The sequence below is a fragment of the Pseudoalteromonas sp. OANN1 genome, assembly GCF_024124685.1.
Lineage (GTDB): Bacteria > Pseudomonadota > Gammaproteobacteria > Enterobacterales > Alteromonadaceae > Pseudoalteromonas > Pseudoalteromonas piscicida.
The window spans coordinates 57,672-115,342 of the sequence record NZ_JAMXSE010000014.1 but is presented as its reverse complement, the minus strand read 5'-3'; the positions used below and the strand labels follow the sequence as shown (position 1 = coordinate 115,342).

Sequence of the window (57,671 nt, the reverse complement as noted above, 5' to 3'; positions counted from 1 at the left end):
TGATGTCGAGCGGATCAGGTACAAGCGAAACCTAAAGCATCTAGGCAAGTCGGTATTTTCGCCTTCTGAGCAATGTGAGTTTGAACAGTTATCGGAGCAGTATCAAGAGTCATATTTTTTCACTGCTGATTTAGATTGTTCTGAAAAATAAAATGCAACATATTAGTTAGTTTTTGCAGGGAAACCTGTCGATTTTTCACGCGGTGAGTAGTCAGAAAACAGATTTAAAGACATTTGTGGAGTAGCCAAATTGGTGCAAGACGATGAGTTTTTATCCGGTACTGTGGCTGATAATATCGCCTTATTTGATTCACCAATCAATATGGAAAAAGTGGTGCATTGTGCTCAGTTAGCAGCTATCCATGATGATGTTAGCGATATGCTAATGGGCTATGACAGCCTGATTGGTGACATGGGGTTGAGCTTATCTGGAGGACAGAAACAGCGGATCATCCTAGCTCGCACTCTGTATAAAGATCCGAAAATACTGTTTATGGATGAAGCAACGAGTCACCTTGATACTGGGCTGGAAGAAGATATTAATGATGCAGTCTCTCGGTTGAAGATAACACGTATTAGCATCGCGCACCGAAATGAAACCATTGCCTCGGCTGACAGAGAAATTAAGCTCAAAAAGCCGCAACATCATGAGGATGAAGAGCAGGCTTCTGTATCCGAACAAAAATAAACAAGCCGAGCTACATGCTCGATTTGTTTATTTTTGCACTCATAGAGCGTTATGGGATCTGGCAAGTGTGCTCACGGCAAGAATGATTGCGACCCGTCCAGCAATCTCCGAAGCGATCAGTGAGTAAATAGTCAGCTTGCATACGACCACCAGCGATTTGTGGTGTCATATTAGCTGGAATAGATTTACTATCGTTGGAAAGTGCTTTGATGCATTTTTTGTTTAGTGCTAGTTTCATTCGTTTTTCCTTACTAACTTGCGGTTAATAAAAGTCCTTTCTTTCAATCCTTTTTGTACACGCTTTTTTAGCGTGTACAAAAAAGCTAGTACTCAAAAAATTAAATGTCAACAAATCACATAGTTTGTTTTGTTTTTATGTTTTGTGTGTATCAAAGTTTGAGTTTGGCTGAGCAAAAGGTTAACTTACCTGTAGTAAAAACAAAATTTATAAATAGAGTTGAAACAAGGATAAGTATGCTAAAGGCGTTAGATTTAGAAAAAAAAGAACAAATCCTGACTATAGTGGAAAAACTAGCCAAGCAGGTTGAATCAAATCTTGAAGCCGTGAACAGTAACGGTTTGCTTAGTGGTTTAGCTGGGCACTTATTGTTTTTATTTCGAGCTGCAAACTTTAATGATGCTTGGGTCGATGAGGAGAAATTTCATCAGGCGCTAGATAAGCTCCAAAATGAATTGGCAGAGCAAACCCCTGAACTGAGTTCAGGGCTAGCTGGGCAAGCTTGGGTGCTTGAGTATTTTAACCAGTATGACGACGAAGAGTATGATCCTGAGCTGCTGGAGGAGATAGATAACTTCTTTGACACTGCACTCGACTTTTCTCCTTGGACAGGAGAAATTGAAATGGTGTTAGGCCTTGCCGGATATTCTCCTTATATCTCACGTCGTGCAAAAAAGACTCAACAAAGTACTTTATTTGATCGTCTTGTTACGGGGTATGAGTCGGTTGCGGTAGAACTAGATGATCAGCAGGTTGCTTGGTCTCAGCCTAAGCAATCGGTATACCGATTCGATAAAGAAGATACAGAAAGTCACGAATTTAATTTAGGTCTGGCACATGGTGTCCCAGGCATTATCGCGGCTCTTATTCCTGCGCTTCAGGACGAAAAAGTAAAGCTGCGAGCGCAAAAACTGGTTGTTGCGGGTTGTGATTGGCTACTTGAACAGCAGAGTCATGCAGCTGATAGGCTCGCTTGTTTTGGCTCATGTGCAGGAGACGAACACCACTCTCGGTTAGGTTGGTGCTATGGCGACTTAACGATTGCGTTAACACTTGCAAGAGCTGGGCATGCGTTGGATAAATCGAGTTATGTTGAACAAGCATTAAATATTGCTTTGTTCAACGTCGACAGAGATGCAAAACAGGGTCATATCAACGACGCTGGACTTTGCCATGGTTTTTTTGGGTTAGTAACTGTGTATCAGTTGCTTAATAAGGTTATGCCTCACCCTAAGCTACAACAAGCGGCTTTAACCTGGCTTGATTATGGCCTAAGTCAGTATCAAGAACATGGGCTTAAAGCACTCTATTCATACAATGGCCTTGATAAGGTTCATCAAGAGGATTGCAGCTTTCTGATGGGCTTTGCTGGTATCGGTTTAGCACTTCTAGGTGTGCTAGATGACAATCTTGATTGGACAGACTGCCTACTAATGAGTTAAGGAATATTATGTCAGCCAAAATAACAATAAGCTCCTTTTTTGTAATAAGGACTCCAAAGCTGCCAATTGAGACCTTGTTCAATCAACAAGATAGTAATGCGATGTTAAGTGCCTGGCTTGCTACGCCAGGAGTAATAGAAGCGCTCTACGTTGCAAGCCCATCACTGCTTGAGCGGCTGGAGCAATGGCGTGAAAAGCCAGACTCTAAGCAAGGCAAAAAAGTGGCATTGGCGCTTTTAAGATACCTAATTCGAATGTCTTCTCGGCCTACGCCGTTCGGTCTATTTTCTGGTATTCATACTGGTAAAGTAGGTTCAGAAACTCGTCTGGTTAGTGATAGCGCAGAAAATGATTCGCGTAAAACTCGATTAGATATGTTTCTGTTGTCTGCAATTCGCTCTCATTTAGCAGAAACTGAAGCAAAATCAGATAATTTGTCTTATTTACCTAATCCATCTCATTACTTTATAGCAGATCAGTGCCGCTACATTGAAACTTACCTCTCTGATGACACCATGCAGTATCGCCTGAGTGCCGTTGATAGTGATGAGTACTTCATCACTATGCTGGAGCTGGCGAAACAGAAGCTAAGTTTTTCTCAGCTCATTGAGCAATTTTGTCTGCGCTATAGCGAAGCAGAATATGAGGAAGTTAGTGCATACCTTGAAGAACTCATTAGTGAAGGGGTATTAATTCCCGATATTCCGCTACCACTTACAGGTGAAAGCCCCGACATTGCGTTGATTAAAGCGTTGAAAAACGTTGCGCCTGTAGAAGTTTACGCCAAGTTGGAGCAAGCGATCCATGATCTTGCGGTGATAGATAAAGCGGGAGAGGCAAAGCCTGAGCAATACCAAGCCATTTTTAAATACCTTTCTGAGCTACCGGTTAAGGTTCAAGAAAACAAGCTTTTCCAATCAGATACCTACCGCACTTTTTTACATTGTGAGATGTCACAGCAAGAAGTTGCAAGGGTGAATAAACAACTGCAATTGATTGCGAGCTTAAATCGCAGCGCTAAGCATAACCCACTTGAAAACTTTATTAATAAGTTCAACACGCGGTTTGAAGGTCAATTTGTACCTTTGGATATGGTGTTGGATGATGAGTCGGGTATTAGTGTCTCCACTGAAACTGGCTATGATGCCCCGCTAGTAGGTGGTTTACAGTTGGGTCGAGCGAGTCGCGGACAAGCTAGCGCCCCTGAATATACCGAACTGGATCGCATTATTGAGCAGGCTGTGACATTGCCAAGTAATTTAGGCAAAAGCTGTGTGGTCCTGACCAGTAGCGAATTGAAGCAAAAAGTTAAGGATAAAGTAGAGCTTAACTTGCCACGTTCAATGGCAGTGATGTTGAGTTTATTTGAGGACGAAAAGTCTAATCCTGTGTTCAAGTTCAATGGCTGTTATGGACCGTCGGCAGCTAATCTTTTGGGTCGTTTTTGCCACCTTGATGAAACATTAAAAGAATCGGTTATTCATCATTTAGAGCAAGAACATAGTCACAGTGAAGAGGTTATCTTCGCAGAAATTGTACATATGCCAGAGGGAAGGCCTGGTAACGTGATTGCGAGGCCACATTTGCGGCAGTACGAAATCGTTTTTATGGCAGACAGTTCACTAGACCTTGAATACCAGATCCCACTAAGTGATCTGTATGTTTGGGTCGAAAGCCAGCAGGTAAAACTCTGGAGTAAGCGACTCAATAAACGCATTATTCCGCGTTTGTCGAGTGCTCATAACTTCTCTGCAAGAAGTTTAAGCGCGTATAAATTCCTTTGTATGTTGCAGCATCAAGAAAGTGAAACACCCAAGTTCTCATTGCCTTCGAGTCTAAGTAGAGCAACTTATGTACCTCGCATTATGCTAGATAACCTGATCTTGAATGAGAAGACATGGCGTATTGAACGTAAGGAGTTAGAGGGGTTGCTAGTTAATCAGCGTGTTCAAGCTAATAAACTTGAACAGCTGAAAGAAAAGTACTTATTGGACGAATGGGTGTGCTTTGCTGCAGGAGATAATATTCTCACCCTGAACTTAAGCCAAAGTGCGATGCTTGAAATTTTATTGATGGAAACCAAAGGTAGAAAAACAGTTGAGCTTAATGAAGTATTGAACTCTCAATTCTCATCTCGGGTAATGGATGCAAAAGGGCAACATTATGCTAATGAAATCATTGTCCCTTTACTTAATGAAAATGCGACTCCTCATACGCACTTTGCAGAAAAGCCACTAGAAAATATTACCGCTACACCAATCTCTCGGCGTTTCAGTGCGGGTTCCGAGTGGCTTAGTTTAAAAATATATTCAGGTAATACCATTGTTGAGCAGCTACTTTATGAGCAGTTATTGCCGCTTATTGAGGAAAATAGTGAATTGTTTGATAAGTGGTTCTTTATTCGCTATGGCGATCCGGATTGGCATCTACGCTTACGCTTCCAAGGCAAGCCAGCAGTGCTTTGTGGAGAGTTATTGCCAAAACTCAATCAGCTATTGTCACCTATGATAGAGAGCTCTCAGCTGCATAAAGTTGAATTAATGACTTATGAGCGAGAAGTAGAGCGCTACGGCGGTCCGCAATCGATGACTTTGATCGAAAGCTTGTTTATGTTTGACAGTGAGCTAATTGCGAAAAGTTGTCAACTAGTTGAAGCGTTCGGTGAAGATGTCCGTTGGCGTATCGCATTGGCTTGTACTAACCGTTTGCTGACGCTATTTGATTATGATGCGGAACAAAAGCTATCACTGATCTCTTCATTACGCGCGGGGTTTGGTAAAGAATTCAATGAGAGTAGCGCGCTTAGAAAGCAGCTCGGTAATCGTTATCGCGATCACCAAACGCAGCTCGATGATGACTTTACGAAGCTTAATATTGCGAGCCTAGCGCAATGTGATGAGACGCAACAAGCGATGTTGGCGCTTTTAGAGGCGTGGCAGAAGCAGGCAGAGCCAGTGGTGAAGGAAATTTTGACACTAGAAAAGTCAGGTTCACTTAATTTGAGTATACAATCATTACTCGGCTCTCTTTTGCATATGCATAACAACCGTATGTTTAAAGCTTATGGTCGAGAACAGGAATTTGTTATTCATGATATGTTGAGACGAAAGTACTTCTCTGAATCTAAAGTTTCTTAGATAATGAAAAGGTTGGCTTGGTTGCCAACCTTTTTCATTTATGAGTTATGCTGACACTTTATTTTGCATTTTCTCACCAACAAGTTTTGGTAATACTCGCTCAATGAACTGTTGAAGTGGCTTAACGTGCGCTTCTACGTCAGTCCAGTCCGCTTCTAAGTCCTCAATAATATGATGAGTCTCTATTACTTCACCCTGATAGCAAAGTTCAATGATGGGGTGTAGGAATTTACTTAACTCCGCATCAGTCGCGTTGTCTTTATGCACTCGAACCTGATTGAACGGGTCGCCTTCAATTGGTGCACCAAAGTCTAATGCTATCTGCAAATGATAGTGATCACCTAGGTGAGCATGGAGGTACGGACTCGGCAAGTGCTTATAATACTGTGCCATACCGCTCTTTGATACCGTAACTGCATCCACCATGAAGCCGTGCTGTTGCCATAGCGCGCTTGTCTCATTGATACGGTTCAGGATTGCACTGCCGATAGCTTCTGGCGTACCTAAGTGTTGGTCGCATGCAAGCGTAGTATCATGATGCTTTTGTTTTAGCATCTCGACTAAGGCGCGGCTATTGTATCTAAAGCCGTGAATAAAGCCTGAGGTCGACTTTCGATATTTGGTGGATTGTGTCAGCGTGCCGGCAAAATAAAGGCCTTTTACATTGATGGATTCAAAGCTGCAATCTAGAGATGGGAAGCGGCCTTCAATCATGAGATCCGGTTTTGCACTATCGGCAAAAATACTGCTGTCCATGGCAAATCCAGTGCAACAAATGATCTCGTCATACTCTATGGTTTCTTGCTCACCATTAGCATGAGCATAATTAAAGTGCACGACAAAACGGTTGTCTTGTTTCTCAATACGCTTAATGTCGGCGTCTAAGATAGCGTTTTGCGACTTCAGTTGATAAGTATCTAGAATATTGTTGTTTACTGCACGTAGGTCGCCAACGTAGTGGGTCTTCCATGCCATATCTAAAGGATTTGGACTACAAACATGGATTAGGCTGGTGGCTGGGATAAGGTGATCAGCCGTTTCGAAAGCTGAGTTTCCTTTACCGATAACAAGTACGCGTTTGTTTTCAAATGGTGCCAAATCAATATTTAAGTCTGAGTATTGTGTAACTAGCTCTATTCCTTCGATCTTCGGAACATAAGGTTTAGGGACACCTGTGCTGACGATGACGCGGGCTGCTGTATATTGTTCATTATGAGTTGTGGTTACAACGAAGTGATCGGCAATCTTTTCGACGGACTTAACACGCTGGTTATAAGCAACATTTAGCTGATTTTGGTCAACATAATGGTTGAGGTATTTGACTAAGTTATCAGCACTTGGGAAAAAGTCGTGGTCAAAACTGGAAAAGTTAAGGCTGTAGTCATCGGTTAAGATGGAGTTCCAATCGTGTCTTAAGTTGAATTCAGGGTTTGTTGAGCCGGTAAATACTTTATTAATTGAAATTAGTTTCCGGTGAATTGGGAATGTTTCAAAAAAACATCCTGCGCGCTGACCTGACTCCAACATGAGGTAGGACAAGCCACTTTGTTTTAGGTGGTAAGCGGTTTGGACTCCTGCTGGGCCTGCGCCAATAATAAGATAATCAAGCATGTTCGTTGTTCCTTGTTGGTGTTGGTGCTGCAACAACTACTCTAGACAGGGTAACGTTCCCCGCTTTCCCTATTGCAGTTATGATATTAATTTGTTGTATAATTGTTGTTTTAAAATGTGTATTAATTGTGTATTTGCAATGTTTTTTTACCAATTAGGGAGCGACAGGTTTACCTTAAGTACGCAACCTACGCATGAGGATTTATACTGAGTGAGACACAATCAACGGAAATAAAAATGATGAAAAAGTTCGGACTTGCCATATTGGTAGTATTCAGTACGCTATCTTGGGCTAATGAAAAATTAAGTGAAGAACTCTCGGTGTTTACACCTTATCTTGGTACTTGGCAATCGGACTTTGACGTGCCTTCAGATAAACCAAAGATGCAGGATGTAAGTCACTGGGAACGAGCTTTAAATGGCACAGCCATTCGTACCTTACATTCAATCAACGATGGCATGTACGGCGGCGAGTCATTAATTTTCTGGGATAAAAGTAAAAACAGCCTAGTGTTTTACTATTTTACGACGGCAGGGTTTTACACCCAAGGAACGATGGAAGTCCTTAGCCAGACCGAGTTTGTGGCTTACGAAGATGTCATTAATAATAAAGATGGCATTACAAAGGTGAAATCAACCAGTAAATTTGAGAGTGGTCAATTTACGGTGTCGACACAATATATGAAAAACGGCGAGTGGACTCAACCTGAGTCGCGTGTTTACACGAAAAGTGAGAAAGAGGTTAGATTTAAGTAAGCCTTAAAGTGCCTCCTTGGAGGCACCGAACTGTGTTATTTGCTCTCGATTAGTAAATATCAGGGCAAGTATGGCGACCACACGTATTGGCAACACAATGCGTTAGCCTGTCTTGGCTGAAACGAAGCGCACCGCCTGCAACCTGTGGAGTCATTACGGCAGGTACAGTTTGCTTGTCAGCTGATAGGGCTTTGATTTTCTTCTTGTTTAACGATAATTTCATTTCAGTATTCCTTCTAAATTATAGGCTCTGATTGAGCTCATTATGTCGTAGTTATGTCATCTGATTTATTCTTAAATGAACAAAAAAGCAACATAACAACCAAGCTAAAACATATTGCTTACTTTTTCAACATTTTGCTATTAGTTACATTTTTTCAACGTTCTTTTGCGTCTGATAATGGTGATAGAGATGCTAAGCACTAAGTGGGCTTAGCATCACATGTCGATCTTATTCGTTATTTTTTCTCTAAACTCAAAGCTCGTCCTTTGCGGCCGGAGTTTGGCTGCGCTGCTCTAAGCGCCTGTACTTGATTAAGTGAGGTATTGAAGGGCACCCAGTTGCCGTTTTCAAGCTGTGCTTCGATAACAAAACCCGGGATGGCAGTAAAAGCGTCGAGTTTTGCTCCAGATAGCTGTTTTGCGGCGACGACAGGGATGCGAAACTCAATTCCGGCTTGTGCTAATTTAGGCAGCTCTTGAAGGCCCAAAATAGCCACGAATCGTTGCCAATCAGCCTCACGTTGCGCCTGTAGCTTAGCCGTAAAATATCCGCTAGACTGGCTGTATATACGACCTGCTTGGTACGGTAATTCCCACTCGGCATGGTGCCATGCTCGCTCTGCAAGGGCCAATAGCCGTGGATAAAGCATGTATTCGGCTTGTGCATCACTGCGCAGCATTTCACTCCATAAGTGCCCTTGTAGCCCGGCAAACTTAACCCCTTTGTTTAGTGATGAGTCGCTGTCGTTAGCTATGTAGGCGTGGTGATTGGTATTTTTCCAGATCTCTGCATGCGCAGGGAGGTTGTCTGGCATAAATTCAAACATCTTTTTGCTTTCGATAGCGCGACTTGCCCAGTGATTACCACGCTCTTCTGGGTGAGATTGATATGGAAAGTCAAAGTAGGTTACATCAGGGCTAGACAAGACAACCTGCCAGCCCTGATTGGCGAAGCGATGCGCGACCGCGTGCCCGTTTTCGCTTAATGTCGCCCAAGCATTGCTCTGTACGTTTGCTGGCATATTTGCAGCACGTACATCACCTAAACCGTCGCTCCACCCTGCAACCTGTATTCCTTTTTTATCAAGTAACTTTGCGATCCGCTCAATGAAGTAACCGTTAAAGTTGGTAAAATCTTTCACGCTTGCCTGCAATTTTTTACAAGCCGGCGACTCTAGCCAAGCACCTGCGGTTTCATCTGCACCTATATGGTAAGTGTTGAGTGGTACACCTGCACGGTCATGCAGCACTTTTACTTCGCTTAATACTTTGTCGATAAAGGTGTAAGTGTTTGCAATACAGACATTTAGCGTGTTGTCGTTGTAATGTTGAATGGAGCTATAACGCGTCTTGTCAGCAGCTTCTACTAACCGGTACTGCTGTGCATCCTCTGGTTTGCCTTGTGCCGTCAGCTTTTTATATCGCGCCTCCATGGCGATGATTGCAGCACGTGAGTGACCAGGCATATCTAATGAGGGTAACACCTCGATATGATGCGCCTTGGCATAGCGCAGGATCTCAATATAATCCTCTGCAGAGTAAAAGCCATTCACTTGCGCGTTTTTATCATTCCCTGCGCCTAATTGCGGCAATAGGCAGCGAGTTTCGGTCAAATCAAAGCAGCGATAAGCGCCGATAGAGGTGAGTTCATCAAGACCGTCGATGGCTAAGCGCCAGCCTTCATCATCCGCTAAATGAAGGTGCAGTTTATTTAGCTTGTACGCTGCCATCTGTTCAATGGTTTGTAAAATAAAGGCTTTGGAGCGGAAGTTGCGGGCAACATCGACGTGTAAACCACGAAAGTCATACCTTGGTGTATCAATAATATCCACCATGGGAATACTCAAATCATTGATATCCAATAGTCCTGCAAGGCTTTGTAGCGCATAAAATGCAGCGGCGCTGTTATTGGCTTGGATTGAGATGTTATTTTTGCCGACCGTCAGTTGATAATGTGGACTTGATTGTTTATTTGGCTTTACAGCGACATTAACTACAAGTCCGTCCTTGGTGCTTTTTACCCCGAGGGTATTGAGTCGCTGTTGTGCCATGGCGATAGCATCAGCTGAAATACCTGAAAGTTGCAGATTAATTCCGACTGCTAGATTGAGTCGTTTATCGGACAGCACTGTCAGTTGTTTAGGTTTTGGTATCAGCCCAATTGCAGCATCAAGTGTTGGCTGCACTTGATGTTGATATAAGTATTCGCTGCCCATCCACGGGGTGTCATCTTTACTGCTGGTTTGCAGCTGGTTGAGCGTATCAAATGGCGTCAGATAAGGTTGTAGCTCAAGTCCTGTGTCGTTATCGCGCTGGGTTTGCGTGCTTTTGATCACTTGTGGGGTGAGCTTAAGCTGCGCGTCCGTTACAACATAATTTGGCATAAACTCCGAGCGTGTAACCTGAGAGTCCTTGGTATAAAAGCGCACGGTAGTGGGAGTACTTGAAAACCCACTAAACCCTGCTGCAGGCGTGATTTTGTGAATATCACCATTGATATGGGTGATGGCAAAGTTATCGCCCTCAACATGGTAAATCGGCATCAGTTGGCTAAAAAAGATAGCAAAGTCATTATTTGCCTTGGTATTTTCTGTAGCTACGCTAAAGCTCAGCTCTGAGTAATAACACTTTTGTTGTGCCTTGGGGCAGGTGCTCGGCTTGCTATCAAGCAAGGTGTACTTTACATCAAGATTTTGGCCTAACCAGTTTACTGCGGTTTGGTCGAGCGCATAAAGGGGTGACGACACCCCAAAAAGTAGGGCCATAAGCCGATTAAACTTCATTGGCTAGTTCCTTGTTATCATGGTTAATTTTATTGTGTTGAAACAATCCGTATGCCCCTACAAGTGGCGCGTGATTTAAGGTGCTTGGAATGACACGAACGGATTGATATAAAGCATTGCCAAGCAACTGCTGCATCTTGGCTTCAAGTGCGGCGTTAAAATAGTCATATGAATGCGTCACGGAGCCGCCTAGTACAATGACATCTGGGTTCAGCACCATGACTACTTGCGCGAGTGCATGACCAACGTGACCGCCAAAAGTCTCAAATTGTTGTAGTGCAAATGGGTCGCCACTGCGTGCTTGTTCGGCCAACCACCTCCCTTCAATTCCTTGTCGCCCAAAGAATTGTCCTGAAGCATAATCTTCAATAATTCCATCAAGATAGCTTAAGTTGCCTAGCTCTCCTGCAGCACTATGGTTACCCGTATATAAATTACCGTTAAACACAAAACCGGCACCAATGCCTGTGCCAAGGCATACGCCAATTAGGTTGTTGGCATAGTGGCCACCATATAAGTATTCACCAAATGCAAAGCAGTTTGCGTCATTATGGACAACAACGGGCAAAGAAAAGTGCTGTTCTAACAATCCCTTCAGAGGCACATTTTGCCAATGAGGAATATTTTGTGTTGTCAGCACGGTGCCGCTGCACACATCCAGTGTGCTTGGTACGCCAATCGCAATACCAGTTGTTTCGGTCGTTAGGTTTTCTTCAATTAAACGGATAACAAAGGCATTAACTTGGTCTAAGTTGGCCTGACTAGGCACCGCATATTGGCGTACCTGCTCGACCTGAGTGTGCGTAACCGAAGCCGCAAGCGCTTTGGTGCCTCCCAAGTCAATACATAACAAAGAGTGATTCATCGTAATTTAACTATTTTCATTTAGAGGTTGAGACAGCGTCTTTTGACTATTGCCAAAAGTTTTATTTTTAATCAAAGGGTTAGCCCATACGCCAACACTCAGAATATAGCTAAGTGGCAGTAGTAACAGCAGGGCAGCAAGTTGTAAGTTGTTACTCAATTCAGCCGCAAAACCTATGATGGGAGACATAAAAGCACCGCCAATGATCCCAGTACATAAAATCCCTGTGATTGCGCCATGGCCGGTTTTGAATGAATTTAATGCCAGAGCAAAGATGACCGACCACATAATGGAGAGGAAGAATCCCACCATTGGAAAAGCAATAAGCGCTACGGTAGTGCTACCGAATAATGCACTTAGCAGTGCGATAGCGGCGCCAGAGCTGAATAAAATCAAAAGCTTTTGTGCATCAATAAGTTTAAGTAGTGCCAGTCCAAGTAAACAGCCTAAGGTTAGGCATAACCAGAATTCGCTCACCACTTTTGCGCCTTCGGTGGCTGGGTCTAGGCCATGATATTGCTGCAAAAACACGGAAATAAGGTTCGCGACACCTTGTTCTAGCGCAACATAAGCGGCGATGGCGGCAAAAAATTTCAATACGGTTTTATCTTTAAAAAAACCGATACTTTGTGACCAGCTCAGCTGCTGCTTTTTCTGCTCGGGTACCGCGCTAAATGGCGTAAATTGCGAGAGCAATAGCATCACGACGCTTAGGATAGCGAATACCGCATAGATACTTAGCCAGGTTTTATCTGCTGGGATAACACCAGAAAGTGCCCCGCCAAATCCCTCTGCGGTGGTGACTTGAGACTGTAGTTTGCTATACACCAGAGGCGCGAGTGTTGCGGCAGCACCAAACATCAACTGCGCAAACACCGAAAGCACGGCAAAGTGTTCTGAACCACCGCTAGCGCGTAATAGTGGATTGATAGCCACTTGCAGTAGTGCCATGGCACAGCCGAGCATAAACAACGCAACCATGGCAATGGCAAACGTTGGCATTAGCACAAAGGTCGTTGCGCCAATTGCAGCAAGGGTAAATGCGAGCTGCATAACGGTTTTTTCTCCAAAATGCTGAACTAGCAGTCCCGCCGGAATAGACATCACACCATACGCGATAAAAAAGGCGAACGGGAAAAACCCCGCGAGCGTTAGGCCTATGCTGTAACTTTCTATTAGTGCTGGAAAAATCGCGCCTAAAATATTGGTGATAAAGGACACCGTAAAAAAGGTTGCCAATACTAAGGCAATCACTAGGTAGCTTTTTCTCATGTTGTATTTCCACCTTCATTAGAGAGCAGGTGATGGCGTGGCGATCTCGCTTGTGGGCAGACAAACAAAAAGATCAAGGGGAATCTCACCACCACCCGCAATTGGGTTATGCGCGGAATGCTTGTGCTCGCTGTATTTGTTCCAGTGCAGTTGTATGGGCAGTAAAATGCTCATCACTAAGCTTCGTTAGATAGGCCTTGGCCGCCTGTTCGATATGCTGTGGTGCTTGATCAAAGGGCATTTGGCAGGTGCTATCGCGATGATCCATGCCGCCAAGTAAGCAATACCAACTGGGACGAATATAGGGAGAGTACATCCTGTGTTGGTTGAGCCAAGCATCAAAATCACCACCGCTACGCCAGTGTGTGAGCAGCTCATCGAGCTCGCTTAAGCTCAGTGCCGCGACTTTTGCATCATGCCAATACTGCGTATCTGCGCGCTTGCTGGTGGCGTAATGTGCCAGAACATACTCTTTAATACCGAGCACCAGATCTGACAGTTGTTGATTGATGGCTTGTACCTCGAGCTGTTGTGAAAGCAGCCTATTCAATAACTCAATGCTATAACCTGTGACCATCAGCGCGGTGGCTTCGAGTGGTTCAATAAAGCTCTGCGCGAGACCAATAGCAAACACATTGCCTTCAACACTACGTGTCATCATGCCCACTTTCATGGTGAGGTGTTTGGCTTGCCCTTTATCGAGTTGCGCGGCTTGACGCAGCTGAGCCTCAGCCTCTTCGGTGGTGGTATGTGCGCTGCTGTACACGTAACCATGTCCGGTTCTGCCTTGTAGCGGGATCTGCCAGCGCCAGCCGCACGGCATCGCGATAGCTGAAGTGCTTGAAGGTAGCGGGTTTATTTTATCGCCGGCAATCGCGACAGCTGAATCATTGAGTAACTGATCTGCAAAGGAAATAAAGGGCACTTCGAGTGTTTTCTCTATCAGCAGGGCGTTAAACCCTGAGGCGTCGACGTAAAAGTCGCTTTTCACCTGTGCACCCGACTCAAGTGTCAGTGCAATAATTTCTTTGGCGTGATGCTGTACGCTACTCACCGTACTTTGAATATGCATTACGCCTCGCGCTAGGCTAAATGCCCTTAACCAATCTGCAAGCTTTTGCGCATCAAAATGATAGCCGTACTCAAGCGCCCTTGGTAATGGACGCTGTGGCAGTGGTGCTTGTTGCTTGTCGGCAAGTACTGCGGCTAAAAAGTAATGTTCGGGCTTATCTATATATTCGCTACCACGACGTCTGGCGTTGGCGTTGACAAAGTAGACTTCCGCTGTTTTTGCATCCATTTCAGAGAAGAAGGGATGGAAATAGCTGCCATTGTCGCCATTCCAGTTATCAAAATAGATCCCGGTTTTATAGCTTGCTTGGCATGCGGGCATCCAATCGCGTTCTTTCACACCAAGACTTTGCATAAAAAGCTGCAAATGTGGCGTTGAGCCTTCGCCAACGCCAATTCTGCCAATACTCGATGACTCAATCACCGTAATTGATAAATTGGGTTGATGCTTTGCAAGGTAGGCTGCGCACATCCAACCGGCTGTACCGCCACCAAGGATGGTGAGTGACTGTATTGTTTTCATAGGCAAATGAGTTTTCATAGGCAAATGACCCCAGCCGTAAGCGACTGGGGCTCCGAGGTTAGAACTTATAGCTGACGCCAAGGTAATAACGCGTACCAAATTCAATGGTGTTCTGCGTTAAGTTGTAGTTGGTGTCGTAAGATTGAATAACCTCATTGGTCAGGTTTACACCCTCTAAGCTGACATCCAGATTTTCCATTGCATGCCACACCAAAGATGCATCCCATTGTTGGTAGCTATCGTTGCGCACCGCTTGTGCTGCACCGACACCAATCCATTCACTACGCCAGTTATAAGCGATACGTGCACTGAACTGCTCGTTTTCGAAAAATAGCGAGCCGTTGAATGAGTTTTCAGATACTCCCGGCACCATTTCTTTTGCATTATCTGGTGTGGTGGTTTCACTATCCACGTAGGTGTAGTTAGTAATAATGCCAAAGCCATTATCAAAGCTATGTTGAAGCTGCAGTTCTATCCCTGTTACGTCACCGTCTCCGTTACTACGTGGGCGTGTGACTCGGCATTGATCATACTTAGAAGGATCGGTACCGCATCCGTCTACATATTCAATCGCTTCGGTAGAAAAGACAACGTTGTCAATTTTCTTCACAAAAACGGCTGCTGAGAGCAAGGAAGCTTCGGTAAAGTAATATTCGATGCCAATATCTGCTTGATCTGCTTCGTATGGTTTAAGGTTCGGGTTACCACCGGTGGCAGAGCCAAAGTTGGCATCAATCGCTAGACCTGGTTTTAAGTCGTTGTAATTAACTCGAGACATAACGCTAGATGCGGCTGCTCGGATGATAATATCGTCGCTGTAGTCATAAGCGAAGTTGATGCTCGGTAGCCAGTTGTCGTAGTCAACCGTTTCATCGAAGACCGTGTTATCAACATAGCCGCTGGACTGTTGTTCTGTATCCACATAGCGTAAGCCGATATTACCGCGGAAGTTTTCACCGCTGAATTCACTTTGCACATAGATAGCGAGCATATCTTCTTCGACATTGTAGGTTTTACCAAAATCTTGCTGCTCGATTAATTCACCCGCCTCATACTTGCCAGTGATAAAATCCCACCACTTATCTTCATCGAGCTTGGCGTATGAATTAAGAATATGCCCGCCCGTTTGCGAATGAAGATTGGTAAAAATACCATCACTCCAGTTAGCTAAGCTATTACCATCAGGGACAAAACCAACAACATCCGCTGGATTTCTTTGTATTGCGATACGTGCAAATTCGTTTTTATTAACCTTCACACCCGCTTTGATGTTCTTGAAGTAATCATGCTCTAGCATCCACTTGATATCGGCTTGTGCATAACTCACTTCATGCTCTTGGACCGTAGTTTGGAAGTTTGATTCCTGAGCAAATTTGAGCTGTGAGGCATCGGTTGGGTCTAGTGAATCAAACCAAATTTGATAAGGACCTGTGGCATCGTAAGTAAAGCCGCCATCAGTACTATTTTGACCATTAGGGAAGGCAGGATCGCCAATTTTTCCACCCTCATCCGTTGCCGGGATCCACCAACTTGAGGAACCAAACTGTGTACCACCATCAGATGTTGAGCGACCAATAACACCGCTTACCTCGAAAGTATCACCGACGTATTTACCACTGAAGTTTAAGGCATCGACTTTCATGTTTACGGCGTTACGAACAGTGGGGTTGTATATAATGTTCGCGTAAGCTGGCAAAATACGCGCACGCTGTGTACCGCCTGCAGCGTTGTTTTGTACATCAACAGCACCTGCACCACGGGCACTTACGGTAAGAAAGTTATGGTTTACATGTGGATTGTCAAACTCAAAGCGAAAGTAGTCTACCGCAAATTCGGTGTTATCGCTTGGTGCAAATTGCGCGGTAAGTTGCGCGCTGGTGCGCTCGCGCTCAGCTCTGAATGCTTGCGAGCCGATAGCCCAAGCGCCCACTGTAGATGCTTGTCCCGTGTCTTGATCCGCCGCAAAATATTCATAGTAGCCACCAATGGACTCAATAACGTGACGGCCTGAAGTCAGGTTCTCAATAGAGTATGCTGCGAGCACACCAAATTTTTCATCGTCACTTTTCCAGCTACCTAAAAATGAGCCACTTATATCATTTTCATCATACAAGGTAGATCGGCCCATTTCTGCTGACACCATGTAAGTGTGTGCATCTAAGTCCAGAGGTTTACGCGTGACAAGATTCACTGTACCACCCAGCGCACCTTCTTCAAGGTTTGCTTCAGGCGTTTTGTAGACGTTAACTGCCGATACTTGCTCTGCTGATAACAGCTCCATGTTAAAAGTACGCGTCGATGGACCCAAATCATACCAATCGGTACTGGCGACCGATTGGCCATTTAATAAAATACGCGATTGCTCGGGCGCGGTACCACGGATAGTAACACCACTTACTTCACCATATTGGCGGTCGACTGTAACCCCAGAAATACGCTGTAGCGCATCACCAATGTTTTTGTCGGGAAACTTACCAATATCTTCCGAGGTGATAGCATCAACAATACCATCTGCAAAGCGCTTGGTGTTCATTGATGCTTCAAGCGAGCGGCGAATGCCTCTTACTTCAATTACTTCGACATTTTCTTTTGCGCTTTGTTCTTCGGCTAATGCTGATGGTGCAGCGGTGAGTAAAAGGGGGGATAAGGTACTTGCTGTCACGATGGCGGCAAGTTTATTCAATTTAAATTGCTTCAACTTAGTTGTTTTCATTGTTCTGCCCATTGTTCCTATTTGTTGTTGGCAGAAGCTAGGGTATCGCCTTGAGTGTTTTTTAAGCGGTATATTTCTATCTACTAATGATACTTTTCACGCTTAAATGAGCGTAATTTGACAAAAATACTTCACTGCACTTCAGGCTGTCGCTATATTTCGATAGATTAATATTGTTTAGTGATTGAATTTGCATGGTGTGCAACTAAGTGTAATGAGTAGTTGTTTTAAAGTTTATAACATGCCGATTTTAAATAAGTTTATTAATGTAAAAGGAAATTGCTATGCGAGCGATGTACGAGAAAGTACTACCATCTCCTGGATGTTCATGGCGTTATTGCCTGTATCAATTACCCGAAATTCCCTTTAATTGGCACTATCATCCGGAATATGAGATCTGTTTGACGCTCAACAGTGTCGGTGTATGTCATGTGGGTGACCATATTGCCCCTTACGAAGACTTAGATTTGGTGATCCTAGGCCCTGACTTACCACATACTTGGCAGTCAAAACCGAATCCGGATCACTCCGCTCACGTTGTCCATGTTGCACAAATACCCGCACACTGGTTGGAATCTTTAGTGGCTCAGCATCCTGAATTACATGGCTTATCTGAATTGTTAAATGCAGCGCGCCGTGGCGTCAAATTTCCTGTGGAAGTCGCAAGGCAAGCGAAAAAGTGGTTTGAGCAAATCGCGGATGCCGAGCCGTTAATGCGCTTTGTGCTTTTGCTTGAAATGTTAACGCGGATGACGACATCGAATTATCAACATTTAGCCAGTAGCGGCTTTCGCTTTGACGCCCGCCATGACCCCGCGAAAGACAAGTTCGACCGAGTTATTGCCTATATCTATGATAATTACACCGACAAATTAAGCGCCGATGAGCTTGCACAGCAAGTGCACATGAGCACCAATCACTTTCATCGTTTCTTTAAAAAGCGCACGGAGCGAACTGTGACGGAGTTTATCAATCAACTGCGTATTGCCAAGGCCTGTAAACTATTAATTAGCTCAGCCTCTCCTATTAGTGTGATATCGGATCAATGTGGTTTTAATAATATTTCTAATTTTAATCGTCGTTTTCAAGCGTTGAAGGCGTGTACGCCCAGTGAGTTTCGTGCACGGCTGCACCAAAAGGCATTGTATTGATCTGGACGTGGGCCTGTTTATTGTGCGTTTTAATCAAAACTTCAATTCAAACCGTGAATATTTCGTAATGCTATGATATTCATGCTTATTCCTAAATATTCAACTTGGTATTTATCAAGGAATTGCCAAGAATGTGCCGGGTCGCAACAACAATAAACGAGGATGACCGTGATGACACTAGGACACTTTATTAAACAGATCCGTACACAGAAAGGCTTAAGCCAACCCCAGCTAGCTGAGCAAATGTGTGTTGAGCAAAGCTATTTATCTAAACTAGAAAACGACAAATCCGTGCCTTCTAACGAGGTATTTAGAAAGTTGCTAACGGCGCTCAATTTATCTTTAGATGAGTGTATGCAAACCCTTTCAACACTAGGGAAGCGTGAAGAATTAAGCCAAATTCCAGATATAGAGTATTGGTATAAGCAACATCAACAATCAAAACAAAAGCAATATAAGCAACTTGCGATATTCGCTATTTTGCTAGTGTCTCTCGGTGTCGGGTTATTTTGGAGTGGCTACAAACAGATATTTTTTAGTGAAAGACTGTTTGAATATGAATCTCAGGGTGTATTGCAAGCCGGTGAGCCCGTGGAGCTATATAGAAAGTGGCGCTTTCTCCTTGTTCCTCATAGTAAGAATAGTGATCTTGAATTTGTGGAGCAAGTTGAGCTTGCCATGGCGAAACGTTTAGACAAAAAAACGGAGCTTTTCTCAGATTACAGAGGAGGCGCTTACACCGAATCGGTAACTGATGGCAGAAGACATTATCGTTTTCAAGGGTCTAGATTTGTTGAGCGTGTAGAAAACGCCTGGTTGCAATTTGTTGGCTTATTGTGCCTCTCTGCTGGGGTTATGCTAACTTTAGTAGGCAAGCGGTTAGTTAAGCCTTAGTTTATTAAACCTTAAGGTAAAGGTGTAAGATGCAAAAACGATTATTTTTTGGTATTGGCATGGATGACGACGCTCGAGCGCATATCGGCCAGTGGCTGGTAGATAGTGTGAGTGCGAGTAAAGCCAATACTCAGCCGAATAATTGGCATCTTACACTGGCGTTCCTTGCGATGGTAGAAGAGTCAAAAGTAGCCGAGCTTTGTGATTTTGCAAGTAGCTTATCGGTGCCTAAATTTACACTCACCTTTAGTGACTATGGCTACTGGCAGCACAATGGCATTTTTTACTTAAAGCCCGAACAAAAACCACAAGCTTTGCTTGATTTAGCCAATCCACTGCGTGCTTTTGGAGAAAAATGTGACCTTTATCACAACCCGCATCCGTTCTCACCACATATCACACTATTTAGAAATTGTAAGCCAGAGCCGAGTGTTACGAAGCCCATTACGCCTTTTTCACTCACAGTAAAGAAATTTCATCTCTATCATTCTCACCGCAATGAACGAGGCTTGATCTACGACCCTATTGAGTCCTTTTTTCTGGGCTGAAACGTCTATTTTGAATGCTTTTTCCAAATAGAATAGAGTGTACTGCTAAGTAAACAGCTAAATAGCAAGACAAAGATATAATTTGGCACGCCGTTATAAAGATATAACGAGAGGTTAGTTGCTAATAATAGTAATAATGCAATGTACTTCATTCAGTTTAGTTCCTAGATTCTTCAAAGCTCTATTGAGAGCTAATGTTTGATACATCCCCTGTTATACCCGTTTGTAGCAGGCCTTAGTTTTTCTTAGAGTAAAAAGGTTCGAGTAGATAACAGGCTAATCCATAGGCGCAGCCGAATCCGATAGCAACAATTGGTAGCATTTGTATTTCACTAGCACCAAGCCAACTGCCAAAAATAAACACCAATGACACAACAGAAACTAGGCATATTGTTATCTTTGCGAGCACAACTAAAATATGCTGCTTCAAAGGTAAGTCGCACTTTTCCTTCCATCTCTCTTGCAGTACTACGTAAATAAAAACGAAAAACACAGGTAACAGAGACTCAATAAACTCAAACATGATTTCGTGTCCTACTAAGTAGGTCAGATCCAGAACACGGAGCTGACCGATAGGTTAAGCGTATTTATTGTAAAGCTTCTTCGCTAATCCACCCAAAGATGCGCCAACTAGAAAGGCAGCAACAAATCCAGCGCTATTAACTTGGGCTGTTACCAGACTATATCAGTAGCGACTAGAGCATCATGACAGAGAGGTCTTGCTGGAAATACAAGAGGTGTAGTTATGACTGCCATCCGTATTCGCCAGAGATTCACTCAATAAATCAACATGTCCTTGATGCGACTTAGTCAAATTACCATAAAAACTCACAAGTTCAAAAACCAAGAAAATAAAATTTATTCATTAATATTAGTGCATTATGTTTATATATTATAGGGGAATAACAACTCAGTTTGCTAATCGTTATAATTGTTTGTTAGCTATGTAGCCAGCGCTTTAGCTTTTTAACCAAAGTTTCAAACCAAGTGAGTTGATAACGCTGGTATTTAGCGCACTTGAGGAATAGCTTTTTGGTGGCCTCGTTTCGTGCCGGACTAATATGTAGGCGACTGCACTCTTTACTTGCGCTGTGCCAATCTTGTGCGCTGACGGCTTTAATCAAATTAGGAAAGGCCAAAAATAGCTTACTGGTACCAAGGTTGTAAGCCATATCCAATAGCGCAATCTTAGCGGGCGTCGGTAATAGCTGATAAGGAATGCTGCCAGTTTCTTGCTTGGCAAGAAAATGGATTAGGTGCTGCTCAAATTCTTTAATCTGGTCTATGAGGTACTTTTTAGAGGCCTTGGGCGACAACGTTAGCTCGGTATATTGCGCATACCAAGAAGCCTTGTAGCCGCTGGGTTTGCCCTTAATATTACGGTATTCATCGCGCTTTTGTTGCAAGGTGGCAGAGCGTTTGGAGCGCCTATCTCGCATCGGTAATTGGCAGAACTGCTCAACATTTTGCATATGGAAGCCAACACCAATCGTCGGATTGGCATTCACATCTAGGTACAAATGTAGCACCTCACCTTCAAACTGCATGAGGTGAGTGATTACTCGCTGATAGAATTTATCTGTGTTGTTGAACAACTAGGTACCTCAGTGATCACTGCTTTTTCATTGGTGGTATAGCACTGTTTTAGTATAGAACAGTAGCAGGCCTCTGCCTTAAAAACCGATTTGTGGGCATCAATTTTATCCCATAATCCACGATTAAAATTGCTTTTTGGCATGGTAAAAATGTTGAAAGTGTCGCCATCTGCCAGCAAAATCTTTTGTGGCGCACTGGAAACATACCAGCCAAACTTTTTTAGATAATTGATATTTGACTCTTCGTTTTGAGCATCGCTAAGCGCTGCTTGATAGGCATTGAGGTTGCAGCATGCATCCATAAGTTCGGTAACATCAAAGTAATTTTCGCCATCAAGCTCGTACTTAATGTAGTGGATTATGGCAGGGCCAGTCCCCGAATTGCGAATATCGACTCTAATCGTTGCTTGAGTCGACTCTAAATCAAAATTGCTATAGCTGAATTGAAGCCATGGCCAAGTTTCAGTTTTTAGCTGCTTTTCGGCTGCGGAAACCTGCTCTTGAGCAGCTTTTGCCTGCAGATAAGTGGCGTAAAACGATGCCGCTGAAATAAACATCGCACACAAAGCCAAAATGGTGTTCATTTTGGAGCGAGAAAGTTTAAAGGAGCCCCTTGAGTGTCTCGAGCTGTGTGGCTGTGGCCGAGCAGGCTTTGCTGCCTGCGTTTCGGCTACATTTTCAGAGGGTAAGTTATTATTGTTATGTTCTGACATATTTATCCAACTGACACTACGCCCTAAGGCGACAGAAATACCAGTAACGTATCGCCAATTTTCAGTCTATCTGTCGATAGCTGGTTCCATTGCTTTAGCTTAGCGACACTGACATTAAATTGCTTAGCTATGCGCCATAAACTATCGCCGTGTTTGATCTGATAGTCCAGTTGTTTGTCAGCCAAAATGGGCAAAATTAGCTTTTTTCCTGCACGAATTCGGTCACTCTTTAATTGATTAAAGGCTTTTAATTCGGCGACGGTTAGCGAATAGCGCTTTGCAATAGTGCTAAGAGAGTCTCCACGTCGGATAGTATAATGTTGCCATGTATCCGCGGGCATTTTGGGTAAGTGTGTGAGCATGGTTTGCCACTCTGACACGCGCGCTGTGGGAATGACAATATGCTCAGGGCCGCCGAGTAATGCTGGAAAACGTGCATAGCCTGGATTTAATACCTCGACTTCTTTCCAGCCTTTGAGATCAGATAAGATGGCTTGTTGTTCGAGTTTAATAACGCTGATTAGAGAGCGATTAGGGATTTTAGGAAACTTCATCAAGTCATGCTTTAGCAGCTGTGATGCCGCAAGTAGCTTTGGTACGTAGTGACTTGTTTGGCGCGGTAGCTTCAAATGGAAAAAGTCAGTTGGCTTACCTGCTTTTTTATTACGTTCAATGGCCGCAAGCACTCTACCTTCACCCGTGTTATAGGCGGCAATGGCATGATACCAATCACCATCAAAACGTTTGTGGAGGTATTGCAAAAAGTCCAATGCGACGCGGGTCGAGTCTACGATATCTTGGCGGCCGTCATACCAAGCGTTGATCTTGGCACCATAATGTTTTGCAATCAGCGGCGTTAGTTGCCACAAACCCGACGCATGCTTGTGAGAATAGGCTTGGGTATTAAAGTCACTTTCAATTAGCGGCATCAATGCCAGTTCTATTGGCATATCGCGCTTTTCGACTTCTTCTACTAAGTAATAAAGTAGCGGCGCTGCACGTTCACTGATGGTATCCATATAATTGGGATGCCTGAGGTACCAATCAATCCGTTGTTTTACACGCTTATCGTCGGAATCGGCAAAGCTGAGTTGATCTTTAATACGGAGCCATAAATCATCAGTTGCGAGCGGATCATATGGCGTTTTAACTACTGTTTTAGCTTCGTCTTTGACTGTATTTTTTGGCTTGTTTACACCAGCTTGCACGGAGTTATCAGGTGTTGGTTCATCCTGTTGAGGTTGCTGTATTTGGCTACAGCCATTTAGTAGCAGGATTGCTGTAAGTAATGGAGTGATGAGGTTTTTCATAGAGCCTTTTTTATTATCCTTTTATTATGCAGTCCAATGAGGCATCTGAACCGCATAAGATTGTATATAAATTCGGTGCAAATGCAAAAATAGACACCTTACCTGTTGCGGCTGTGTAGTGTAGGGTGATGAAATGGATACTAAATGAACTTTAGCGTTACAGCATTTAGCATTGATTAATGGAATTAATTCAATAACACTCGGTTACTTGATAATTGCATATTGCTCACTTACTCAAGGCGTAGTTGGTGCTTAAATTGTGTTTTATAGGTTCGCGAGAGTGTTAATACTTTCCCACTTTGCAATGCGATTTCGCTGTCACCACTGGCGAGCGGCGTAATACTTACCACTTTAGACACATTAATAGCAAAAGAGCGATGAATACGCACGAAGCCGACGGGGTCTAAGCGCTGACATAACGTAGCAAGCGTTGAACGCAGCGGATAAATGCGGCCATTTACGTGTAGATTGACGTAATTTCCAGACGACTGTAACCACTCAACCTCTTCAACTTTAACGATAAATTCTTTACCAAGCTTACGCACCAATAAGTGATGAATAGGTTTGTGGAGTGTTTCATCTTCATCGCTTTCTTGTTTTATCGGAGATGCTTCACCAAGCATATGGGAGACACTAAATTGATAAGCTTTTATGAGTGCAATAAAGAATACTAAGCTCCATGCATCTTTTTGATATTCATAGATAAGTTCAAACCAAGAAAGGTGAAAGTTGTAATCTAGTTGCAAACTAAAATAAATCGTTTCACGTAATAACACCATGATGCCAACATGGCCAAAACAAAATAACAGTGAGGCAATAAAAAAGCTAAAAGCGACATTAAAAGGTTTGTGCCACTGCCAAGGAAATGCGTTTAAATACCAAGATATGACAGGAATTAAGGCTAAACTGGCAGCAGCACTGGTATATTCCCATACGAAAGGTTCCCACAGCGCAAAATCGAGCTGCGCATCTCGTTTGGCATCCATGATCAGAGTAATGGCATTCAAGGTGTTATTAATCGTTAGAAAGAGGGCGAGTAATGCCATTGCCATCAAAGGGTGGAACTGCTGAATAAAGGTACGTGAAAGCATCATGGTTTGAGTTTTTCTTTTACTCTAGCAACTGGGTGCAAAGCGGTCACTTATTTTATCCCTCTATTCCACGGTTTATCCCTAGCTATTGTTATTTAAGCAAATTTCGTTTGTTTGTACGCTGTATTGGCGCACTGTAGGGGTAAGTTTACTTTCAAAAAGAAAATAACATGGATCATTTAAATCGGCGAGTAGAGCTAGACTGGCTGCGTGTTATTGCATTTACGATACTCATTTTTTATCACACCGCTATGTTATATGTACCTAACTGGGGTTTTCACTACAAAAGTGCTTATACTTCGGTTTGGCTGGAATATCTGATGTTACTGATCTCACCATGGCGCATGTTGCTTATCTGGTTTATCTCGGGAGTTGCGCTTAGATATATTTTTGATAAACAAGGTGCATGCACAGCCATGCTCTTTCGTACTCCTTTGCTATTGCTCCCGCTATTATTTGGTATATGGCTTGTTGTGCCCGTACAACTGTACGCAGAAATGCAGCAAAATGCTGGATTAACGCTTGGGTTTGTTGATTTTTACAAACAGTTTATTGATTTTAACAGCCCTTTATTCAGTCGGTATCAAAGCGGTATTTGGCCCCATGTTGATGTCAATCACTTGTGGTATTTGCGAGAATTATGGCGTTTTACTTTGTTCCTTGCTGTGTTGCATATCGTCTTTAATTCTAAGCATCAAGTAATGCTACGGCATTTTATCACTTTGTGCTGGTCAACTTATCTACTAAGCGTGTTGGCTTTTGCAAGCTTACTTTGGGCTCAGCTAGCATTGGACGGCGATAGCAAAAGAGAATTTCAGGGGTTTGTTTTTCTGCTCGCAGGTTATCTGCTTGCTAAGCATAATCGGTTTTGGGCTTGGCTTGCTCGGCAAGGTAAAGTGCTACTGTGGGTTTGTGCAGTCAACGCCATAATTATTTTGCTTTTATATCATTTTTACTGGTTGCAGCAAGATACGCGCACAACCTTCATTACTTGGAGTGGGAGTCTTGTGTTGGTGTTGCAGCGCGTGTGTGCGGTGTTGTTGATATTAGCATTAGCGGCGCGTTATCTTAACCGTCCTCATCCGCTGCTTACGAGGCTCAATAAAGTGGTGTTTCCTATCTATCTCTGGCACCAAAGCGTGATTATTGCCTTGGCGCTTTGGCTGAGCCGTTATCAACTTGGTGGTGTGTTTGAGAGCCTATTGGTGATCACAGGAACGCTGCTATTTTCTGGATTGTTGTTTTGGCTGGTGCCAAAGCTGGGTTCCCTTGGGCTGATGGTGGGGTATCGGGCAGCCTTGCTGACAAACAATAAAACTCTTTGGGGCGTGGGGTGTTTGTTATTGTTGCCGCTGATCCTCCGGATTATTTAACCAGTGTACTGCGCTGTTGTGCAATAAATGCTCTACTCTTATTGCTAGGGTCAGTATGCCTCCAATGGAGGATACTTCACGGATAGCATCGCCACGGGCAAGGTGGTGAGCGAAAATAAGAAGAGGGAATCAAGCAAATGAAACCAATTTCTTCACCTCTGGCGGCAATTCAGCCGCATTACGATGTACTTGTTATTGGTAGTGGTTATGGCGGTGCTATCGCTGCGTCACGCATGGCGAGAGCCGGAAAATCAGTCTGCCTACTTGAGCGAGGGCGCGAGTTTTTAACGGGAGAATTTCCGGATACCGAGTTGGAGGCCGCTGGTGAGTTGCAGTTTAATAGCCAAACAGGACACAAGGGCTCTCATTTGGGATTATTTGATATTCATATGCACCGTGAACAGAATGTCGTCGTCGGTTGTGGTTTAGGTGGTACCTCTCTTATCAATGCCAATGTTGCTTTGCCCCCAGTAGATGCAGTACTGAAAGACCCAGTATGGCCACACGCGATTAGAGATGATGAGGATGGCTTGTTGGAAGAGGGTTTCACGCGGGCTCGAGAGATGCTGAAACCTGCCTTATACCCTGAATATTACCCAGCTTTGAATAAACTGAAGGCTCACCAGCAGTCGGCAAATGCATTAGAAGCTCCCTTTAATAAAGTACCAATCAATGTATGTTTTGCGACGCCTGAAGGTGGCGTTAACCATGTGGGTGTTGAGCAGCAAGCATGTAATAACTGCGGAGACTGTGTGTCTGGCTGTAATTTCAATGCCAAAAATACCACTCGAATGAATTACTTACCGGATGCTTGGAATCATGGCGCAGAAATTTATTGCCAGGCCAGTGTGCGCTACTTGGAGAAAACCGACTTCGGTTGGCGGGTGTTTTACCAAGACATGGGAACCGGCGCAGAGTGCTTTTCTGCAGCCCCGTTATTTGTTGAGGCGGATCTTGTGATTTTGGCTGCAGGCACGCTGGGCAGTAATGAAATTTTATTGCGTAGCCAAAGTCGTGGTTTGGCTATCTCTTCGCAACTTGGTCAGCATTTTACTGGTAATGGCGATATGTTGGGTTTTGGCTATAACTGCGACACCGAAATCGATGGTGTTGGGGTTGGTAATCTAGAGCCAGAAGGCAAAGCGCCTACAGGACCTTGTATCACTAGTGCAATCGATCTTCGTGAAGCGAGCGAACGCGCGCAACAAATGATTATTGAAGAGGGAAGTTTACCCGGCGCCATGGCGGGAGTGTTACCAACTGCGCTTGCAAGTGCTGCGGGTGTAATTGGGCTCGACACGGATCACGGTTTTTATGACGCTTTGGAGGAGCAAGCGAGAGTATGGCAAAGCCAATGGCGAGGCGCTTATCATGGTGCGGTAAAACATACTCAAACCTACTTAGTAATGAGCCATGACGATAGCCAAGGTGTCATAACTTTAGAGCAAGACAAGTTGAACATCCGTTGGCCAGAGTTAGGATCTCAGCCTAATTTTCATCATGCGAGTGAAAAGCTGCTTCAAGCAACAGCAGCGCTCGGTGGCACCTATGTTAAAAACCCGATTTGGTCACCGTGGTTGAATAATCGCTTGGTTACAGTCCATCCTTTAGGAGGCTGTCGGCTTGCTGAGACGGGTTCCGAAGGGGTAGTGAATCATAAAGGGCAAGTGTTTATGGCTGAGGGGGATGCCTGCTACGACTCGCTCTATGTGTCAGATGGTGCCATCATTCCAACGTCGCTTGCGGTCAATCCGCTGCTTACGATAAGTGCATTGACGGAGCGCTGCTGTGCACTTATCGCCAAGGACCGTGATTGGCAAATTGACTATCAGTTGCCGTCAAGCCGTTCCCGTGGCGCTGAACCGATCACAACGGGGTTGGCGTTTACAGAGCGCATGCAGGGCTATTTTAGCCGCGTGGTAGAGCCAAGCACTACCTCTTTACAAACCTACTTGGCTGCTTATCAGCAGGGTCAAGAAACAAACCAAACGCTATCGTTTGTATTGACGGTCACCTCGACGGATCTAGAGGTGATGTTGACCGACCCACAACATAAAGCGCATATTTCGGGTCGCGTTGAGTGTAATGTGCTTTCTGATAAACCATTGACCGTTCGCAATGGTGAGTTTCGTTTGTTTGAGCGCCAGGCCTTTCCACCAAATACTCAGAAGATGATCTATAAAATGAATTTAATGGCGGAGGATGGCAAGCAGTACTTCTTTAATGCCTTTAAGCTAATCAAAGACGACCCTCACTCTCTCGATCTTTGGGATGATACTACAACCTTATTTGTTGATATTCATGAAGGAGAAGATACTCAAGGGGCCGTGTGTGGTCACGGTATTATGAAGATAGCACCGATTGATTTTGTGACGCAGCTTGCCACTATTCGTGTAAGTCATGCCGAGAGTAAAGCAGCTCGCTTAAAAGCCATTGCGCGCTTTGGGCAATTTTTTGCGGGCACTCTATATCAAAGTTACGGCAGTATTTTTTACCAAGAAAAAACGCACAGTGGTGAATTGGTGCGCAAAAAGCGGCCGCTAAGGGCTCCAACACCTGAAGTGTACTTGTTTGATACAGCTGATCATGTGCAGCTATCGCTGACTCGTTATCGTGGCGGTGACAAGGGCCCGGTTATGTTAGTGCATGGGCTGGGAGTTGCTTCGAGTATCTTTTCCACCGACATGATTGATACCAACTTAGTCGAGTACCTAGTCGCTAACCAATATGACGTGTGGCTATTGGATTATCGAGTCAGTATTTTGTTGCCTGCCGCCGCAAAGCAATCAAATGGCGATCAGGTCGCGAAATACGATTACCCTGCCGCGGTGAACAAAATCCGAACCATTACGGGAGCGGATAGTATTCAGGCGGTGGTGCATTGTTATGGTGCTACGACCTTCTTTATGTCTATGCTTAGCGGACTTTCTGGGGTTCGCAGTGTCGTTGCATCACAAATTGCGGCGGACGTCGTGGTGCCGATGGCAACGAAAATGAAGACAGGTTTGCATCTCCCTTCATTTTTAGAAAGGTTGGGCGTAGACTCACTAACGGCGCGAGTACCAGAGCAGAGCAATGGGCTTGCCTCTTTGTATGATAAGGCGCTAGGCTTGTACGCGCTCGCCGAGGCACAGGGGCGATGCAACAATGATAGCTGCCATCGCGTGACCTTTATGTACGCCTCCTTATACCGTCATGATCAGTTAACCGATTTGCTGCATGAGCATATTGATGAACTATTTGCCGAAGCCAATATTCAAACCCTTGAGCACCTTGCTGCAATTTGTCGCGCAGGAAAACTGGTTGATGCAGATGGCAAGGACGTTTACATGCCACACATCAACCGATTAAACGTGCCGACGCTGTTTATTAGCGGAGCAGATAACGAATGTTATTTACCTGAGAGCACGAAAAAAACTTATGAACGTCTTTGTCTTGCCTTTGGTGATGAGCAATTTACGCGTAAGGTGCTCCCCAATTACGCGCACATAGATTGTATCTTTGGGCGTCAGGCTGATGTAGATGTTTTTCCACATATTCTCAATCATTTAGAGCGATATTAGGGCCTGTTGACCTTTGCTGTTTGACTTTTGTTCTCCTGAGTGTGTTTTAGTCGCGACGCTCGACTTGCCGCCTAGTAATCTAGGCAAAAGTTGAGCAACAATGAACAAAGCGCACTCAGGTGAACCCAAAGGGCAGCGCTTGATTGGCATTTCTACTGTGTTGTCGCCTGACTCACATAGAATAACTATGCTACGCCGGCTCTGCCTTGTATCAATACCAATCAAACTGCTGCAAAAACAAACTTGAAAGATAAACAGGCCCTAGTCAGGACACTAAAGTCGGTAGGCGCGATTAGTATCGGCCTACCAACTTCCGCTTAGCGTGAGCGCAAACTCTGGTGGTACACGCTCACGAATCGCTTCCATCGCACTTACGCTGCCCGCCCGTGAGGCGTTGTAATACAAGCGTCGATATTCGTATCTAGACGTGAGTGGCGAAGCTTCTAAGTTGAGCTTAACGCGTTGGCTTACTTGAAGCTGTGCTTGCAAAGTCAATTGCAATGAGCCTGATTCAATAAATTGCTCATCGGGATAATATTCGCGATAACTATCCCCGCTGGAAATCTCAGCGCTCCACGAAAAGCGATTAAAGCTTTGTCGAAATTGCATACTAGCCCAATGTGGAACAGTCCCGTTGATTGCACGTTTTCCTGTGAGCGCGTCACGGTATGATGCGTCTCGATAACTATAATCAAGATTGAGCTGACTGTTGTTGATCCAGCTTGATAAGTCTAGATTAACCGCACCATCTAGCCCCCAAAGTGCGGCATCCCCGGCATTTGCAACTATGCTTTCTCCTCGATTATCTTGCTGATATTCATGCACATCTTTTTGCCACTGATAAAAAGGCTTAACGTTAAAACGCCATCTTTCACCTTCTTCAATATCAATTTGCAGTGCAAGTTCAGTGTACTGCATTGGCTTTATTTTAAGATTGCCAAACTGTAAGCGGCCAAATCCTGCGTTGAGCTCTGGTAAAAAAAGTGAAAAATCGAGCTGTTCCACTTCATGCTTTAAGGTGGTTGTAAACTGAGTGCTTTTTGTCGCGTCATAATTTAATCGCACCAACGGCTTGGCGATGAGATGCTGAATATCTTCACTCTTACTGCTATTGGTCGAAAGTGTAGCCTGCTCGGCTGCCAGTTTGCTGTATAACTGCCATTTTGGTGAAAGCGACCAAGTAAAAGCCGCAAAGGGCTCAATACTTAGCTCTTTTATCGTGCTGTGTAGCTGCTCCTCGGGCAATATTGTGTTGGCATTTACTCGATTGATACTGGCCTCAAGACCGTACTCCGAGACAGTGTCGTTTACCATCAGGCGAATTACTCGCTCGTCAGTACGCTTATACTGTGTAAAGCTTGGTGTTGAAAGCCGCGCAGAGAGACCATCAAGCATGTGCAACTCATTCTTTTGTTTTGAGTAGTAGCCTGTGAGTTGTGTGCTCCAATGCTGACCTTGCCACTGCCTATCGATAGATATCTCGCTAGTGTTTGTTTTATCGCGCTCTTGCGAAAACGCAGATTCAACATCGCTGGATGAAGTTGGCGTGCGGTACAGCCATTCGTATTGTGACTGCAAGTTGTCTTTTATAGCCTGAACATTGAGTGTTAGGGCGCCATCCTGCATGGTTTTGTGGCTGGTAAATGAGAGCGTTATTCGCTCACTTTGCTCCTTAAATGTTTCTTCGCTGCTTTCCTCGGGTGTGTTATCAGACGCGAACAGCTGACCTTGGCTGGTGCTTTTAAACGGCTCATCCTGAACTTGAATATGACCGCTGTGCGTCCATTGCCTTTTAGGTAAGATAAACCCTGCCATTGCTGTTATGCCAGTGGCGGCGCTGGCATTGAGTGTGCTACCTAGTTGCCAATTATAGGCATTGTTTTTTTCATCACGAATGATGTTAACAACTTGATTATATTGCTTAAGTGAAGGAAATGGGTGATGACTTAGGTACACTTCTAGCGCAGCGATTTGGTCAACGGGAAGCTGTTTTAAATACTCCGAGACCGATCCAGACTTTACGCGGATCTCCATGCCATTTAATAAAATATTGGCAGAGCTGCCACCTAGGCCGCGCTCACCACTTTGTTCTATGAGTGTGAATGACGGTAAGCGCTCGATGGTTGCAAGTGCATCTTGTGCTGCAAACTGTTGCAGTGAATTTCCAGCATAAACACTCGGTTTTGCGTTATCCATATTGGCGTAAACGCCGCTGCTTATGACGCTCATTAAGGTGCAATAGGTTGCCGTGGAGGGATGAAATCGTGTCATTGTTCCTCTTTGAATAAAAGCTCTCCATTACGCTATTAAAAATAAAAAAGCAGATAAAACAAATTATTAGGTACAAAAGGTGGTTCTATGGGACGGATCGACGGGAAACCGTGAGCGAGCTCAGATCGCCCGCTGGTGTTATGCAGCCAGAGAAAGCGTATCGAAGCGTGACTTTAGTACTTTCTTGTAACCTTTACTCAAGCTAATTTGCGTGCCCGTTGATAACTTGATGATGGCATTACCAGAAGCTTTGGTGGTGATACGTTCAACATAGGCCAGGTTAACCAAATAAGAGCGGTGGGTGCGCACAAACATATCGCTTGGTAGCATGGCTTCAAACTGAGATAGGGTTGCTCGTTTGAGGTATTGGTGTGACTCGGTGTGAATTTCAACATAGTTTTTAGCTGCCACAATGTGCACTATGTCTTTGATTTGTAAAAATGACTTATCGCCGCCTAAATCCACAAGCAAACGTTGATTTATCGCGGTGCTATTGTTTTCTTCTTTACTTTCAATACGGATAAACTTATGCCAAATCATAAAACATACGTAGATCACCAACGGGTGTAATGGCGCAAAATAATACAAGGTATAAGGAATATCATCGCGGTAAACGAGGTAGTCGAATCCGGCTTGTATAGACATGCTCAGTACGAATAAAGCCGAGCAACAAACGAAGTAATTACGCCAACATACCTTATTCTGTTGGCTGAGTTTATTTAGCCATAAGAAGAGTATTGGCGTGTAAATATACCAAAGCCCCCATTCCTGCAAAGCCCACCAGATAGGGTTATTCAGCCGCTCACTTTCTACTTCAACCCAATCGTGCAGTAAGTCGATTGCGGTTAAAAATATGATGACGGCAGTCCAGCCAACTCCAGTAATAATAAGAATGGGTTTGTATACGGTGTGCACGAAATTTTCCCTAAATTAGATACTTCTAGTTTACCGACTTTTTATAAGTTCACAAATCCTCAAGGAGCGATCCGGCCTCTAGTCTCATTTGCCTTGAACTAAAGATAAGCCCCTAAGCAAAGCTCAAGTTAATTAACCAAATACGCATCTGAAGCATGCGCCTTGCTCGCGCCTAAGATAAATTAAGTCGCCGCCATGATTAATCATAATTTGTCTTGAGAGGCTTAAGCCGATCCCCGAGCCTTGTTGTTTAGTGGTAAAAAACGGCACGAAAATCATGTCGACTACATGGTCGGCAATGCCAGGGCCGTTGTCGCTTATTTCTATATAGTGCTGGCCTGCGTTATTGGCTCCAGTTTTCAACACCACTTGGCGTGTGTTTCGCTGGTCTTGGTCATTGCGTTGTTGCACCGCTTCAATAGCATTTTTGGTTAAGTTAATAAGCACTTGCTCAATCTGAGCCGTGTCTAACATCACCAGTTGGGAGTGGCTAACATCAAGCTGTAGGTCTATGTTCGCTTGATGACAGCTTTGTTGATGTAACTGATAGATGCCCTCTACAATCGACGCAAGCTGGGCAGGTTGTAGTACTGGGCTTGGTAAGTTGCTGACTTTTCTAAAGCGGGCGATAAATGCGCCCAGATACTCAGTGCGTTTTGCCAGCGTTTGCAGCGCTAGGGCTAGGTCTTGTTTATCTTCTTCATCGTCAAAACTCAATGTGTCGGGCAAGAGTCCCTCGCAGGTTTGTGCAATGGATGATAGAGGTGTGATAGAGTTAGCCACCTCGTGCGTAAGCACTTTGGTGAGGCGTTTATAGGCTTGCTGCTCTTTGTTTTGTAAAGCATCACGAATGGATTGTAAGGTGACAATTTTACGAATTTGCCCTTGGATCTGCGCTGACGTTATTTGTATAGACAAGTTATCTTGTTGCTCGCCACATTGCCAATTTGCTATTGTTTTCAAGCTGTTATCGCATTCATTAATCAGTGGTGCGATATCTTCTAAATCTTCGCTGTGATTAATGGGTTTACCGAGTAAGCGGGTTACCGCTGGGTTGGACTCAATGACATTACCATCTTTATCGAAAACCAGTACGGCTAAATCTATATGCACTAAGAGGGTCTGCAAAAAGTGGGCCTGTTGCTCTGCAATAAAACGTGCACTTTGAATTCTAGTCTTAATCTCTTCTAAGTGCTGCCGCATGGGATGATGATGGCTCAACCCCAATGAACTATCGCCATTCGCGAGTGATTTCAAAACAAAAGTCATGTGCTTGTTCTGTTTGTTAAATTGACGGTATAAAGAGGAGGTGAAAGCGATCGCTATTAGCGTGACTAGGAGCCAAGTCGCCGAGAATCCTCCTTGTATATACAAGACTATCGAGAGCACATTAAAGCCAATAAGGCCAAGAATTGTACTGAAAAAAACCATTGTAGGATGTTGCGTAAAGCGAACCATATTTTCTTGCCTACAAATCGTATTTTTCTAGTCGACGGTACATTGCTCCTCGGGTTAATCCGAGTGCTTTTGCGGCGTTTGAGACATTGCCGTGATAGTGCTTGAGCGCTGCACGCACAGTACGTTGTTCAATCTCTTCAAGGTTGAAAGTATCTGTGGAAATCAGCGTATTAGTATCGTTTTTATCTTCAGTAATTATTCCTTCAGCTGGCGCTGAGGTTGTCTTCACCACTGTGCTGATGTCCAAAAGTTCGTTTTCGCTTAGGATCACCGCTCTTTCAATAGCATGTGCTAGTTCCCTGACATTTCCTGGCCATTGATATGCTTGTAGACTCTGCATGTCTAGGCTATGTATCTCAAGCTGCCGCTTATATTTGTGGCAGTAGTGTTCAAGATAATAGTTTACAAGTAGTGGAATATCTTCAGTACGCTCACGAAGTGGCGGAAGACGGATCTCTATAGTATTGATCCGATATAATAAATCTTGTCTAAAACGGCCTTCATCAACCGCTTGTTGCAGGTTGTCATTGGTGGCACAGATTAGTCGAATATCCACCGAGATGGGTTTGTTTCCTCCAACTGGAGTGATCTGTCTATTTTGTAACGCGGCAAGCAGCGTCGTTTGTTGATTCATGGGTAAGTTTCCCAATTCATCTAAAAATAGGCTCCCTTCGTGTGCTAATTCAAATCGGCCAACTTTGTCTTCTTTAGCGTCGGTAAATGCGCCTTTTCTATGACCAAACAGTTCGCTTTCGAACAAACTTTCGGAGATAGCACCCATGTCTAAACTGATAAAAGTATTGTCGCGACGCATACTGGCTTGGTGGATGGCATGTGCAGCAAGTTCTTTGCCGGTGCCACTTTCACCGGTGATCAAAATGTTGGCATCGGTGAGTGCCGCACGTTCTATAGTACTAAACACCTTTTTCATGGCCGGGCTTTGGCCTAAAAAAGCAAATTGATGGCTACCGCTAGACTGATTGAGTGCCTGATTTAACCCTTGGGTCTGGCGAGTGAGCTTACCAACTTGCTGTTTGTCTTTGGCATGAGCAAATGCGGCAGCAACCGCACCGAGTAATTGGTCGTTCTGCCAAGGCTTAGCGATAAAGTCTGCAGCGCCTGCTTTTATCGCATCGACAGCAAGTTGAATATCGCCATAGGCGGTCATTAACAACACCACGATACTTGGGTCTTGTTCGACAATTTTCTTTAACCAATAAAAGCCTTCTTTGCCACTAATAGCATCTTGGCTAAAGTTCATGTCGAGTAAGATCACATCTATTTGCTGTGATGCAATCTGCGTTTCTATATCAAAAGGATTATCAGTGGTGATGATGGTTTGGTAATGCTTTTTTAGCAAAAGCTTTGCTGCAATTAATATATCGCTGTTGTCGTCGACAATTAATATGGTGCCTTCTTGCTTCATACTCAGAGTGCTTTGTTTTTCTTTTAGCCTAGCGCACTTCAAGCTATGGCGTCCATGAAAAAGTGTTCATTTTTGGACACTTTTCTGATTTATATGTGTTCTATTTTCGGACAGTTTAACATTGGAAAATAACTAACTTAATATTTAACCCGTTGTTATATATATAGTAAACCCCCCTTGGCATGAAGTTTGATTATAAGTCTTATATATCCGATAAAGCGATTTAACTAATACAGAACAAGGGGCGTGAATATGGATAAGAAAATAGAACGTTCAGGACTACAAAAGCATCTTAAAAAAGGCGTTGTTGGCGGTGTGTTACTTGGCATTGCAGCAGCTGCGTTTGCGTTTAATAACACCTCATCTTCAGGTCGTAGCCAAAACTTGGAACTGCGCAGTCTGACAGTAAGTACCGTCAGTAAAGGTGCTTTTGTTGATGCCCTAAGTCTGCGTGGTCAGGTCGTGCCAAAAACTACCATTTACTTAGATACTATCGCTGGTGGTCAAGTGGAAGAGCGCTTAGTCGAGCAGGGTGAATATGTTGAAGCCGGCCAGCCATTAGTTAGGTTGAGCAACACTAGTTTACAGCTAGACGTAATGAGTCGTGAAGCTCAGGTTACGGAGCAGCTTAACTTCCTGCGAAACACACAAATGACGATGGAAACCAGCCGCCTTAACCTACGCCGTGATTTGCTTGAAATTGATTTGCAAATTAGTCACCTAGAACGCCGTTACAAGCAATCTAAGCCGTTGGTTGAAAAAGGTGTGCTGGCATCAGATAGGCTTTCTGAAATTGAAGACGATTTAAAGTACTACAAAGCGCGAAAAGAACTGACATTAGAGCGTCAAACACAGGAAAATTCGATTAGAAAAGTACAAGTTGAACAATTAGAAGATAGCGCCGAGATGCTACAGAAGAATTTGCAATTTGCGCGTAAAAACCTCGAAAACCTACTGATCAAAGCGCCGGTATCGGGTTATTTGAGTGAGCTAGATGTAGAAATTGGCGAATCAAAGAGTAAAGGGGCGCGTTTAGGTCAAATTGATATTCCAAATGAATACAAATTGGTTGTACGCCTCGATGAATTCTATTTAAACCAAGTACAACCTGAAATGGCAGTAAATGTGCTTTTGGATAGCGGTGTTGTTACAGCAAAGGTGAGCAAAATTGATAGTCGCGTTACCCAATCACAGTTTCAGGTAGAAGTCGCTCTGCCAAGTGGTCAAAGCGATATAAAGCGTGGTCAAAGTATTGATGTCGAGCTAATGCTCGGTGGTAACAAAGAAAATGCGTTATTGCTAAAGCGTGGTGCTTTCTTTACTAGCTCTGGTGGTAACTGGGTATACGTACTCGCAAATGATGGTAAATCTGCTGAACGTCGTGACATTCGCTTAGGTAAAAAGAATCAAGACTACTATGAAGTCCTAGACGGCCTATCACAAGGTGAAAGAGTAATTACCTCAAGCTATAGCAACTTCGACAAAGCGCAACAACTAAATTTCTAAGGATATTACAATGATAAAACTAACTAACCTAAACCGAGTATTCCGCACTCAAGACGTTGAAACTACTGCGCTAAACGATATTAATTTAACTGTTAATGAGGGTGAGTTTGTTGCAATCATGGGACCGTCAGGTTGTGGTAAATCTACCTTGCTTTCAATTCTTGGAATGCTGGACTCTCCGTCTTCTGGTCAGTTCGAGTTTGCAGGTACTGACATTGCGGGCTACACCGAGAAGCAGCTATCACAGTTACGTAAAGCGTCAATCGGCTTCGTATTTCAAAGCTTTAACCTGATTGACGAGCTGACGGTATTTGAAAATGTCGAACTACCGCTGCAGTACCAAAATATCTCTAAAAGTGAACGCAAACAGCGTGTAGAGCAGATTTTAAAGCGCGTTGCCATTGATCACCGCGCGGATCACTTGCCTCAGCAACTGTCCGGCGGTCAGCAGCAGCGTGTCGCGGTAGCACGAGCTTTGGTTATCAACCCTAAACTTATTTTAGCGGATGAACCAACAGGGAACTTGGATTCCAAAAATGGTGAAGAAGTAATGACGATGTTGCGTGAATTGAACAAAGAAGGCACCACCGTGATCATGGTTACTCACTCTGAAAAAGAGGGAACCTATGCAGATAGGTTAGTGCGATTATTAGATGGTCAAGTCATGTTGGATAAGGCAAATACCGCCGTTCAAATTCCAGATAGTGAGGTGGCCTAATTATGATAGCCAATTATTTAATTACAGCTTTACGCTCCTTTAAGCAGCAAAAGCAACATTTTATATTGAATGTTGTAGGTCTTAGCGTTGGCCTTGCTGCCGCAATTTTGGTAGCGTCTTTTGCTCGAAATGAGCTCTCTTATGACAGCCAACAACCAGACGCTGAGCAAATTTATCGTATCGGTCAGGACTACACTAAGCTTGGCTTAGCGGTGGTGCCAATTTCTAACTTTGCTCGTGCAAAAGAGATGGAGCAATATAGTCAGATCGAGTCTGTATTTGCACTCACTAAAGTAGATTGGACAAATCAAGCTGAAACAGACGTACAGCATAATGGTCAAGGCTACAAATTAACAGAGGTACTGGGAGCTACTCCAAATATCCAAGACTTCATCAACATTGATACGCTAGCTGGCGACTTGAGCAATGCGTTGAGCGTACCAAATGGTATCGCGTTAAATGAGTCTGAAGCGTTGCGAATTTTTGGCACAACTAATATTGAAGGTGAAACACTTGACTTCAAAGGCGGCCAATACACCGTGAAGGCCGTATTTAAGGATTTACCCGAAAATACGCACTTTTCATTCAAAAGCTTAGTTTATGTTGAACATGACCTATCTAATTTAGACATCAACTCCAGTTACGTTTATCTTAAACTTGCTGAAAATACAGATGTAGCGGCGCTTGAGCAAATATTTACTGATAAATACTTTTATGGCCCGATGAAAGGTAAGCTCGCGATCGAGTTACATCCATTGCGTGATCTTCATCTCACAGCAAAGTCACCATTTGAGATGAAATCAGGAGGAACGGAGCAAGTTGTCGTGATTTGCGCTGGACTGAGTGTACTGCTTATCCTGATTGCAGGCTTTAACTTCATTAATATGACGGTTGCCCAGTCGGCAAAGCGTGCTAAAGAGGTGGGTGTGCGTAAAGCGCTAGGGGCAAGTAAGACTCAATTGGTCACACAGTTTTTGGCTGAGTCAGTATTGGTATCTTTATTATCAATGATTATTGCCTGTGTCTTAGTAGAGCTATTTTTACCAAGCTTTAATCAACTTGTAGATAGAGCGCTGTTTATTGACTATATGTCGATGTTTAGTGTTGTCGTCTTGGGTGTAGCAATTGTCGTTGGTGTTGGCGCTGGTTTATATCCTGCGTTGTTTATTTCATCTTTCAGTGCGAAGCGAGTGCTTAGTGGCGATTTGCAAAGGGGTAATACAGCAATCTTTGTACGTAAAAGCCTACTAACTTTTCAAGCTGCTTTATCAATCGCTTTGATCATTGCATCGGTAACACTACAGCAGCAACTTAAACACTTGCAAAGCTTACCTCTGGGGTATGAGACTGAACAACGTGTTGTGGTTTCAGATATACCTGCATCGTCTATTTTCTCGAAAGAGCCAACAGCGCTAATGAATAGGCTTACAGCAATAGATGGTGTTGAAGCCCTGAATGTAATCGATACGAAACTGACAGTATCAATCAATAGCAGTGTGTCACCAACGTGGCCAAATGGAGAGCAATCAGAGGGGATAACACCGACTATTGGTGCAGGCTTTGATTTAGTCGAAGGGTTGGGGCTGACATTATTAGCAGGGCGTGATTTTAGCCGCACATACGCTGCAGATTGGGCGTCTCAAGATGGTAACAGTACTAACGTTGGGGCGATCATAACTGAAACAGTTGCAAAGCAGGCTGGTTACTCAAATTATCAAGATATCATTGGACAAACCATTTTGGATAAAGGCTTTGGCTTGAATATGCGAGTTGTGGGAGTTGTAGCTGATGTAAAAGTGGGTAATGCCCAAGACGCGAACTCTAATATCATCTTCCTGTGCGGATTTAGCCAAAGTACAGCGGGCGAAATAATAATGACGGTAAGTGCTCAAAACATTGCCTACGTGCAAGAGCAGGTGACTGATATTCTTGCTAAGAACGCCAACCTTTATGAACCGAATATCAGCCTTATGTCTGATAATTATAAAGCGGTTCTGCATGGTGATGAACGAGTCTCTTTAGTTGTGTTGATCTTTACCGGCCTTGCGGTATTCCTGACGTGCTTGGGCACTTTTGGCTTGGCATCTTTTGCAACGGTTCGTCGCCAAAAAGAAGTGGCTGTGCGCAAAGTTCTAGGTGCATCACGGTTAAGCATTGTGAATATCTTAGCAAAAGAGTTCCTGACTTTGGTGGGAATCAGTATCGCCATAGCTTATCCGGTAACCTATTGGCTTGTTGGTGATTGGCTTGCTAATTTTAATGACCGCATCGAGCAAGCTGTGTGGGTATATGGAGTCGCAGCATTAGCTGTTGCGGGGATCACATGGCTCACCGTTGCTACACTTGCGTTTAAAGCCGCGAGTACACGTCCGTCGCTAATCTTGCGATATGAGTAAATTAAATTGGTAATCACTCAAGAAATTGCGGCCTAACTTAGGCCGCTTTTATCATTTATTTCTTGATGTGTTCATCGTTAATGTCGGCACGACCATTTCTGGTTTTGAATGGTGTGAATATGTCGCCGAGGGCAGCAAAGCGTGCTAAGAAGTCGGCATTCGTAAGCGCTAGGTGCTAGTAAGTCTCAACTTGTCACACAATTTCTGTCAGAATCTTTACTTGGCTTACCACTGTCAATTTAGTGTCAAAAACCATAGTTACACTGGGGTTAATTCAGGCTTGAATAACAAGGTGTAGCTATGGCTAAGGTTAAGGCAACCTCTCGTCTTCGTGGAAGATCAGCTAATTCACTTTGGATTGGTGTTTATAACAGTATCCTGTTGTTGTGTTTACCTTTGATTGCGCTGATCTTATTAAAAAAATGGCTACGTAAACCGGGTTATAAAAAGCACTTTTTACAGCGCTTAGGTGTCTACGGTTGTAAGCGTTTACCCGCCTGTATTCATTTACATGGCGTTTCCGTCGGCGAATGCGCCGCTATTGCTAAACTTATTCCTGAGCTGCGTAAACAGCATCCTCATTTACCCATTGTTTTTACTTGTACCACAGTAGCAGGTTCCAACTATATTGAGCGCAACTGGGGGGAGCAAGTCATTCACACCTATTTGCCATTGGACTTTCAATTGACGGTTGGTGCGTTCCTGACGCATTTTAATCCGGTATTGACCATGTCAGTTGAGATGGAGTGGTGGCCTAATCTTATCCGTCAGTCGCGCAACCAAGGCAGTCGAGTGATGCTGGTAAATGCCCGCATGACCGACAGATCAAAGAATCGCTATGCCAAAATGTTAGGTCTTTTTACCTTTATGGTGTCCAAGGTGCATAAAATCCTGCCGCAAAGTGAGCTAAGTTATCAAGCTTTTCGCGAGTTGGGTGTACCACCAGAAAAACTGATGACGTGCGGTAATATCAAGTACGATTGGCCAGAGCTTAAACACGCCGACCCAACGCAAAAACCCTCTCATTTGACATGGATTGCAGGGAGCACGCATGACACCGAAGAAATAGCGGTGGTCGCAGCGCACAAACAGTTGATACAGCAAAATCCAGCTGCTCAGCTAATTATCGCACCGCGTCATCCTGAAAGATTTGATGAGGTATGGTGGCTGCTGCAAGCAAGCGGGCTGAGCTGTCAGCGTTACTCGCACACGCCAACACTAGCGGCAAATACGCAAGTGTACCTGCTCGATACGATGGGCAAATTATTTGCGTCTTATCGTGATGCCCATGTTGCCTTTATCGGGGGCTCGTTAGTTAAGCTCGGTGGTCATAATCCTGCCGAAGCCATTGTCCAAGGGGCTGCCGTCGTAATGGGAAGTAGTCGACGAAATTGTGAAGATATATGTGCGCCGCTGAGTCAAGCTGGTGCACTTGTTGAGGGTAACGAACCACAGCAAATAGCTAAAGAAGTCATCGGCTTTTGGCAAAATAGTGCTGCAACAGTGCAACAAATACAGGCTGGGCAAGCCGCTATCGCAAAGCATAATGGCGCACTACACAAAACCACATTGCAAGTTTTATATCAGTTAAAGCAGGCGCAACGGCCAGTTCATAGTACCCGATTACATCCAATGGTGATCAGATAACAATGCAATACAACAATATCCTTATTGTCCGGCTCAGTGCCATTGGTGATATCGTGATGGCGTCAGGCCTTATTTCTGCACTAAAGGCACGTTATCCAGAGGCAAAACTGAGCTGGTTGGCAGAGCCTGCTGGCGCGACCTTGCTACAACAAAATCCACTGCTAGATGAGGTGATCCTGTGGCCTCGCAATGAGTGGCAAAAAGTGCGAAAAGCACAGGGGACCATAGCGCTACTTAAGCTAGTTAATAGCTTTAAAAAGCAGTTGGCTAGTCGACAATTTGACTTAGTGCTCGACGCCCAAGGACTCCTTAAAAGTGGCGTGCTAGCTTGGCTTAGCGGCGCTCAATATAAGGTTGGGATCAATAGTCGCGAGGGCAGTCAGTGGCTTATGAATAAGGTAGTGACCTCGCCTTGGTCTGCTGATATCAGCTCGGAATACAGAGCTGCTGCGACATTTTTTGGTGCGCCAGAAGCGGCATTTCAATACTCGCTCATTGCCTCGAAAGAGACACAACAACATACAGAAGCACTGCTATTGGAGCATACTCAAGGTCAACCTTATGTGGTGTTTTGCCCGTTCACAACGAGAGCTCAGAAACACTGGGTAGATGAGCATTGGCGTGAGTTGTATAAACAAGTAAATCAGTCTATTTGTGCGCATATTATTATATTGGGTGGACCAAGTGATATCGCGCATAGCGAGCGCTTAGAAAAACAGATGCCGGGGATCATTAATCTAACCGGGAAAACGACATTGCTTGAGTGCAGCGAGATCATTCGGGGAGCAAAAGGCGTGATTGGCGTTGATACTGGGTTGACGCATATGGCGATGGTGCATCATACCCCGGTTATTGCATTGTTTGGTTCAACCTTGCCGTATGAAAACACCTTCAATCCAAATGGTCGTGTGTTGAGCGATAAACTTGCTTGCTCACCGTGCAAACGCCGACCAACCTGTGAGGATCGTTTTGATTGTATGGTGGGGCTCACGCCACAAAGAGTGTCGAGCGCACTAGGAGAAGTGCTATGAAAGTTCTGCATATTGAAGCGGGCCGTCACTTATATGGCGGCGCACAACAAGTGGTATATTTAACCCAAGCGTTGCAGCAAAAGGGAATTGAGAACGTACTAGTTTGCCCGCCTAATAGTGAAATGATTGCAGCAGTTGATAAGCAAGTTGTTGTGGAGCCCGTGAAAATGGCAGGCGATCTCGATGTCATGCAATGGTTGCGTTTACGAAGGGCTATTGCTCATCATCGGCCTGATTGTGTTCATATTCACAGCCGTCGAGGGGTTGATACTTGGGGATTGCTTGCCGCGAAGTCGCTTAATGTTCCTGTTATTTTATCGAGGCGAGTCGACAACACCGAGCCACGCTGGTGGTCAAAATTAAAATACCCAGCCTACGATAAAGTGATCGCTATTTCAGAGGGGATCCGCCAAGTATTACTCTCACAAGGTGTCGCCTCTGAGCAAGTAAAGTTAGTCCACAGTGCAGTCGACACCCAGCGCTTTGCACCAAGTAGCGCGGAGCGGCAATGGCTGCTTGATGAGTTTGAACTGCCACAAAATGCTTTGGTTGTGGCTAATTTTGCGCAACTGATAGAGCGTAAAGGGCAGGATGTGATCATGCGTGCAGCCAAAAAACTCATTGTTGAGCATCCTAATTTGCGCGTATTACTGTTTGGTCGAGGGCCAAAGCAGCAACAGTATCAGGCACGTATAGATGAACTGGGGCTGCAAAAAATTGTCCAGCTGGTGGGATTTCGACAAGACGTAGCGCGTATCTTACCGGCGGTTGATATCGTTGCACATCCAGCATCGATGGAAGGGCTAGGCGTAGCGTTATTACAAAGCAGCGCATCTGGTGTGCCTGTAGTGGGCTTTGCTGCTGGCGGCATTCCTGAAGCGGTTGCGCACAATGAAACCGGATTACTTGCTCCGGTTGGTAATCAAGTTCAGTTTACCCAAGATCTTAATCGCTTATTGCAGGACCCGATTTTACGAGAGCAAATGGGCCGTAAAGGCCGCGCTAAAATGTGCAGTGAATTTGCCATTGAGGTGATGGCGGAAGGCAACTTGTCGGTATATCGAAGCGTGTTAACTGAGTTGGGAAGAGCGCCTTTAACTAGCCAATCACAGAAAGTGTGAGTTCCAATAAGGATAATCACCAATGCGGCTTACTAGCTTGGTTCTTAGTGGGTTTGCAGCAATATAGCGGGCAATGGTATGCCTATCTTCTGTGGATCTGAGCTGATGATCGTAATACGCGCTTTGCCAAATTTTGTATTTTGAATCCAGTTGTTTATTTAACCTGAGGTTTGGATAAGGAATGTTCCAACTCATTGTTGCTAAAGCACAACTTAGTTTTCTCCTTGTCTAGCCAGAGAGTTTTAGGGAAAACAAGGCGAATTTACGCACCAATAGCTGGCTATTGGAAGTGAATTCAACGCAGTTAGCGCTAAAACTGGCTGCTAGAAAGGCATTAATTATCCGCAGCTCAGGTTATTTAGCAGGTAAGCTGTTCTGCCTTTTAATTCTCCAACAACCTTACCAAGTTGCGTATTGCCAAGTGTCAGTAAGCCATGAAAGTGATCTGGCATTAACACCCATGTTTGCCAGCAGCACTCAAACTTTTGTTCATTATGTGAGATAGATTGGCAAAACAATCGTGCCAGCCGATAATCCGTAAAATAGGGCATGCGTTTATGGCAGTTAAACGTAATGAAGTATTCCGCGTACGGGATTGATATCCTGCCTTTTCTCAGGTCATTCCAGCTCATGTGCATTCCTTGCAATTGAGAGATGAATTTTAAAGATAATCCCTTCGATTAAATCTGTCGAGGTGAACCTCGACCTACGGGGGATGGTAGGTCGTGATTTATCACGACAGGTTTGCGAATGGATTAACGATTATCGCATCGAGGTAAGCCTCGACCTACGGTTGGATGGTAGGTCGTGATTTATCACGACAGGTTTGCGAATGGATTAACGAATATCGCATCGAGGTAAACCTCGACCTACGGGGGGTGGTAGGTCGTGATTTATCACGACATTAGGTTTCGAATGGGTTAACGATTATCCCGTCGAGGTAAGCCTCGACCTACGGGGGTGGTAGGTCGTGATTTATCACGACAACAGGTTTCGAGTGGATAAATCATTATCGCATCGAGGTAAACCTCGACCTACGGATGGGTGGTAGGTCGTGATTTATCACGACAACAGGTTTCGAGTGGATAAATCATTATCGCATCGAGGTAAGCCTCGACCTACGGGGGATGGTAGGTCGTGATTTATCACGACAATAGTTTTGCGAATGGATAAATCATTATCGCATCGAGGTAAACCTCGACCTACGGGGGATGGTAGGTCGTGATTTATCACGACAACAGGTTCGCGACAACACATTCACGACAACCAAGGTGAACCAAACACGCACAAGGGTCGTTTAATTATTAATCGGTTAAACGAGGAGAGCATTATGCTTGCTGCCACACTAAAAGAAAAAATCGCTAATAAAGAACTCCATGCCATCGTGCTTAGCTACGCGGATTCAAATCACTACTTAGCTGGTGGTCAGGATGCTGATGGGAACTTGCATATCTTAATGCATGCCGAGGGCAAACTAACGCCGTTTAACTCGCTGCGAGAGGCCGAAACAAAGCTGGCGGAGCTCGGTGCAACTCAAGCCTATCTCAGAGTTGAGTCTGCCTATGATGAAATTGGTCCTGAGGACGCTTCTGGAACGCATATCAGCAATATGGAGATCCGTCACTTAGCTCCATCCGACATAACCGTTTAAATAAAAAGGCTTAAGCGCCCGCAGGTGAGCGCTTAAGCCTTAAAAGTTATCGAGTAGAGAGACCTTATTCTACTGAAAGTGTCATTGTTTTAGTTGCAACGGAAGCGGACTTTTCATCAACAACACTTAAACTTACTTGGTAGTCGCCTGGTGCAACAGGAGTGAATTGTAGGTTCGAGTCATGAGCTGCGGTACTGTCAAGCACTTCACCAGACGGAGCAACCACCTTCCAAAAATAGGTCAAATTGCCTGCATTGCTGTCGCTATCCATAACCGTTGGAGTTATCCAAAGTGCAGTATCTATTTTAGGTTCACCTTGATAATCCAGCGACGTAATTATTGGAGCGCTATTTTGAACTGCACTTACTTTGATGAATGCTGCAACTACTAGTTCAACCTTGCCATCAGACACGATGCATTTCAGCACATAGTTGCCAGCTTCATCGAAGGTAATAGACGCGCGATTATCAGCATTATTGACTACTGCAGTGCTATTCTCAGGCTTCGTTTCAAGCGACCAGCGATAAGTGAGCGGATCGCCGTCTTTATCTTCTGCGGATACCAAAAAGACTTTGGTTTCCCCTTCCGTAGCTGTAGATATTTGTGGGCTCATAGACGCTGTGGGTCCATAATTTTCAGGGTGACTCTTTATCACGCCACTGGCGGTTTGGCTTAGCTCACCGTTACTTACCTCCACAAAATAACGGTAACTCCCCTCTCCGTGAGGCGTAAAGGTCACCGTGTCGGTATCTTCATTCGTAACGGAATAGGTCAAACCGGCGTCAAATGGCTCAAACGTCCAAATAAAGGAAAGTGTTCTGCCGCTTGTATCTCTACTTCGCTTGGCGCTAAGCTCGATGGTTTCATTGATTTTGGTTGACTCTGGCACATCGACGAATACAAGCGGTTTGTTTGCTGCGCCTAATTTGGCCGTTAAGGTATGGGTTGCTTCACTTAAACGGCCCTGTTTGTCTTTAAGGCTAAAGCGGATTTTATATTGCCCTGCCTTATCTAATTGAAGCGAGGTGAGAAATCCATTTGGTGTTGCCATTGTGGCTTGGCTGCCGCTTGGTTTGCTGTCAAAACTCCAAAGCGGTGTTACAGCGCCTTGATACTGACTACCATCGCTTTTCAGTTCAACAAAAGTCATTGAGCTTAATGTAACCTCTGAAGGTGCTGAAATAACCGCTTTAAGAGCTGGCTGGTTATCTACAACGATGACTTTTTCCGATTTGCTATGCGATGATTTACCATCATACACGGTTAAAGTAATGGTGTATTCACCCGCAAATTTAGAGGCGAAAGAGGCAACGTTATTGTTAGGGCTTACTAATGTATATTCATCAACATTAGCAGGTGCAGTGACTTGCCATTTATAACTGAGATTATCGCCGTCTGAGTCTGAGCTGTTGCTCGCATCTAACCGTAGATGCTCGTTGATGGCAATTTCCTGTTTTGTGAGTGTGAAATCAGCGACAGGAGGCGTGTTCACACTTGGTGTGGTTTTTTCTTTTACACGGATCTCAAACTGTGTTGTCGATTCGTTACTACCTGACTTGATTGTTAGCCCTACAATGTAGCTACCTGCAACATCAGCGGTAAAGTGCGCTTGCTTAGCATTGGGGTTAGATAACTGAGCGTTACTGCCTTGAGGTTTGGCTTGCCACTGCCATGTTATTTCGGCATTTTCAGGGATCGTACTTCCCGCTGTGCTAAGCTGAATGACGTTGCCTGTCTCCCCAAAGGCACTTGCCTGAATTTTAGCGACAGGCTTAGTCGTGGTATCCGTTCCTGAATCTGTATTATCGTTATTTGAATCAGTGTTGCCATTATTTCCATTTTTGCCGCCATCCTGATTGACTGGTGTAGTGTCACCACCTGAACCGCCGCATCCTGCTAGTAATAGTGAACAGCAAAATATTGATGTTATTAAGTTTTTGTTCATTTAATTGTCCTTTTAAGTACCTCAATTCGGAAATGTATCCTGATGTTCATCATATTTCCAGTTAAAATTTGTTCAGTGCAAAATTTAACTTGTTTAGGTTTTGAAGTTTCGACTATAATCGCCTTAAATTTCGAAACGAAACTTATTTAATGACTAAACGAAACACTCAACAGCGCAGACATACTATTCTTTCATGGGTAAATGAATACGGTGAAGTAAGCGTAGAATCACTCGCTGCTGAGTTTGAAACGTCAGAAGTTACGATTCGTAAGGATTTAACGGCACTAGAAAAAAGCGGCTTGTTACTACGCCGCTATGGCGGTGCGATAGCCCTTCCTAAAGAGATCACTGCATCAGGTAAAGATGAGCAAGACTCGGTACGTAAAACGGCCATTGCCAAAGCGGCCGCTGAGCTGATTAAAGATCATAATCGCATTATTATTGATAGTGGCAGAACTACCGAAACCCTAATTCCAGAGCTTGCGCAAAAGCGCGGCTTAGTCGTGATGACCAATGCGATGAATATCGCTAATCGATTGTTATCACTAGAAAATGAACCAACCTTATTGATGACCGGCGGGACGTGGGATCCGCACTCAGAATCCTTTCAAGGGCAAGTAGCAGAACAAGTACTGCAATCCTATGACTTTGATCAGCTTTTTATTGGTGCCGATGGCATTGATGTAGAGCGCGGCACAACTACATTCAACGAATTAATTGGGCTGAGCCGTGTGATGGCAAAGTCAGCCCGAGAAGTGATTGTAATGGTCGAATCCGACAAGATTGGCCGTAAAATTCCGAATTTAGAAATACCTTGGGCACAGATCACCACTTTGATCACCGACAACAACTTGGCCGATGACCTCCGCCAAGCGATCGAAGCGCGTGGTATACAACTTATCTGTGCTGAACTACACACAACGTGCAAATAATGGAGAGATTATGTGTGGAATCGTAGGCGCTGTTGCTGAGCGTCCAGTAAACAAAATTCTTATAGAAGGCCTAAAACGCCTTGAATACCGTGGTTATGACTCTGCGGGTGTCGCACTTTGCGAAGGCGGCGCACTCAACAGCGTGAAAGCCGTGGGTAAAGTGGTAAACCTAGAATCTGCGCTTGAAAATGCAGAAGTAAAAGGTACTACCGGTATCGCGCACACGCGCTGGGCAACACACGGTGGCGTAACAGAAGCTAACGCGCACCCGCATATTTCTAACAGCGAAATTGCGCTGGTGCACAACGGCATTATTGAAAACCATGAAGGTTTGCGCGCGGCATTAAAAGAAGACGGCTACGAGTTTTTATCTGACACCGACACCGAAGTGATGGTGCACTTGATCCATCAACTCAGACAGCAACACACTACATTACTTGCTGCCGTGCAAGCAGCGGTAAAACAGCTTGAAGGTGCATACGGCACGGTATTATTTGATAAAGCAAACCAAGATGAAATCATCGTGGCACGCTCAGGCAGCCCATTGGTTATCGGTCTTGGCCTTGGTGAAAACTTTATTGCCTCTGATCAGCTTGCGCTATTACCTGTAACCCGCAGCTTTATCTTCCTAGAAGAAGGCGATGTAGCACGCATTACTCGCGAAACGGTGGAAATCTTCGACATTAACGGCAATCCTGTAGAGCGCGAAGTGGTTGAGTCTAACATCACGCAAGATGCGTCGGGCAAAGGCGAATACCGCCACTACATGCTAAAAGAAATTTACGAGCAGCCAATGGCAGTACGTAATACACTTGAAGGCCGTTTAGACAACGATCGCGTTAGTATCGACGCATTTGGCGACAAAGCTAATGAAATCTTTAAAGATGTAAAACACGTTCAGATCATCGCATGTGGTACGTCTTACCACTCAGGCATGGTGGCGCGCTACTGGCTAGAGCAATTTGCAGGCGTAAGCTGTAACGTGGAAATCGCTTCAGAATTCCGTTATCGCGACTCATTTGTTCACGAAAACAGCCTGCTGGTGACCATTTCACAATCAGGTGAAACCGCAGACACTCTCGCAGCACTTCGCTTGGCTAAAGAGCAAGGCTATATGGCGTCAATGACCATCTGTAACGTACCAGGTTCATCGCTAGTACGTGAGTCAGATCTTGCCTTTATGACCAAAGCCGGCGCTGAAATCGGTGTGGCATCAACCAAAGCATTTACGACTCAACTAGTTGGCTTATTGATGCTAACGGCATCGATCGCGCAGGAAAAAGGCCGTGACCAAAGCGCAATCGTCAACGCTATCAAAACCCTGCCAACCAAGCTTGAAGAAACCCTAACGATGGCTGACGGCATTGAGCTACTTGCAGAAGAATTCGCCGACAAACACCACTCATTGTTCCTTGGCCGTGGTTCACAATACCCAATCGCAATGGAAGGCGCGCTTAAGCTTAAAGAGATCTCCTACATCCACGCCGAAGCTTATGCGGCAGGCGAGCTAAAACATGGGCCGCTCGCGCTTATCGACGCAGACATGCCAATCATCGTCGTTGCACCAAACAACGAGCTGCTTGAAAAGCTCAAATCAAACGTTGAAGAAGTACGCGCACGCGGCGGTATCATCTATGTATTTGCAGACAAAGACTCAAACTTTGCCTCAGACGACACCATGCGAGTAATGAACGTCAACCACGTAGAAAACATCATCGCCCCAGTGGTTTACACCATCCCACTACAGCTACTTTCATATTATGTAGCCGTAATCAAAGGCACCGATGTTGACCAACCGAGAAACCTCGCAAAGAGTGTAACGGTAGAATAAGAAAAGGCGCGCAAGCGCCTCAGATGTGGGTGAACAATAAAGATATTCATACTAAAATGGCTTGGCCAAGGGCTTGATAATGGAGATAACTCTGTAGTTATACTTTAGAGTTGTGGTCGATTTATCTAAGCGTAAAGGAAAGTTATGGTTACTAGAGAGGATATGAAAGGCTGGATCATTGAATGCCTACAATCAAGAGGAGGTTCAGGATGGCCAAAAGATGTTGCACGGTATGTATGGGAATCCTACGAAAAAGAGCTCAGATTGTCAGGTGATTTGCTTTATACATGGCAGTACGATTTAAGGTGGGCCGCCCAGCGACTAAGATATTCGGGAGTATTAAAGCCTGTGAACGGTCGTAGAGACTTACCTTGGGAGCTAAGCTAATTCAAATAGAGAAAAGCCGACTTTTGATCGGCTTTTCTTCATTTCTGTTATGTATCTTCAACTTACTAGAAATTAAGAAGGAATTCTAAATCGTTAAAGCACCAATTTGCTTTCAGTATGAATTGCTTCTCTATTTTGAGAATGTCAGACTCGTTAAAATCCGACAGCTCAATTTGCGCTTTTTCATGTCTATCTATGGAAAGCCAGTACGTATTAGTTTCTTCATTGAAGAAAAACCAGCATTTATATAAATCACCAATGATTTTATAGATCATCTGCTCTTTTTGATGATCAAACTTTTCCAGCACCAAGACATCACCTGAACTAGATGACTCTATGTATATCAGCCAGTCGGAGAGCATTAGATAGCTGCTATCTATACTTCGCCTTTGCGCTCTCTTATGAAGCTTTTGCGTGAAAGATGGGGAATTTGCTCCTAGGTGATCATATATAGCTTCGGTAATATCTTCCTCGTTTAATAGCTTTAAAGCTATATCACCGGTAGTGAGATCTTCGGGATACACACGCTTAATTGGTCTAATGTAAAGTCCCTCTGTATTGGGTAACGGAGGATGTGCGTTTAAGCTCATACCATCAAACTCATATAAACTAAATGTCTTGTCGACTCTTCGGCTTACTTTTTTTGAAAGCATAGCAATGGCATCAACTTCACCAAGGGTGAAGTCCAAAGAGTTAACCTCTAGTTCGGCTTTTGTATAGATCATAAATGGCCGCTTTAAATTGTCAGCATATTGCTTTTCAGCGCCACAAAAATGATTCCAACTCTCATAGTCAAAGAATTTAGCCGTAATCTCTAATAGCTCGGAGCGTTTTGCTCGATAGTGAAGTATCTTCCTGAGAAACCTTTCCATTTGGTTTGCAAGCGATTTCGTTGAAACAAGCATTGGATAAGTAGCGCACTCGCTAGATTTTATTTGACCAAGATTGGGGATTTCTTGAAGTCTTTTTGTCACAACATCTTCGGCGTCATTCCAGAAGCTTTTCTCAAGTGCAGTTTCTATTCTGTGATTTAATGTGTGTTCTACTCTCTCAAAGTGAGGTATATAAATTTCAGCAAGAAGCTCTTTATCGCTATAAAAGGCAAGGTTATCTTGATCACATTTGACATGTGAAGGGATAAGCCCCTGAGTATCGAGCTCATATATTACTAAGGCTAAAGCATCTTGTTTGCAGGTTGCACAGTAAAAATAATCACTGACTGATGAATCCGATTTTTTATTGCACGCTAAATTTACAATATGCCAGTTAGTTGGTGAAGGTCTATTTTTTAAATCGTATGCCCACAGCCCACCTTTATCTAAGTAGTACTCTAGAGCTTTTGTGTAAAAGTCTGTTCTAGTAAATTCGTTGAGAATGTTGTGTTGTACGTTGGGTTGAGGGATTAACAGCTGAGGGTCAACATGAAAGCCTTTTTCGGCTAGTACACTAACTAGCTTCTCACAAGCTACATAAAAAGGTGCTAAAGACATAGGTATATCTCCATTTCTCATCTTGGCTATATTGAATGAGTTGTGTGCGTTACTCCCAAGCCAAGTGATAGATGGAAAACGAAGTTTGTTGATTAGATCTGATTCGCCTTAGCAATATTTGCTCGCACACAGCAGGTATCAGATGACCTTGTTTTAAGATAAATCAAAATTCACTGAGGATCTACCAAGAATTCTAATTTTTGCTGTGCCAATGGATATGAAGCTATAAATGACATCATGAATTAATAAATTTGCATCACACTTTCACTCTAGCTATGCTGAAATTTCAATCAGTTATAGCGGTATATTATGTCTAGGAAGGTTGGCCATACTGAGGCGCAATATCGTAAGTGGATTAAAGAAGGGCGTGGTACAGGCGAGTATCAGGATTACAAGCCTTAGTTAACGGTTTATGATGCGCCATCCGGTAGTCGTGTACTCTGAACCTGTGGTAGCTTTCCAAACACGTCGCGCAAAGTGGCAACGTGCTATGGCTAAGTTTGGCGTTAAAGGTGCTAGGCAGAACGGTTTTGCGGGTTGATACAAATGGCTATATCGGCATGATAAGCAGTGGCTGATACAATTTAATCAAGGCTCGATGCGACCAAATGTTGCCGAACCAAGTCGGGTCGATTGGCCGAAAAGAGACAAGAAATTTGTTAGGCAACTAATTAATTTAATGAATAAATCTGAAAATCAATTAGATACTGCGCGATATACAATCACTTGGTTCGCAACTCATGCAAACATTCCATTGTCTAAGATCAAAAAAACACATAAGTTACCTTTATGTAAATTGTTTTTTAATAAATATTGTGAAACTATAGAGGAATACCAATGCCGTCGTATCGCAGTGGCATGTATTCGTTGTATTGCAAAACATCAAATGCTCAGAGCTTGGCGAATTGAACGTATAGCAGGGCTAAACGAGAAAAGGACCCGACCACTTGCGCCGCAATTGCTAGGATTTGCAGTAAAGTATGAACCAAGTTGATAGATTTAAAACGCTACCCAGAAGAGTTTAAAAGAGAAGCAGTTAAATAAGGTGTTGATCGCGGGTATTCAATATCTGACGTTGCTAAACGGTTAAATGTCATAACTTACAGCCTCTATGCTTGGGTCAAAAAGTACGGCCCTGATTCACCGTAACACAACGAACTAAGTGATGCACAAGCTGAGATTAGACGGATACAAAAAGAATTAAAACGAACAACCGAAGAACGTGACCTGTTGAAAAAAGCCGCGGTATACTTCGCCAAGAAGTTCGGCTGAAGTATGTCTTTATAAAAGAAAATTCGGACAGCTGGCCTGTTCGTTGGCTCTGTAACATGTTCGATGTTCATCCGAGTGGTATTATGCATGGAACAAACAGCTTCACTCCAATCGAGCTAAAGCCATTCAACGCCTTACAGGTTTGATTAAACAGTTTTGGTTGGAGTAAGGAGGTATCTACGTTTGCCGAAAAGTTCATTCTGACTTACGAAATATTGAATAGGTTGGTGTAATCTATGTGTTTTAATGTAAATGACTTTTGAAGTGAATTTTACTGTGATTTACTAGCTCTAAAGTAACGGCTATATCAAGCTGATATTTATCAAGGATCAATTCAGGAGTGAGGGATAGATGAAAATAGCTACTTTTTCTTCAGTGTGGGGAAGCTCAACGGGTGGAATCGATGTATTCAACAAAGAGCTGATAAAAGCTCTTGCCAGTAATATAAAGCAAGTAGAGGTCTTTGCTTGCTACCTTGCCAATACAGACAAATTAGAGGACGACAGTAAAACGTTCGGATTCAATGCGGTCACTCCCAGTCAAAAACGGGTCAACCTTCAAGAAGCCGATATTGGCCGCTGGGATGATACCAAATTTATGTCCGTAATGGGTACTCTGAAATTTTCATATAAGTCTGAACCTGACGTTTTTTTGTTACATGACACCTTTTGCGCTGAACTCCCAGCGCTAATCCGCAAGTACTTTAAAGAAGCTAAAATTGTCACTTTTTTCCATAGCGCTTATGGCAGAAGCGACAAAGCTAAGCCGAAATCAGATAGTGAAGTGGACAAGAAAGAGTCCGCACAACGTAAAATGCTGGAGGAGTCTGATCTTGCAATCAGTGTGGGATCATCTGCTTTAAACTATCTGGAATATCTCAACACAAAAAGTAATACGCCTATAACACATATTCTGCCTGGCCTGCCAAAATTCATATCCAGAGCAACGCCATCAAGCTATTTTAGTGCGATGTCATTTGGTCGGCTCGACCCTGTTAGCGATCGCATCAAAAAAATCTCCGTGTCTGCTAATGCTTGGTTAAAAGCGTTGGAATCAGGAAATATTGAAAACCTCAGGACCACTGATGTGCGATTTTATGCAATCGGTTCATCCAGTAAAGAAAGTGTGTTGGAACAAGAACTGAATGAATTAAGCACCAGTACAACTAAAAGCATACGTGTCATTGAGTTTGAAGAAGTCGATAACTTTGACACCTCGAATGTTAAAGAGAAAATGGAGTCTTGCTCCTTTGTGCTGCTTAACTCCTGGTACGAGAACTTTGGACTGACTTATCTGGAGACTTGTACCTTTGGTACACCAACCATTATCTCCGAAAACTCCGGTTTTTACTGCGACCTGATAGAAGTGATTGGGCAAGACGCAGTCAATGAGCTTGTTACTTCTGTCATCACTGAGGAAGTCAAAGACGAACTCCTGATAGAAAATTTAAAAGATAAATTAATCGCTAAGTCCGCTGCATACAATGAAACATTCAAAAAAGCCACTGAGCTGAGAAACCTGTTAGAGCAGAAATGGCCAAGCTGGGAGCAGGTAGTCAATGAGCTCTGTGACAAGTTAGAAACTGTCATTGCGCTCGAAAAGAATGCTGTAGCCCCGGAGCAAAGCATCATTGCAACAGCCTCCGTCGACACGCTCATTCCTGTTGAAAGCAATGAACCTATTAAAGCGCTTGCCAGTGATGACTCCATTGCAGCAACAGTTCCGACTGAACCGGCACCCTGGCCTGAAACACTGGAAGATCTGTCTCAATGGTGCTGGCGAAACAATGAATCCTACTACCATCAGTTGTTAGAAAAAGATGCATTTACACGCTCTTTTAAGTATCCATTAACCCAAATGCAAAAGTCATTTTGGGATAAACGCGGCGAGCTGCTTTCTCATCCATTTCGCGACCTGGTCTTATCTGGTGGTACATCTTCAGGAAAAACCACCCTGGCTGAACATTTATTTGGTATCAGTCGCCCAGCTGAATTTGATAAAGCAAGAATCTTGTACATAGCACCAACTAAGGCTTTGGCACAAGAGCGCGCAAAAGCATGGGCTGAACAGTTTCCGTCCCCTAAACATAAAACAGCAGATTATGAGCCTGTTATTGTCTCTACCGGAGATAATAATGCCTCTGATGGGGCGCTGATGCGAGGTGAGTTCATCATTGCTTCTACCGTTTATGAGAAAGCAAATGTCATGCTCAGTGCATCACAAGCGCTATTCAAAAAACTGAGTATGATAGTCATTGATGAGTTTCACATGGTTGAAGACTTACATCGTGGCAGTATTCTCGAATGCTTATTGGCCAAGGTGCAGCTTGAGAAAAAGCGACGTCATCTACACAGCTTAGAACAACAGAGTCTCAGACTCGTGGTCATTACGACTGAAAAAGCAGGAAACTCATTAGCGGACTTTTTAACCTTCTACGATCCCAGTGAAATGGAGGATATCTCGCCGCTCGTTCTGGAAGACAAAACCAGAGCCATACCGGTTACCCATAAATGTATCCTCCCTGGCAAGGTCGAGAGTGAAAGTGGAGAGACTAAAGCTCCTGCCACTTTTGAGATAAAAACCTTTGAAAAAGAACAGCCTTTGATCTTGTCAAGTGAAGAGGCCAGAGCACTGAATACGTCCTTTGATCGATTTCGCTCTTCACTCACTCAGATCCCAGATAACCATGGCTTTAATCCCAAAAGAATCCGTTTAGAATATTACAGGGAGTTTATTGAAGATTGGATGGACAATAACTTACATGGACACAGGTTATTGATATTCATGAGCTCTAAGGTGGATGTGTTGTCTGTCGCAGAAAACTTCAAAAACCTGTTGAAAGACCGCTTTACATTTGATTTTACAAATCAAACCGAAATTTTGACCAATGAGCAAGGCATTAGCGATACCTTGGAGATAATATCTGAGGTAGAAGAAACGAGTTTTACAAAGTCTTTGAAAGTCTGTGCTGAGCAAGGTGTTTTCATCCACAATGCAGACGTGCCCCAACGAGTCAGAGAGAGCTTTGAGAGTTATCTCGGTAAACCTGTGCCTGCTAATTGTCGCTCTGAGATTATTCTGGCAACACAGACCCTCAGTTTTGGGGTTAATCTGAAAGTCACAGACGTTGCGCTGCTCAACGTTATGTTCCCGGAAAGTGAGCGTGTTCAAACCGGTCAGCCAACCCCCATGCTATTATCTCGGTGTGACTTTGCGAATATGGCAGGCCGAGCTGGTCGTCTTGGCCAAACAAAACTCGACCGAAATCCAAACGTATTCTGGTTTTTAGACCCCGAAGCTGAACGCTCATTTCCAATCGTATTAGAATCCTTTTATGTCAGCCCACGGGAGATTCAAAGTCGCTTATTTTATCGCAGCGATGCGAGTGTCCAGGCTAAGATCAACGACCAGGAAGAACAGTTGATTATTCTGGACGAAGAAGACAAAGATGGCTCTCCCAGTGACAAAGTAATAGAACAATTTAGTTACCCATTTTCACGGAGCGTTCTGGATGCCGTGCGCTTTTTAGGTGGAACCGACAGCGAAATTGGGTATGAGGATAACACTTCATGTTCAGACAAAGATGTGTTCAACGAGTTTTTTAAGAACACCTTGTATTTCAGTGAGAACTGTAAATTCGATATTGAAAGTGCTGAAGAACGTGTAGTTAAGCGTGGCAAGAAAAAAAACAAGGAGCTTTATTCTGCAATAAAAAGGGCAATAGACAGTGCGCTCCAGAGCGACTACAAGCTGATAGAGCGCAATGCTTCAGGAAAATACAAAATCACCAACCTGGGCTGCTCCACCATAGATACAGGAACAGAAATAACGACTGTGAAAAAGCTCAGAAGCTTTTTGCTGGCGCTCAAGGATTTCTGGGGAAAACACTTTAGTATTCACCTGCCTTTCGAGCTTGCCATATTACCGGTTTTCTTTCAGCAAGAAGTATACCGTCAGTACTTAGGACGCTTGCCTGAGTTTCGATTGGCTATGGACTGGGATCCGACCGAGAACAGGAATGACCTAATAAAAAGAGCGGCCTCTCAGCTCACAAAAATGCAAGTCATAAAAGAAAGTGATCAGGCTTATGTCCAGTCAATATTACAAGAGTCAAT

41 protein-coding genes and 2 pseudogenes (2 of these 43 cut by a window edge) are annotated in these 57,671 nt (G+C 44.0%); 23 read left to right on the top strand and 20 right to left on the bottom strand.

Going from position 1 to position 57,671, the window contains the following annotated elements; all coding sequences use genetic code 11:
* Both NH462_RS13085 and NH462_RS13080 read left to right on the top strand, forming a co-directional pair.
* Window positions 1-151, top strand: the end of a protein-coding gene (locus NH462_RS13085; protein WP_253105953.1) for a hypothetical protein. Its footprint begins 350 nt before the window's first position; the window shows 151 of its 501 coding nt (coding positions 351-501); the start codon falls outside the window, past its left edge; it ends in the stop codon at window positions 149-151.
* A 102-nt stretch (window positions 152-253) separates the two neighbouring features.
* On the top strand, window positions 254-688 hold the full coding sequence (locus tag NH462_RS13080) for an ATP-binding cassette domain-containing protein (protein WP_366033800.1): 435 nt from the start codon (window positions 254-256) through the stop codon (window positions 686-688).
* A 49-nt stretch (window positions 689-737) separates the two neighbouring features.
* Here NH462_RS13080 and NH462_RS13075 read toward each other — a convergent pair whose 3' ends face one another.
* Window positions 738-926 (bottom strand): hypothetical protein, encoded by a 189-nt coding sequence (locus tag NH462_RS13075; RefSeq protein WP_010377619.1) that lies wholly within the window; start codon window positions 924-926, stop codon window positions 738-740.
* 236 nt (window positions 927-1,162) lie between these two features.
* On the opposite strand from NH462_RS13075, the gene NH462_RS13070 reads away from it, so the two are divergent.
* Entirely contained in the window at window positions 1,163-2,368 is a 1,206-nt protein-coding gene (locus NH462_RS13070) for a lanthionine synthetase C family protein (RefSeq protein ID WP_253105951.1), read from the top strand.
* Between the two features lie 8 nt (window positions 2,369-2,376).
* On the top strand, window positions 2,377-5,505 hold the full coding sequence (locus NH462_RS13065) for a lantibiotic dehydratase (protein WP_253105948.1): 3,129 nt from the start codon (window positions 2,377-2,379) through the stop codon (window positions 5,503-5,505).
* Between the two features lie 45 nt (window positions 5,506-5,550).
* Here the strand turns inward: NH462_RS13065 and NH462_RS13060 are convergent, their stop codons facing one another.
* On the bottom strand, window positions 5,551-7,116 hold the full coding sequence (locus NH462_RS13060) for an NAD(P)-binding domain-containing protein (RefSeq protein WP_253105946.1): 1,566 nt from the start codon (window positions 7,114-7,116) through the stop codon (window positions 5,551-5,553).
* Between the two features lie 237 nt (window positions 7,117-7,353).
* Between NH462_RS13060 and NH462_RS13055 the strand changes: the two genes are divergently transcribed.
* Window positions 7,354-7,872, top strand: coding sequence for a hypothetical protein (locus tag NH462_RS13055; protein WP_253105944.1), 519 nt, complete (start codon window positions 7,354-7,356; stop codon window positions 7,870-7,872).
* Window positions 7,873-7,921: 49 nt separating this feature from the next.
* Here the strand turns inward: NH462_RS13055 and NH462_RS13050 are convergent, their stop codons facing one another.
* The 6 genes from NH462_RS13050 to NH462_RS13025 all read right to left on the bottom strand — a co-directional run bounded on the left by NH462_RS13050 (window position 7,922) and on the right by NH462_RS13025 (window position 17,321).
* Window positions 7,922-8,095, bottom strand: coding sequence for a hypothetical protein (locus tag NH462_RS13050; RefSeq protein ID WP_017218574.1), 174 nt, complete (start codon window positions 8,093-8,095; stop codon window positions 7,922-7,924).
* 235 nt (window positions 8,096-8,330) lie between these two features.
* The gene (locus tag NH462_RS13045; protein WP_253105942.1) at window positions 8,331-10,877 is read right to left on the bottom strand and encodes a family 20 glycosylhydrolase; all 2,547 of its coding nucleotides are present in this window, start codon (window positions 10,875-10,877) and stop codon (window positions 8,331-8,333) included.
* Complete coding sequence (locus tag NH462_RS13040) at window positions 10,867-11,742, bottom strand: ROK family protein (protein ID WP_253105939.1); 876 nt, start codon at window positions 11,740-11,742, stop codon at window positions 10,867-10,869. Before NH462_RS13040 ends, NH462_RS13045 begins: the two co-directional genes overlap by 11 nt.
* Window positions 11,743-11,748: 6 nt before the next feature.
* Window positions 11,749-13,014: an MFS transporter gene (locus tag NH462_RS13035; RefSeq protein WP_253105937.1), complete on the bottom strand. Its 1,266-nt coding sequence runs from the start codon at window positions 13,012-13,014 to the stop codon at window positions 11,749-11,751.
* 106 nt (window positions 13,015-13,120) lie between these two features.
* Entirely contained in the window at window positions 13,121-14,626 is a 1,506-nt protein-coding gene (locus tag NH462_RS13030; RefSeq protein ID WP_017218578.1) for a tryptophan halogenase family protein, read from the bottom strand.
* A gap of 40 nt (window positions 14,627-14,666) precedes the next feature.
* Window positions 14,667-17,321, bottom strand: a complete 2,655-nt coding sequence (locus NH462_RS13025; protein ID WP_253105935.1) for a TonB-dependent receptor — start codon at window positions 17,319-17,321, stop codon at window positions 14,667-14,669.
* Between the two features lie 284 nt (window positions 17,322-17,605).
* Here NH462_RS13025 and NH462_RS13020 point away from each other — a divergent pair, with 284 nt between their 5' ends.
* From NH462_RS13020 to thpR, 3 genes are all read left to right on the top strand, one after another.
* Complete coding sequence (locus NH462_RS13020) at window positions 17,606-18,472, top strand: AraC family transcriptional regulator (RefSeq protein ID WP_010377630.1); 867 nt, start codon at window positions 17,606-17,608, stop codon at window positions 18,470-18,472.
* Between the two features lie 171 nt (window positions 18,473-18,643).
* On the top strand, window positions 18,644-19,366 hold the full coding sequence (locus NH462_RS13015) for a helix-turn-helix domain-containing protein (protein ID WP_010377632.1): 723 nt from the start codon (window positions 18,644-18,646) through the stop codon (window positions 19,364-19,366).
* A gap of 29 nt (window positions 19,367-19,395) precedes the next feature.
* Window positions 19,396-19,914: an RNA 2',3'-cyclic phosphodiesterase gene (gene thpR / locus NH462_RS13010; protein WP_253105933.1), complete on the top strand. Its 519-nt coding sequence runs from the start codon at window positions 19,396-19,398 to the stop codon at window positions 19,912-19,914.
* A 235-nt stretch (window positions 19,915-20,149) separates the two neighbouring features.
* On the opposite strand, the gene NH462_RS13005 is transcribed toward thpR, so the two are convergent.
* The 5 genes from NH462_RS13005 to NH462_RS12985 all read right to left on the bottom strand — a co-directional run bounded on the left by NH462_RS13005 (window position 20,150) and on the right by NH462_RS12985 (window position 24,626).
* The gene (locus tag NH462_RS13005) at window positions 20,150-20,437 is read right to left on the bottom strand and encodes a hypothetical protein (RefSeq protein ID WP_253105931.1); all 288 of its coding nucleotides are present in this window, start codon (window positions 20,435-20,437) and stop codon (window positions 20,150-20,152) included.
* A gap of 415 nt (window positions 20,438-20,852) precedes the next feature.
* Window positions 20,853-21,509, bottom strand: a complete 657-nt coding sequence (locus tag NH462_RS13000; protein WP_253105929.1) for a hypothetical protein — start codon at window positions 21,507-21,509, stop codon at window positions 20,853-20,855.
* Window positions 21,473-22,222 (bottom strand): hypothetical protein, encoded by a 750-nt coding sequence (locus NH462_RS12995; RefSeq protein ID WP_253105927.1) that lies wholly within the window; start codon window positions 22,220-22,222, stop codon window positions 21,473-21,475. The genes NH462_RS13000 and NH462_RS12995 overlap by 37 nt, the downstream gene beginning before the upstream one ends.
* A 23-nt stretch (window positions 22,223-22,245) precedes the next feature.
* Window positions 22,246-23,532 (bottom strand): LysM peptidoglycan-binding domain-containing protein, encoded by a 1,287-nt coding sequence (locus NH462_RS12990; protein WP_253105924.1) that lies wholly within the window; start codon window positions 23,530-23,532, stop codon window positions 22,246-22,248.
* Window positions 23,533-23,762: 230 nt separating this feature from the next.
* The gene (locus NH462_RS12985) at window positions 23,763-24,626 is read right to left on the bottom strand and encodes a LytTR family DNA-binding domain-containing protein (protein ID WP_253105922.1); all 864 of its coding nucleotides are present in this window, start codon (window positions 24,624-24,626) and stop codon (window positions 23,763-23,765) included.
* A 167-nt stretch (window positions 24,627-24,793) separates the two neighbouring features.
* Between NH462_RS12985 and NH462_RS12980 the strand changes: the two genes are divergently transcribed.
* Entirely contained in the window at window positions 24,794-25,996 is a 1,203-nt protein-coding gene (locus tag NH462_RS12980) for an acyltransferase (protein WP_253105920.1), read from the top strand.
* Between the two features lie 137 nt (window positions 25,997-26,133).
* On the top strand, window positions 26,134-29,559 hold the full coding sequence (locus tag NH462_RS12975) for a GMC oxidoreductase (RefSeq protein ID WP_253105918.1): 3,426 nt from the start codon (window positions 26,134-26,136) through the stop codon (window positions 29,557-29,559).
* A gap of 303 nt (window positions 29,560-29,862) precedes the next feature.
* On the opposite strand, the gene NH462_RS12970 is transcribed toward NH462_RS12975, so the two are convergent.
* The 4 genes from NH462_RS12970 to NH462_RS12955 form a co-directional block, all read right to left on the bottom strand.
* Entirely contained in the window at window positions 29,863-31,830 is a 1,968-nt protein-coding gene (locus NH462_RS12970) for a TonB-dependent receptor (protein WP_253105916.1), read from the bottom strand.
* A 138-nt stretch (window positions 31,831-31,968) separates the two neighbouring features.
* Window positions 31,969-32,745: a LytTR family DNA-binding domain-containing protein gene (locus NH462_RS23025; RefSeq protein WP_253105914.1), complete on the bottom strand. Its 777-nt coding sequence runs from the start codon at window positions 32,743-32,745 to the stop codon at window positions 31,969-31,971.
* Window positions 32,746-32,877: 132 nt separating this feature from the next.
* Window positions 32,878-34,203 (bottom strand): ATP-binding protein, encoded by a 1,326-nt coding sequence (locus tag NH462_RS12960; protein WP_366033793.1) that lies wholly within the window; start codon window positions 34,201-34,203, stop codon window positions 32,878-32,880.
* A gap of 10 nt (window positions 34,204-34,213) precedes the next feature.
* On the bottom strand, window positions 34,214-35,629 hold the full coding sequence (locus NH462_RS12955) for a sigma-54 dependent transcriptional regulator (RefSeq protein WP_253105909.1): 1,416 nt from the start codon (window positions 35,627-35,629) through the stop codon (window positions 34,214-34,216).
* Window positions 35,630-35,881: 252 nt separating this feature from the next.
* Between NH462_RS12955 and NH462_RS12950 the strand changes: the two genes are divergently transcribed.
* The 6 genes from NH462_RS12950 (at window position 35,882) to NH462_RS12925 (ending at window position 44,048) form a co-directional block, all read left to right on the top strand.
* Window positions 35,882-37,135: an efflux RND transporter periplasmic adaptor subunit gene (locus NH462_RS12950; protein ID WP_010377659.1), complete on the top strand. Its 1,254-nt coding sequence runs from the start codon at window positions 35,882-35,884 to the stop codon at window positions 37,133-37,135.
* Between the two features lie 10 nt (window positions 37,136-37,145).
* Window positions 37,146-37,853: an ABC transporter ATP-binding protein gene (locus NH462_RS12945; protein ID WP_010377661.1), complete on the top strand. Its 708-nt coding sequence runs from the start codon at window positions 37,146-37,148 to the stop codon at window positions 37,851-37,853.
* A gap of 2 nt (window positions 37,854-37,855) precedes the next feature.
* The gene (locus NH462_RS12940) at window positions 37,856-40,249 is read left to right on the top strand and encodes an ABC transporter permease (protein ID WP_253105906.1); all 2,394 of its coding nucleotides are present in this window, start codon (window positions 37,856-37,858) and stop codon (window positions 40,247-40,249) included.
* Between the two features lie 300 nt (window positions 40,250-40,549).
* On the top strand, window positions 40,550-41,896 hold the full coding sequence (locus NH462_RS12935) for a 3-deoxy-D-manno-octulosonic acid transferase (protein WP_253105904.1): 1,347 nt from the start codon (window positions 40,550-40,552) through the stop codon (window positions 41,894-41,896).
* Window positions 41,897-41,898: 2 nt separating this feature from the next.
* On the top strand, window positions 41,899-42,927 hold the full coding sequence (locus NH462_RS12930; protein WP_010377668.1) for a glycosyltransferase family 9 protein: 1,029 nt from the start codon (window positions 41,899-41,901) through the stop codon (window positions 42,925-42,927).
* A complete protein-coding gene (locus NH462_RS12925; RefSeq protein ID WP_253105901.1) occupies window positions 42,924-44,048 on the top strand; it encodes a glycosyltransferase in 1,125 nt (374 codons plus the stop codon). Before NH462_RS12930 ends, NH462_RS12925 begins: the two co-directional genes overlap by 4 nt.
* 338 nt (window positions 44,049-44,386) lie before the next feature.
* On the opposite strand, the gene NH462_RS12920 is transcribed toward NH462_RS12925, so the two are convergent.
* Window positions 44,387-44,680 carry a transposase gene (locus NH462_RS12920; protein WP_010377674.1) on the bottom strand — a complete coding sequence of 98 codons (294 nt, stop codon included), beginning with the start codon at window positions 44,678-44,680 and terminating at the stop codon, window positions 44,387-44,389.
* Between the two features lie 698 nt (window positions 44,681-45,378).
* On the opposite strand from NH462_RS12920, the gene NH462_RS12915 reads away from it, so the two are divergent.
* The gene (locus tag NH462_RS12915) at window positions 45,379-45,699 is read left to right on the top strand and encodes a DUF6482 family protein (RefSeq protein WP_010377676.1); all 321 of its coding nucleotides are present in this window, start codon (window positions 45,379-45,381) and stop codon (window positions 45,697-45,699) included.
* 64 nt (window positions 45,700-45,763) lie between these two features.
* On the opposite strand, the gene NH462_RS12910 is transcribed toward NH462_RS12915, so the two are convergent.
* Window positions 45,764-47,644: a PKD domain-containing protein gene (locus tag NH462_RS12910; protein WP_253105899.1), complete on the bottom strand. Its 1,881-nt coding sequence runs from the start codon at window positions 47,642-47,644 to the stop codon at window positions 45,764-45,766.
* A 149-nt stretch (window positions 47,645-47,793) separates the two neighbouring features.
* On the opposite strand from NH462_RS12910, the gene NH462_RS12905 reads away from it, so the two are divergent.
* The 3 genes from NH462_RS12905 to NH462_RS12895 all read left to right on the top strand — a co-directional run bounded on the left by NH462_RS12905 (window position 47,794) and on the right by NH462_RS12895 (window position 50,794).
* Entirely contained in the window at window positions 47,794-48,576 is a 783-nt protein-coding gene (locus tag NH462_RS12905; protein ID WP_010377680.1) for a DeoR family transcriptional regulator, read from the top strand.
* Window positions 48,577-48,586: 10 nt separating this feature from the next.
* Window positions 48,587-50,407, top strand: coding sequence for a glutamine--fructose-6-phosphate transaminase (isomerizing) (glmS, locus tag NH462_RS12900; RefSeq protein WP_102057780.1), 1,821 nt, complete (start codon window positions 48,587-48,589; stop codon window positions 50,405-50,407).
* 144 nt (window positions 50,408-50,551) lie between these two features.
* On the top strand, window positions 50,552-50,794 hold the full coding sequence (locus tag NH462_RS12895; protein ID WP_253105897.1) for a hypothetical protein: 243 nt from the start codon (window positions 50,552-50,554) through the stop codon (window positions 50,792-50,794).
* A gap of 65 nt (window positions 50,795-50,859) precedes the next feature.
* On the opposite strand, the gene NH462_RS12890 is transcribed toward NH462_RS12895, so the two are convergent.
* Window positions 50,860-52,284 (bottom strand): hypothetical protein, encoded by a 1,425-nt coding sequence (locus NH462_RS12890; protein ID WP_253105894.1) that lies wholly within the window; start codon window positions 52,282-52,284, stop codon window positions 50,860-50,862.
* Window positions 52,285-52,837: 553 nt separating this feature from the next.
* Between NH462_RS12890 and NH462_RS12885 the strand changes: the two are divergent.
* From NH462_RS12885 to NH462_RS12875, 3 genes and pseudogenes are all read left to right on the top strand, one after another.
* Window positions 52,838-53,278: pseudogene (locus NH462_RS12885) on the top strand (TnsD family Tn7-like transposition protein); the annotation flags it as partial.
* A pseudogene (locus tag NH462_RS12880) lies at window positions 53,278-53,722 on the top strand (transposase); the annotation flags it as partial. The pseudogenes NH462_RS12885 and NH462_RS12880, both read left to right, overlap by 1 nt.
* A 185-nt stretch (window positions 53,723-53,907) precedes the next feature.
* Window positions 53,908-57,671 carry the 5' portion of a DEAD/DEAH box helicase gene (locus NH462_RS12875; protein ID WP_253105890.1) on the top strand. Its footprint extends 1,222 nt past the window's final position, so 3,764 of the gene's 4,986 nt are visible here — the first part of the coding sequence; its start codon is at window positions 53,908-53,910; its stop codon lies beyond the right edge, outside the window.

Bases quoted from the DNA above. Each gene is read 5' to 3' on its own strand.
- NH462_RS12960 (WP_366033793.1), bottom strand. From the start codon at position 34,203: ATGGTTCGCTTTACGCAACATCCTACAATGGTTTTTTTCAGTACAATT.
- NH462_RS13075 (WP_010377619.1), bottom strand. From the start codon at position 926: ATGAAACTAGCACTAAACAAAAAATGCATCAAAGCACTTTCCAACGAT.
- NH462_RS13070 (WP_253105951.1), top strand. From the start codon at position 1,163: ATGCTAAAGGCGTTAGATTTAGAAAAAAAAGAACAAATCCTGACTATA.
- NH462_RS13060 (WP_253105946.1), bottom strand. From the start codon at position 7,116: ATGCTTGATTATCTTATTATTGGCGCAGGCCCAGCAGGAGTCCAAACC.
- NH462_RS12905 (WP_010377680.1), top strand. From the start codon at position 47,794: ATGACTAAACGAAACACTCAACAGCGCAGACATACTATTCTTTCATGG.
- NH462_RS12920 (WP_010377674.1), bottom strand. From the start codon at position 44,680: ATGAGCTGGAATGACCTGAGAAAAGGCAGGATATCAATCCCGTACGCG.
- NH462_RS12935 (WP_253105904.1), top strand. From the start codon at position 40,550: ATGGCTAAGGTTAAGGCAACCTCTCGTCTTCGTGGAAGATCAGCTAAT.
- NH462_RS13035 (WP_253105937.1), bottom strand. From the start codon at position 13,014: ATGAGAAAAAGCTACCTAGTGATTGCCTTAGTATTGGCAACCTTTTTT.
- NH462_RS13065 (WP_253105948.1), top strand. From the start codon at position 2,377: ATGTCAGCCAAAATAACAATAAGCTCCTTTTTTGTAATAAGGACTCCA.
- NH462_RS12975 (WP_253105918.1), top strand. From the start codon at position 26,134: ATGAAACCAATTTCTTCACCTCTGGCGGCAATTCAGCCGCATTACGAT.
- NH462_RS12890 (WP_253105894.1), bottom strand. From the start codon at position 52,284: ATGTCTTTAGCACCTTTTTATGTAGCTTGTGAGAAGCTAGTTAGTGTA.
- NH462_RS13055 (WP_253105944.1), top strand. From the start codon at position 7,354: ATGATGAAAAAGTTCGGACTTGCCATATTGGTAGTATTCAGTACGCTA.
- NH462_RS12925 (WP_253105901.1), top strand. From the start codon at position 42,924: ATGAAAGTTCTGCATATTGAAGCGGGCCGTCACTTATATGGCGGCGCA.
- NH462_RS12910 (WP_253105899.1), bottom strand. From the start codon at position 47,644: ATGAACAAAAACTTAATAACATCAATATTTTGCTGTTCACTATTACTA.
- NH462_RS13015 (WP_010377632.1), top strand. From the start codon at position 18,644: ATGACACTAGGACACTTTATTAAACAGATCCGTACACAGAAAGGCTTA.
- NH462_RS12915 (WP_010377676.1), top strand. From the start codon at position 45,379: ATGCTTGCTGCCACACTAAAAGAAAAAATCGCTAATAAAGAACTCCAT.
- glmS (WP_102057780.1), top strand. From the start codon at position 48,587: ATGTGTGGAATCGTAGGCGCTGTTGCTGAGCGTCCAGTAAACAAAATT.
- NH462_RS13045 (WP_253105942.1), bottom strand. From the start codon at position 10,877: ATGAAGTTTAATCGGCTTATGGCCCTACTTTTTGGGGTGTCGTCACCC.
- thpR (WP_253105933.1), top strand. From the start codon at position 19,396: ATGCAAAAACGATTATTTTTTGGTATTGGCATGGATGACGACGCTCGA.
- NH462_RS12955 (WP_253105909.1), bottom strand. From the start codon at position 35,629: ATGAAGCAAGAAGGCACCATATTAATTGTCGACGACAACAGCGATATA.
- NH462_RS13040 (WP_253105939.1), bottom strand. From the start codon at position 11,742: ATGAATCACTCTTTGTTATGTATTGACTTGGGAGGCACCAAAGCGCTT.
- NH462_RS12945 (WP_010377661.1), top strand. From the start codon at position 37,146: ATGATAAAACTAACTAACCTAAACCGAGTATTCCGCACTCAAGACGTT.
- NH462_RS12970 (WP_253105916.1), bottom strand. From the start codon at position 31,830: ATGACACGATTTCATCCCTCCACGGCAACCTATTGCACCTTAATGAGC.
- NH462_RS12990 (WP_253105924.1), bottom strand. From the start codon at position 23,532: ATGAAAAACCTCATCACTCCATTACTTACAGCAATCCTGCTACTAAAT.
- NH462_RS13025 (WP_253105935.1), bottom strand. From the start codon at position 17,321: ATGAAAACAACTAAGTTGAAGCAATTTAAATTGAATAAACTTGCCGCC.
- NH462_RS12950 (WP_010377659.1), top strand. From the start codon at position 35,882: ATGGATAAGAAAATAGAACGTTCAGGACTACAAAAGCATCTTAAAAAA.
- NH462_RS12995 (WP_253105927.1), bottom strand. From the start codon at position 22,222: ATGTCAGAACATAACAATAATAACTTACCCTCTGAAAATGTAGCCGAA.
- NH462_RS13005 (WP_253105931.1), bottom strand. From the start codon at position 20,437: ATGTTTGAGTTTATTGAGTCTCTGTTACCTGTGTTTTTCGTTTTTATT.
- NH462_RS12980 (WP_253105920.1), top strand. From the start codon at position 24,794: ATGGATCATTTAAATCGGCGAGTAGAGCTAGACTGGCTGCGTGTTATT.
- NH462_RS12895 (WP_253105897.1), top strand. From the start codon at position 50,552: ATGGTTACTAGAGAGGATATGAAAGGCTGGATCATTGAATGCCTACAA.
- NH462_RS13050 (WP_017218574.1), bottom strand. From the start codon at position 8,095: ATGAAATTATCGTTAAACAAGAAGAAAATCAAAGCCCTATCAGCTGAC.
- NH462_RS13030 (WP_017218578.1), bottom strand. From the start codon at position 14,626: ATGAAAACTCATTTGCCTATGAAAACAATACAGTCACTCACCATCCTT.
- NH462_RS12940 (WP_253105906.1), top strand. From the start codon at position 37,856: ATGATAGCCAATTATTTAATTACAGCTTTACGCTCCTTTAAGCAGCAA.
- NH462_RS12930 (WP_010377668.1), top strand. From the start codon at position 41,899: ATGCAATACAACAATATCCTTATTGTCCGGCTCAGTGCCATTGGTGAT.
- NH462_RS13020 (WP_010377630.1), top strand. From the start codon at position 17,606: ATGCGAGCGATGTACGAGAAAGTACTACCATCTCCTGGATGTTCATGG.
- NH462_RS12985 (WP_253105922.1), bottom strand. From the start codon at position 24,626: ATGATGCTTTCACGTACCTTTATTCAGCAGTTCCACCCTTTGATGGCA.